General features: G+C 66.5%; 51 protein-coding genes (1 of these 51 cut by a window edge). 11 read left to right on the top strand and 40 right to left on the bottom strand.

Annotated elements, in window-relative coordinates:
• Positions 1-1,206, top strand: the 3' portion of a protein-coding gene (locus QP140_RS04190) for a dipeptide ABC transporter ATP-binding protein (RefSeq protein WP_284758364.1). 576 nt of this gene lie to the left of the window's left edge; the window shows 1,206 of its 1,782 coding nt (coding positions 577-1,782); the start codon falls outside the window, past its left edge; its stop codon occupies positions 1,204-1,206.
• Between the two features lie 67 nt (positions 1,207-1,273).
• Here the strand turns inward: QP140_RS04190 and QP140_RS04185 are convergent, their stop codons facing one another.
• Positions 1,274-3,262: an FAD/NAD(P)-binding protein gene (locus QP140_RS04185; protein WP_284758362.1), complete on the bottom strand. Its 1,989-nt coding sequence runs from the start codon at positions 3,260-3,262 to the stop codon at positions 1,274-1,276.
• 111 nt (positions 3,263-3,373) lie between these two features.
• Positions 3,374-4,036: an excalibur calcium-binding domain-containing protein gene (locus QP140_RS04180; protein ID WP_284758360.1), complete on the bottom strand. Its 663-nt coding sequence runs from the start codon at positions 4,034-4,036 to the stop codon at positions 3,374-3,376.
• Between the two features lie 250 nt (positions 4,037-4,286).
• Here QP140_RS04180 and QP140_RS04175 point away from each other — a divergent pair, with 250 nt between their 5' ends.
• Positions 4,287-5,168 (top strand): 1,4-dihydroxy-2-naphthoate polyprenyltransferase, encoded by an 882-nt coding sequence (locus QP140_RS04175; protein WP_284758358.1) that lies wholly within the window; start codon positions 4,287-4,289, stop codon positions 5,166-5,168.
• A 99-nt stretch (positions 5,169-5,267) separates the two neighbouring features.
• On the opposite strand, the gene QP140_RS04170 is transcribed toward QP140_RS04175, so the two are convergent.
• The gene (locus QP140_RS04170) at positions 5,268-5,636 is read right to left on the bottom strand and encodes a DUF4229 domain-containing protein (protein WP_083317941.1); all 369 of its coding nucleotides are present in this window, start codon (positions 5,634-5,636) and stop codon (positions 5,268-5,270) included.
• 178 nt (positions 5,637-5,814) lie between these two features.
• Between QP140_RS04170 and QP140_RS04165 the strand changes: the two genes are divergently transcribed.
• Positions 5,815-6,126, top strand: coding sequence for a hypothetical protein (locus QP140_RS04165; protein ID WP_284758355.1), 312 nt, complete (start codon positions 5,815-5,817; stop codon positions 6,124-6,126).
• Positions 6,127-6,137: 11 nt separating this feature from the next.
• Here the strand turns inward: QP140_RS04165 and QP140_RS04160 are convergent, their stop codons facing one another.
• The 3 genes from QP140_RS04160 to rfbC are packed head-to-tail and all read right to left on the bottom strand — an operon-like array spanning position 6,138 to position 8,916.
• Positions 6,138-7,316, bottom strand: coding sequence for a phosphotransferase family protein (locus QP140_RS04160; RefSeq protein WP_284758352.1), 1,179 nt, complete (start codon positions 7,314-7,316; stop codon positions 6,138-6,140).
• 10 nt (positions 7,317-7,326) lie between these two features.
• Entirely contained in the window at positions 7,327-8,205 is an 879-nt protein-coding gene (rfbA, locus tag QP140_RS04155; protein ID WP_148791758.1) for a glucose-1-phosphate thymidylyltransferase RfbA, read from the bottom strand.
• A gap of 6 nt (positions 8,206-8,211) precedes the next feature.
• A complete protein-coding gene (gene rfbC / locus QP140_RS04150) occupies positions 8,212-8,916 on the bottom strand; it encodes a dTDP-4-dehydrorhamnose 3,5-epimerase (RefSeq protein ID WP_284758350.1) in 705 nt (234 codons plus the stop codon).
• Positions 8,917-8,958: 42 nt separating this feature from the next.
• Between rfbC and QP140_RS04145 the strand changes: the two genes are divergently transcribed.
• Positions 8,959-10,338, top strand: a complete 1,380-nt coding sequence (locus QP140_RS04145) for an MFS transporter (RefSeq protein WP_284758348.1) — start codon at positions 8,959-8,961, stop codon at positions 10,336-10,338.
• 47 nt (positions 10,339-10,385) lie between these two features.
• Here the strand turns inward: QP140_RS04145 and rfbB are convergent, their stop codons facing one another.
• From rfbB to QP140_RS04065, 16 genes are all read right to left on the bottom strand, one after another.
• Complete coding sequence (rfbB, locus tag QP140_RS04140) at positions 10,386-11,489, bottom strand: dTDP-glucose 4,6-dehydratase (protein ID WP_284758346.1); 1,104 nt, start codon at positions 11,487-11,489, stop codon at positions 10,386-10,388.
• Positions 11,490-11,530: 41 nt separating this feature from the next.
• Positions 11,531-12,646: a c-type cytochrome biogenesis protein CcsB gene (gene ccsB, locus QP140_RS04135; RefSeq protein WP_070758568.1), complete on the bottom strand. Its 1,116-nt coding sequence runs from the start codon at positions 12,644-12,646 to the stop codon at positions 11,531-11,533.
• A gap of 139 nt (positions 12,647-12,785) precedes the next feature.
• Complete coding sequence (locus QP140_RS04130) at positions 12,786-14,501, bottom strand: cytochrome c biogenesis protein ResB (protein WP_284758344.1); 1,716 nt, start codon at positions 14,499-14,501, stop codon at positions 12,786-12,788.
• A gap of 45 nt (positions 14,502-14,546) precedes the next feature.
• Positions 14,547-15,371 carry a cytochrome c biogenesis CcdA family protein gene (locus QP140_RS04125; protein ID WP_012359501.1) on the bottom strand — a complete coding sequence of 275 codons (825 nt, stop codon included), beginning with the start codon at positions 15,369-15,371 and terminating at the stop codon, positions 14,547-14,549.
• Positions 15,372-16,052, bottom strand: coding sequence for a TlpA family protein disulfide reductase (locus QP140_RS04120; protein WP_284758341.1), 681 nt, complete (start codon positions 16,050-16,052; stop codon positions 15,372-15,374).
• Between the two features lie 46 nt (positions 16,053-16,098).
• Positions 16,099-16,704, bottom strand: coding sequence for a histidine phosphatase family protein (locus QP140_RS04115; protein ID WP_284758340.1), 606 nt, complete (start codon positions 16,702-16,704; stop codon positions 16,099-16,101).
• A gap of 34 nt (positions 16,705-16,738) precedes the next feature.
• Positions 16,739-18,082, bottom strand: a complete 1,344-nt coding sequence (gene hemL, locus QP140_RS04110; protein ID WP_284758338.1) for a glutamate-1-semialdehyde 2,1-aminomutase — start codon at positions 18,080-18,082, stop codon at positions 16,739-16,741.
• A gap of 180 nt (positions 18,083-18,262) precedes the next feature.
• Positions 18,263-21,070 (bottom strand): heavy metal translocating P-type ATPase, encoded by a 2,808-nt coding sequence (locus QP140_RS04105; RefSeq protein ID WP_148811576.1) that lies wholly within the window; start codon positions 21,068-21,070, stop codon positions 18,263-18,265.
• A 9-nt stretch (positions 21,071-21,079) separates the two neighbouring features.
• The gene (locus QP140_RS04100) at positions 21,080-22,003 is read right to left on the bottom strand and encodes an MFS transporter (protein ID WP_284758337.1); all 924 of its coding nucleotides are present in this window, start codon (positions 22,001-22,003) and stop codon (positions 21,080-21,082) included.
• A 72-nt stretch (positions 22,004-22,075) separates the two neighbouring features.
• Complete coding sequence (gene hemB, locus QP140_RS04095; RefSeq protein WP_284758335.1) at positions 22,076-23,101, bottom strand: porphobilinogen synthase; 1,026 nt, start codon at positions 23,099-23,101, stop codon at positions 22,076-22,078.
• Between the two features lie 109 nt (positions 23,102-23,210).
• On the bottom strand, positions 23,211-23,753 hold the full coding sequence (locus QP140_RS04090; RefSeq protein WP_284758332.1) for a hypothetical protein: 543 nt from the start codon (positions 23,751-23,753) through the stop codon (positions 23,211-23,213).
• Positions 23,754-23,758: 5 nt separating this feature from the next.
• A complete protein-coding gene (locus QP140_RS04085; protein WP_284758331.1) occupies positions 23,759-26,539 on the bottom strand; it encodes a multicopper oxidase domain-containing protein in 2,781 nt (926 codons plus the stop codon).
• A 68-nt stretch (positions 26,540-26,607) separates the two neighbouring features.
• Positions 26,608-28,389, bottom strand: coding sequence for a uroporphyrinogen-III synthase (locus QP140_RS04080; RefSeq protein WP_148811572.1), 1,782 nt, complete (start codon positions 28,387-28,389; stop codon positions 26,608-26,610).
• A gap of 94 nt (positions 28,390-28,483) precedes the next feature.
• Positions 28,484-29,434: a hydroxymethylbilane synthase gene (hemC, locus tag QP140_RS04075; protein WP_284758329.1), complete on the bottom strand. Its 951-nt coding sequence runs from the start codon at positions 29,432-29,434 to the stop codon at positions 28,484-28,486.
• Complete coding sequence (locus QP140_RS04070; protein ID WP_284758328.1) at positions 29,424-30,908, bottom strand: glutamyl-tRNA reductase; 1,485 nt, start codon at positions 30,906-30,908, stop codon at positions 29,424-29,426. The genes hemC and QP140_RS04070 overlap by 11 nt, the downstream gene beginning before the upstream one ends.
• A gap of 300 nt (positions 30,909-31,208) precedes the next feature.
• Positions 31,209-31,460: a glutaredoxin family protein gene (locus QP140_RS04065; protein WP_284758326.1), complete on the bottom strand. Its 252-nt coding sequence runs from the start codon at positions 31,458-31,460 to the stop codon at positions 31,209-31,211.
• 198 nt (positions 31,461-31,658) lie between these two features.
• Here QP140_RS04065 and QP140_RS04060 point away from each other — a divergent pair, with 198 nt between their 5' ends.
• Positions 31,659-32,480, top strand: coding sequence for an HAD family hydrolase (locus tag QP140_RS04060; protein ID WP_284758325.1), 822 nt, complete (start codon positions 31,659-31,661; stop codon positions 32,478-32,480).
• 185 nt (positions 32,481-32,665) lie between these two features.
• Here QP140_RS04060 and QP140_RS04055 read toward each other — a convergent pair whose 3' ends face one another.
• The 5 genes from QP140_RS04055 to QP140_RS04035 all read right to left on the bottom strand — a co-directional run bounded on the left by QP140_RS04055 (position 32,666) and on the right by QP140_RS04035 (position 37,036).
• Positions 32,666-32,767: a 30S ribosomal protein bS22 gene (locus QP140_RS04055; RefSeq protein ID WP_012359487.1), complete on the bottom strand. Its 102-nt coding sequence runs from the start codon at positions 32,765-32,767 to the stop codon at positions 32,666-32,668.
• A 291-nt stretch (positions 32,768-33,058) separates the two neighbouring features.
• Positions 33,059-33,265, bottom strand: coding sequence for a helix-turn-helix domain-containing protein (locus QP140_RS04050; protein ID WP_041628442.1), 207 nt, complete (start codon positions 33,263-33,265; stop codon positions 33,059-33,061).
• Between the two features lie 396 nt (positions 33,266-33,661).
• Entirely contained in the window at positions 33,662-34,498 is an 837-nt protein-coding gene (gene proC / locus QP140_RS04045) for a pyrroline-5-carboxylate reductase (protein WP_070761141.1), read from the bottom strand.
• Between the two features lie 171 nt (positions 34,499-34,669).
• Positions 34,670-35,989: a hypothetical protein gene (locus tag QP140_RS04040; protein ID WP_284758321.1), complete on the bottom strand. Its 1,320-nt coding sequence runs from the start codon at positions 35,987-35,989 to the stop codon at positions 34,670-34,672.
• 108 nt (positions 35,990-36,097) lie between these two features.
• A complete protein-coding gene (locus QP140_RS04035; protein WP_070758552.1) occupies positions 36,098-37,036 on the bottom strand; it encodes a Ppx/GppA phosphatase family protein in 939 nt (312 codons plus the stop codon).
• Between the two features lie 23 nt (positions 37,037-37,059).
• On the opposite strand from QP140_RS04035, the gene QP140_RS04030 reads away from it, so the two are divergent.
• Positions 37,060-38,055 (top strand): hypothetical protein, encoded by a 996-nt coding sequence (locus QP140_RS04030; RefSeq protein ID WP_284758319.1) that lies wholly within the window; start codon positions 37,060-37,062, stop codon positions 38,053-38,055.
• A gap of 148 nt (positions 38,056-38,203) precedes the next feature.
• On the opposite strand, the gene QP140_RS04025 is transcribed toward QP140_RS04030, so the two are convergent.
• From QP140_RS04025 to mshA, 3 genes are all read right to left on the bottom strand, one after another.
• Positions 38,204-38,956 carry a phosphoglyceromutase gene (locus QP140_RS04025; RefSeq protein WP_284758318.1) on the bottom strand — a complete coding sequence of 251 codons (753 nt, stop codon included), beginning with the start codon at positions 38,954-38,956 and terminating at the stop codon, positions 38,204-38,206.
• Between the two features lie 88 nt (positions 38,957-39,044).
• On the bottom strand, positions 39,045-39,644 hold the full coding sequence (locus QP140_RS04020) for a YbjN domain-containing protein (protein ID WP_148811564.1): 600 nt from the start codon (positions 39,642-39,644) through the stop codon (positions 39,045-39,047).
• A gap of 44 nt (positions 39,645-39,688) precedes the next feature.
• On the bottom strand, positions 39,689-40,963 hold the full coding sequence (gene mshA, locus QP140_RS04015; RefSeq protein ID WP_284758317.1) for a D-inositol-3-phosphate glycosyltransferase: 1,275 nt from the start codon (positions 40,961-40,963) through the stop codon (positions 39,689-39,691).
• A 175-nt stretch (positions 40,964-41,138) separates the two neighbouring features.
• Between mshA and QP140_RS04010 the strand changes: the two genes are divergently transcribed.
• Positions 41,139-42,920, top strand: a complete 1,782-nt coding sequence (locus QP140_RS04010; protein WP_148811562.1) for a long-chain-fatty-acid--CoA ligase — start codon at positions 41,139-41,141, stop codon at positions 42,918-42,920.
• 171 nt (positions 42,921-43,091) lie between these two features.
• Here the strand turns inward: QP140_RS04010 and QP140_RS04005 are convergent, their stop codons facing one another.
• Positions 43,092-44,339 carry a UDP-N-acetylmuramate dehydrogenase gene (locus tag QP140_RS04005; RefSeq protein ID WP_284758316.1) on the bottom strand — a complete coding sequence of 416 codons (1,248 nt, stop codon included), beginning with the start codon at positions 44,337-44,339 and terminating at the stop codon, positions 43,092-43,094.
• Positions 44,340-44,362: 23 nt separating this feature from the next.
• On the opposite strand from QP140_RS04005, the gene QP140_RS04000 reads away from it, so the two are divergent.
• From QP140_RS04000 to QP140_RS03990, 3 genes are read left to right on the top strand one after another with little or no spacing between them, the layout of a single operon-like run.
• Positions 44,363-44,863, top strand: coding sequence for a DUF2505 domain-containing protein (locus tag QP140_RS04000; protein ID WP_284758315.1), 501 nt, complete (start codon positions 44,363-44,365; stop codon positions 44,861-44,863).
• A gap of 6 nt (positions 44,864-44,869) precedes the next feature.
• Complete coding sequence (locus QP140_RS03995; RefSeq protein ID WP_284758312.1) at positions 44,870-45,709, top strand: class I SAM-dependent methyltransferase; 840 nt, start codon at positions 44,870-44,872, stop codon at positions 45,707-45,709.
• Between the two features lie 44 nt (positions 45,710-45,753).
• Positions 45,754-46,746, top strand: a complete 993-nt coding sequence (locus tag QP140_RS03990) for an LmeA family phospholipid-binding protein (protein ID WP_070758547.1) — start codon at positions 45,754-45,756, stop codon at positions 46,744-46,746.
• Positions 46,747-46,765: 19 nt separating this feature from the next.
• Here the strand turns inward: QP140_RS03990 and deoC are convergent, their stop codons facing one another.
• The 3 genes from deoC to QP140_RS03975 all read right to left on the bottom strand — a co-directional run bounded on the left by deoC (position 46,766) and on the right by QP140_RS03975 (position 49,186).
• Entirely contained in the window at positions 46,766-47,413 is a 648-nt protein-coding gene (gene deoC / locus QP140_RS03985) for a deoxyribose-phosphate aldolase (RefSeq protein ID WP_284758415.1), read from the bottom strand.
• A 65-nt stretch (positions 47,414-47,478) separates the two neighbouring features.
• Positions 47,479-47,799, bottom strand: coding sequence for a DUF2516 family protein (locus QP140_RS03980; protein WP_070758545.1), 321 nt, complete (start codon positions 47,797-47,799; stop codon positions 47,479-47,481).
• A 61-nt stretch (positions 47,800-47,860) separates the two neighbouring features.
• The gene (locus tag QP140_RS03975) at positions 47,861-49,186 is read right to left on the bottom strand and encodes a DUF445 domain-containing protein (protein ID WP_284758311.1); all 1,326 of its coding nucleotides are present in this window, start codon (positions 49,184-49,186) and stop codon (positions 47,861-47,863) included.
• Between the two features lie 74 nt (positions 49,187-49,260).
• Here QP140_RS03975 and QP140_RS03970 point away from each other — a divergent pair, with 74 nt between their 5' ends.
• Positions 49,261-49,431 (top strand): hypothetical protein, encoded by a 171-nt coding sequence (locus QP140_RS03970; RefSeq protein WP_168167012.1) that lies wholly within the window; start codon positions 49,261-49,263, stop codon positions 49,429-49,431.
• A gap of 62 nt (positions 49,432-49,493) precedes the next feature.
• Here QP140_RS03970 and QP140_RS03965 read toward each other — a convergent pair whose 3' ends face one another.
• From QP140_RS03965 to QP140_RS03940, 6 genes are all read right to left on the bottom strand, one after another.
• Entirely contained in the window at positions 49,494-49,808 is a 315-nt protein-coding gene (locus QP140_RS03965) for a hypothetical protein (protein WP_070758543.1), read from the bottom strand.
• Positions 49,809-49,853: 45 nt separating this feature from the next.
• Positions 49,854-50,603, bottom strand: a complete 750-nt coding sequence (locus QP140_RS03960; protein ID WP_012359469.1) for a succinate dehydrogenase/fumarate reductase iron-sulfur subunit — start codon at positions 50,601-50,603, stop codon at positions 49,854-49,856.
• Positions 50,603-52,636, bottom strand: coding sequence for a fumarate reductase/succinate dehydrogenase flavoprotein subunit (locus tag QP140_RS03955; RefSeq protein WP_070761167.1), 2,034 nt, complete (start codon positions 52,634-52,636; stop codon positions 50,603-50,605). Before QP140_RS03955 ends, QP140_RS03960 begins: the two co-directional genes overlap by 1 nt.
• Positions 52,637-52,666: 30 nt before the next feature.
• Positions 52,667-53,452 (bottom strand): succinate dehydrogenase cytochrome b subunit, encoded by a 786-nt coding sequence (locus tag QP140_RS03950; protein WP_284758305.1) that lies wholly within the window; start codon positions 53,450-53,452, stop codon positions 52,667-52,669.
• Between the two features lie 238 nt (positions 53,453-53,690).
• Positions 53,691-56,252: a glycoside hydrolase family 65 protein gene (locus tag QP140_RS03945; RefSeq protein ID WP_284758304.1), complete on the bottom strand. Its 2,562-nt coding sequence runs from the start codon at positions 56,250-56,252 to the stop codon at positions 53,691-53,693.
• 173 nt (positions 56,253-56,425) lie between these two features.
• Positions 56,426-57,259 (bottom strand): HAD family hydrolase, encoded by an 834-nt coding sequence (locus tag QP140_RS03940; RefSeq protein WP_284758302.1) that lies wholly within the window; start codon positions 57,257-57,259, stop codon positions 56,426-56,428.
• Positions 57,260-57,538: the final 279 nt, after the last annotated feature.

Raw genomic sequence — 57,538 nt, 5'->3', positions numbered from 1 at the left:
GTGCAGCAGACGATCCTGGACCTCATCGACCAGCTGCGGGAGGACCGCGGCATCGGCGTGCTGCTCATCACGCACGACCTCGCCGTGGCCAGCGACCGGGCCGACGAACTGGTGGTCATGCAGTCCGGCCAGGTCAAGGAGGCCGGGCTCACCGGCCGCATCCTCGGCGATCCGCGGCACCCCTACACCCGCCGGCTGCTCGCTGACGCCCCTGGGCTGACGAGCCCGGTGCATCAGCCGGCGCGGGCCCGGAAACATGCGGGAGCCAGCACCCCTGGGACCGCTGGCCCCGAGACCGGCGCTCCCGGCAGCGAGGTGGAGCCCGAGGGGAAGGCCCCCGCCACCCGCGCGGCACGTGGCTCCAAGGCACGTAGCTCCGAGCCATGCGGCTCCAAGGAGCCCACTCCCCCGCTGCTGCGCGTTAGCTCGATGAGCAAGCGGTTCCACCCCGCCCGCGGCCAAGAGGCATTCACTGCGGTCGACGGTGTGAGCTTCTCTGTCGCCCGTGGCACCACGCACGCGATCGTCGGGCAATCGGGTTCCGGCAAATCCACCCTCGCCCGCATGATCTGCGCCTTCGAGGATCCCAGCGCGGGGGTGGCCTACCTCGAGGGCGCTGCCATCAACGAGCTCGTGGAGAAGGACCCGCGCCAGCTGCGCCGCAGGGTGCAGATGGTCTACCAGAACCCCTATGGTTCGCTCGACCCGCGCCAGTCCATCGGTTCGGCGATCGCCGAGCCGCTGCGCAACCTCAGCTCGCTCTCACGGACCCAGATCCGCGCGAAGGTCGCCGAGGTGCTGGACCAGGTCAGCCTGCCCGAGGCGCTGGCCAACCGGCGTGCCGGGGAGCTCTCCGGCGGACAACGCCAGCGCGTGGCCATCGCCCGAGCGATGGTCCTGGAGCCGGAGCTATTGGTTCTCGACGAGGCCGTGTCCGCGCTGGACGTCACCGTCCAGGCCCGCATCCTGGAACTGCTCGACGAGCTGCAGGAGGAGCTGAACCTGACCTACCTGTTCATCTCCCACGACCTCGCCGTCGTCCGGGAGATCAGCGACACGGTCAGCGTGATGAGCAAGGGCCGCCAGGTCGAGCTGGGCTTCACCGAGGAGATCTTCAACGATCCGCAGCACGACTTCACCCGTCAGCTGCTGCGAGCCATCCCGGGCCAGCGTTACCGCGAGGGCGTGTTCAACCTGGGGCTTTAAGCTCGCGAACGCTGGTGCTCCCCTCCGTGCGCCCCGTCCACCTGCCACAGCGGATCCGCCCCGCGCCCTAGCGGGACATTGCGATCCGCAGTGCGGAACGTGCGGCGGCGTCCGTCTCCTGGAAGATCACCGGGTCCTCCCCCACCTTCGGTGAGTTCGTCATATCGGCCCGAACCTCCCGCAGCGGCACGCCCAGCATGTGCACCCTCGGATCGCGCTGACCCGACTGGCCAATAAGCAGGCCCGTTTCCCGGTCCACCTCCGGGGCGCCAGACAGGGAGCCATCGCCCCAGGCCCAAGCCCGCATCCGGGACTGTGCCAGCAACTGCCTGCTCAGCGGGCAGGCCGTGTGCCGCACATCCGGGTCGTGGATCAGCGCCTCGATCAGCACAGGCGCGCACACCTCCTCCCCCGTCGTCGCGGAAATGACCCGGAACGCCGGGACCTCCTCGTCCACGGTGAGCTCCGGTTTTGCGCCAAGGAAGCGCACCATCCCGGCGTCGATGAGCGCGAGCAGCTCGGCGGTGCGGAAGGCCGGCGGGCCCACGCTCACCATCTGGGCGATGCTGCCGAAGAGCGCGTATTCCTCCTCGCGGGAGGCCTGCGTGAACCGCCCCGGCTCGTCGACCAGGGCGATCCGCTTCATCGCCGCCCCGAAGCTGAATAGCCCCATCTTCACCGGGGATTCCTCGCCGCGCTGCGCCTCCCGCCAGTCGCCGAGGAGGTGTTCGAACAGGCTCCGGGTAAAGGAGTCGATGCTCAGCTCCTCGCCCGCTGCCTCCGCCTTGTCCTCAAGACGAGCGACCGGGTCGTTCTCCCAGGGGATGTTGAATCGCTTTTCCGGGTCCACCAGCCCGTCCAGGCGGGTGTCCTCGTGCATGTTCAGCGGGTCGGTGGCCGGGTCGTCGATGACCTCGGTGACCTTCGTCAGGACGTCAGGTTCGGCCGCCAGCAGAACCCGGTAGTAGGCATCTTGTGCGTCGCGCAGCAGTGCTGGCCACAGCGTGTCCCCGAAGTCCAGGCTATTGGGGTCCAGCGGAATATCGAGCTGGGCGATCGCCTCGTCCAGGCGGCGCAGCTCCGCGCGCGGCGGCATTCCCGAGAACTCCGGGCGGGGCTGATGCGGGTAGCCACGGCCCGCCATAGCCAGGATCTGCGGTTCCCGCCCGGAAGGTTGGTAGCGCAATCCCGCTGGCGCGGTGGCGTCCGGTATGAAGGCCCCGCCACGGCCGAGCGTGAGCATGGACATGGCGTCGAAAAATCCCATGCCCAAGCCCCGGATCAGGATCTCCTGGCCGGACTCCTCCCAGCTGGGGATGGCAGAGAAGTCCTGATCAGCCGGGTTATTCGGCGCAACCCACTCCAGCTGCTCGTGCTTGGCCGCGGCAGCCGCGAGTTCCTGCTCCTCCGGGGCGAGATCCGTGTCCAACCAGCCCAGGGCGAGCACCGTCGCGTGCGCATGCAGGCGGGTGCCGTCCGCGAGTTCGATGGTGTCCGTGCCGTCTGCCGCTGCTTCGATGCCCACCGCCTTCGAGCGGTGCACCGTCACCTCGATGGCCTCGGGTACCATGCCCAGCACCGCGGAGAAGACCCAACGCAGGTACTCGCCGTACAGGCCCCGCGGCGGGTGCGTATTCGGTTCGGCCTGCTGGATGTTCTGCGCCCGGTGGTCCAGGGGCTGGACCGGGTGGCGGGAAAACAGCGCTGCCTTCGCCCCACGCGGGTCGCGCTGCTCCCCCAGCTCCTCGCCGCGAAGCAGCATGATCCACTCGTACATGGTCGGGCCTTCGAAAACCGGGGATGCCACGCTGGAGCCCGGCTCCGGGAACAAGGTCACCGCGTCGGCCAGCGTGTTCATGCACAGGTCGAAGTTCTGGTCAGTGCGCCAGATGCGTCCCGCACCGGGCTGGACGTCGTCCACCACGGCCACGGCCAGGCGCTCGGGTGCCGCACCCTGCTCCGCCAGCTCCCGGTAGGTAGCCACGATCCGCTCCAGCACGGAAATCCCCCGTGGCCCGGCCCCGATGATCGCGATCCTGCGCTCAATACTGCTCATGGCCCCACCCTACGGATGATCCCGATCACGGCGAGGCAGCGCCATACTAAGCGAGATAATAAAAGCCCTGGCCACACGGGCCAGGGCTATGAGGAAACGGAGTACAGAGTTTTAACGGGGGCGACGCTCGCAGCCGACGCCGTCGTTGTCACGGTCAAGGTGGGAAGCGTAGCCCGCCTCGCCGCGGCGGATCGGGCGGCCCAAGTCGTTCCATACTGCACGGCAGTTCTGGTAGTAGCGGGACTGTGCCGGACGCGGCGCAGGTTTCGGCGCAGTTCGCTTCGGCGCTGGCTTTGGCGCAGCGCGCTGTGGTACCGGCTTCGGCTTTGCCGCCTGCTTCGGGGCCTGTTTAGCGGCTGGCTTCGCAGCCGGCTTTGGGGCAGGCTTCGGCGCCGGTGCCGGGCCCGGGATGATGCCAGGCAGCGGGTTGGGCACCATGCCAGCCTGGATCGCCCACAGGCCGCCGCCGATAACCGCAGCGATGGCCGCGATGCTGCCGATGACGATGCCCGCGATCGCGCCCTTGGAGAGCCCTTCCTTCTCCTCATCCTCGGAGGAGGATCCCCCGGACCCGGTGGTGGTGTCGTCGGTGTTGCCCTGGCTCGAGGAGGAGCCGAACAGACCGGACTGGCCCTCGGTGTTGTTAGTGTTCGCCGAGTCTTCATTGGCTTGAATGAGAGCCGCAGGCGAAGCAGGAGCCGCCTGGGCGACTGGGGTGAGGCCGCCGGTCAGCACGGCAAGCGCCGCTGCCAGCGAAATGACAGTTTTTCTCATGGCATAACAATCACCCATTTGTATTTGGGACACAACTTACCCGTGGAAAACCTCTCCCCGAGGGCCTTTTCACCTACCCCCGTCACCCCCTTTCCCACCGTAAAGGGCGAAATAACCACCGATTCCCCCCCCCGCGTCACGCGCCCGTCCCGCGTGCTGAAGCAGCCCCGACATAGCCCCCGCGCCCAAGCGAGTAGAGTAAACAGTTTGCATCCGCCCCCCCTGCCCGAAGGAAGGTTTTTCACCGCGTATGTCTGCCACCAACACCGCCACCGCCGCCGATTGGCTCGAGGGCGCCCGCCCGCACACCTGGGCTAACGCCATCGCCCCGGTGCTGGCCGGAACAGCAGCCGCGGTGACCACCGGCGGGGCGTCCTTCCCGCGGGCGCTACTCGCCCTCGTGGTCGCGCTCGCGCTGATCATCGGCGTGAACTACGCGAACGACTACTCTGACGGCATCCGCGGCACCGACGACGACCGCTCCGGCCCGCTACGCCTCACCGGCTCCGGGCTGGTGGAGCCCACGCTCGTGAAGTACGCCGCCTTCGCCTGCTTCGGCGTGGCCGGGGTCGCCGGAATCCTACTCAGCCTGCTGAGCGCCTGGTGGCTGATCCTCGTCGGCGCGGCCTGCATCGCGGGCGCCTGGTTCTACACCGGCGGCAAGAACCCCTACGGCTACCGGGGCCTGGGCGAGGTCGCGGTGTTCATCTTCTTCGGCCTGGTCGCAGTGCTCGGCACAGAGTTCACGCAGTCCGGGCAGATCACCTGGCGCGGGCTTGGCCTGGCTGTGACGATCGGCGCGCTCTCCTCGTCCGTGAACCTGGCCAATAACCTCCGTGACATCCCCACCGACTCGGTCACCGGCAAGATCACCCTCGCCGTGCGCCTGGGAGATGCGGGCACCCGCGCGCTGTGGCTGAGCCTGGTCGGCGGTTCCGTGGTGCTCACCATCGCGCTGGCACTCGGTCAGCTCGCTGCCCTGCTGGGCCTGCTGGCAGTGCCGCTGTGGGTGCTGGCCTCCGGGCCGGTGCGCAAGGGCGCGCAGGGCAAGGGCCTGATCCCGGTACTGGGACTCACCGGCCGCGGCATGCTGTTGTGGTCGGTGATGATGCTGGTCGCAGCGTTTATCTAGCCATCTAGTTCACTCCGACGCTGCTCCCCCGCTGCGCACTCACCTGCACAGCTCCAGCCGCACTGTCCGCCCCGCTGACCCCCGCTGATCCTCGCTGCTCTAGTCGTGCAGACGGTCCTGCAGCTGCTCCTGCAGCTGGCGCTTGTGCTCGCGCCGCGCGGAATCCCACTCCGCCATCTGCGCGGTCACCCGCAGCCGCAGATTCTTAAACATCATCATGGACAGCGGCAGCGCGAGGATGAGCGCCAGCAGCGCGCTCATCAGCAGCGGGAAGAAGTTCGCCATCCCCAGCAGGATCACGATCGAGTGGATCACGAACGTCAGCACCAGGAACAGCACCAGCCGCAGGAATCCGTATAGCAAAACATCCCGCCAGGCCTTCGAGCCGAGCTTCGGCTTCTGCCCGGGTGGCCCCGGCAGCGCTGGTTCAACCTGGGATGGGTCTTGCGGATTCTGCTTATTAGTCACGCCGTCCAGCCTACGGTCACTGCTTCGCTGGGCACCAATTGCGCTTTAGTTTTAGGACGTCACCCCGGCCCGCCACCGTATTCCCGCCGCTGTTCTCCTACCCACCGAGCCCGTGAGGTGGCTAGAGTCGAGGGGAGAAACTACGCCGATTTTTATGCCTTGAAGGAGCATCGCACCCTTGGGTCGCCTCATTATCCTGATCCTCGTCATCATCACGATCGTGATGTTGTGGAAGGCCTTCGGGCCGGGCAGCGGCAATTCTTCCTCAGTGGGCCAGCTGGGCCGCCGGCAGAATAAGCAGCTCGAGCAGCGGCCTCGGGCGAAGGGGCCGGACGACGACCCGGACTTCCTGTGGAATATCGAGAAGGAACGCTTCAAGAAGCGCCGTGAGAAGGAACGCCTGGCCGAGGAAGAGGCCGAGCGCGAGAAGCGGGAGCGCCTCCGCCGCCAGCGGGACGAGGACCAGCAGGACCCGCCCGCCCAGGACTAGGCCCGGCCGCGTTAAATCTCCACCCGCGGGGAGCGCCCCGTGCGGTAGTGGTCGATGAGCAGGAAGAGGTTATCCCAGCGCTTGTAGAGCTTCGCCCGCTCCAGCAGGTCCTCATCCTCGAAGACCACCTGCGGATCTGCCACGTCCTCCGCGGCCACCCCGGCGTGGTCGAAGATCCGCTTCGTCAGCCCCGGCGCGATCGTCTCGAAGTGGGCGTAGTCCAGCGCCGGATCGCCCACCGTCATGTCAGAAAAGTCCAGCACGCCCACGCCCTGGTCGGGTAGCCACAGCAGGTGCTCCCGCGAAAGATCCCCGTGGGTCAGGCAGCGCCGCAGGTCCGTGCGGGCCAGCATGTCGTCCACCTCGGCCATGATGCCTTCGGCGCGGGCGTACTCCGCCGCGGAGAGCTCGGGTTTCAGCACCTCGACCATGCGGTGGCGCATCACCTCGTGCTTGCCCGGCAGGGTTCGCTCTGTGTAGTTCAGCCCGTGCTGCGCCCCCTCGGTGGTCGGGCTGATCGGCACCCCGCCGACCTCGTGGACGCCCGTCGCGTCACTCTGCCCCGGGCCGTCGGCCCACCAGCTCTCCAGGTTGCTGGCCGGCGGGAGGCTGGAGTTCATCGTGTGCATCGCCGCCAGCAGGCTGCCCAGCTGTTCGATGACGAGTTCCTGCTGCTCCGCGTTCATCTGCTGCCAGACGTTCGCGTCCAACGGGGTGCCGTCGATGACGGAGAGCAGAGTCACCCGGATACGCCGCTGGTTGCCAGTGAAGCGGCGCGGCACGTGGGCCTGGCGCACCGTCTGCGGCAGGCGGGCGTTGGAGCGGTGCCCCAGCGCCGCGATCACCCCGGACTCCCGGGAGGCCTGCAGGCGGTAGGCCTCGGTGTAGGGTGCGCGGACGATGACGCGGTTCGGGACCATGTCCGCGAACTCTCCCTCGTCGCTGCGTACCCCCTCCAGCAGGATGACGGCGTGGTCCATGCCCTGCTTCGGCAGGAGGATGTTCTCCCAGGCCAGGTCCTGCCAGATCAGCTTGATGAAGATCGGCAGGGTCTCCGGGCGCAGGTCCTCACGGCTGTAGTCGTGCGCGACCTCCGCCCTGTCGATGTTGCCGGTGCGGATGTCCTCCGCGCTCAGCTTGCCAATGGGCTGGAAGTTCCCGGAAGAAAAGCCGTCTTGCTGCTCTGTCACTCTCGTTGCCTCACTTTTCCCATTCCGCCTGGGCGCATAATTGCCTCAGGTATTGACCATAGGGGCTGGCCCCATGCGCGTCGGCGTTATCCCGCAACTGCTCGTCGCTGATCAGCCCCATGCGCCACGCGACCTCCTCCGGGCAGCCGACCTTCAGGCCCTGCCGCTTCTCGATCGCGCCGACGAAGTCGCTGGCGCCGTTGAGGTCGTCGATGGTGCCGGTGTCCAGCCAGGCCGTCCCGCGGGGCAGCACTTCCACGTGCAGGCGGCCTTGCTCCAGGTAGGCCTGGTTGATGCCGGTGATCTCCAGCTCACCGCGCTCGGAGGGCTGAAGCTGCTTGGCGATCCCCACCACGTCCGGGCCGTAGAAGTACAGCCCCGGCACCGCATATGGGGAGCGCGGCTTCGCGGGCTTCTCCTCGATGGAGATGGCCTTGCCGGTCTCGTCGAAATCCACGACCCCGTAGGCGGTGGGGTCTGCGACGGCGTAGCCGAAGATCACGCCGCCGTCCGGCTCATTAAAACGGCGCAGCTGGGTGCCCAGGCCGGAGCCGTAGAAGATATTGTCGCCCAGCACCAGCGCAACCGGCTCGTCGCCGATGAAATCCTCACCGATGATGAAAGCCTCCGCCAGCCCGCGCGGGGCTTCCTGCGTGGCGTACTCGATGCTCACACCGAAGCGGCTGCCGTCCCCCAGCAGTTCCTGGAAGGCCCGCTCGTCGCGTTCCGTGGTGATCACCAGAATCTCGGTGATCCCCGCCAGGATCAGAGTGGACAGCGGATAGTAGATCATCGGCTTGTCGTAGACCGGCACCAGCTGCTTCGACACGCTGAAGGTGATGGGCCACAGCCGCGAGCCGGTGCCACCGGCCAGAATGATTCCGCGCATACTTGCCTAGCCCTCCCCGTGCTCGCCGTAGCTATCGGCGAAGTCGAGGGCCTCGGACCACTCCCGGCGCAGCTGCTGCTCCCAGCCGCGCGCCTCCTGCCAATCAGCCAGGCGCGCGTGAACCTCTGCGAGGGCCGGGGCGGCGGCGTCCTTATCGGAAAGAACCGCATCGGCACGCTCCACGCCCCAGTCGATGCCCAACTCCGGGTCGAAGGGATCCACCCCGAACTCCCGATCCGGATTATAGGCCTCGGTGACCAGGTAATTCAGCACCGCGGTCTCGGAGCGGGCGGCGAAGCCGTGACCCACCCCGATCGGCACGTGCACCGCGTAGTTATTCTCCTCGCTGAGGGTGATCTTGACGTGCTTGCCGAAGGTCGGGGAACCGACCCGCAGGTCCACCAGCACGTCCACAACCTCCCCGGCCAGGCAGCTGACGAACTTCGCCTGCCCCGGTGGCACCTCGGCCAGGTGGATGCCCCGCACCACGTCCCGGCTGCTGCGGGAGACATTCGCCTGCGCGACGTCGAAGGGGTAGCCCAGGTGCTCGGTGAACTGGGCGGCGCGGAAGCCCTCGTGGAAACTGCCGCGAGCGTCCCCGAAAACCCGCGGGGCGAAGAGCCAGGCGCCGGCGATCGGAAGGTCGACGATGGCTGGCTCGGTGGCCGAGTCCAGGGGACGCAAGTCAACAGGCAGCTCTGCGGTACTCATAGCCCATACTTTAGCGTCCAGCCCGGACAGACAGCCGGTGCGGTGCGCGCCAGGCAGCGCCCCCGGGTTGTCGCACGCGCGAATTTTTCCATAACCTCTCCGAAGTGTTTAGCCTTTGCTAACTTTCAGCGCATGGATTCTCCCAACCGTTCAGAAGACCGGCGCATTCTTGGCGCCACCCTCGTCGGCACGACCATCGAGTGGTACGACTTCTTCATCTACGCTCAAGCCGCCGGCCTCGTGTTCGGTACGCAATTCTTCGCCCCCGCGAGCAGCGATAACCCCAGCCTCGCGCAGGTTTTCGCCTGGGCATCGCTGGGCATCAGCTTCCTCTTCCGCCCGCTCGGCGCCGCCATCGCGGGCCACCTGGGCGATCGCATCGGGCGCAAGAAGGTGCTCGCGGGCACCCTGATCCTCATGGGTATGGCCACCACACTGATCGGCGTGCTGCCGACCTACGCCGCCATCGGCATCGCCGCTCCCCTGCTGCTTGTCTTCCTGCTCATCCTGCAGGGACTGTCCGCGGGCGGCGAGTGGGGCGGGGCCGCTCTGCTCGCCGTGGAGCACGCACCGAAGGGCCGCCGCGGGCACTTCGGCTCCTATCCGCAGATCGGCGTGCCCACCGGCCTGGCACTGTCCACCGTGGTGCTGCTGGCCATCACCGCGATCATTGGGCAGGAAGCCTACCTCGACTGGGGTTGGCGCATCCCATTCCTGCTGAGCTTCGTGCTGGTCATCGTGGGCGTCATCGTGCGCGCCAAGGTCGCCGAGTCCCCGGTGTTCCAGGAAATGCGGGAGCGTGCCGCTGAGTCCAGCGCCCCGTTGGGTGTGCTGCTGCGCGACCACTGGCGCCTCGTGATCCGCGCGGCGCTGATCTTCTCCGGTAACAACGCCTCCGGCTATATGATCATCGCCTTCATGGGCTCCTATGCCACGAAGGAGCTGGGCCACGATCAGGTCAGCGTGTTCCTCTGGGTGGTCGTCGCCGCCCTGGCGTGGATCGTGCTGACGATGTACTCCGGCGGGCTTTCCGACCGCATCGGCCGGGTGCAGACCTTCCTCTGGGGCTACGGCATGCTCATCGTGATCGCGGTGCCGGTGTGGTTCCTCATCGACTCCGGCTCGCTGTGGATCTTCGGCATCGGCATGCTGCTGTTCATCCCGGGCCTGGCCCTCTCCTATGGCCCGCAGTCTGCCCTCTACGCGGAGATGTTCCCCCGCGAAGTGCGCTTCTCCGGTGTGTCCGTGGCCTATGCCCTGGGCTCCATCCTGGGTGGTGCCTTCGCACCGATGATCTCCCAGATGCTCTTCAACCGCACCGGGATGATCTGGACGGTCGGCATCTACCTGATGGTGATCTGCCTGATCTCCGTGATCGCGCTGCTGCGCACACCCCGTAACCTCGCGGACGCCGAGCTCTAAAGCGCACCGGCTACCTGCCCCGCAAGCCACGAGCTTGCGGGGTTTTTCTATCCCAGCAGCTTTTCCGTTTGCCCGTAGCGGCGTTCCGCCGCCGCGCGGGTGTCCTCCCACCACTGCTGGTTCTCGCGGTACCAATCGATCGTCGCCGCCAGGCCCGCGGCGAAGTCGGTATACCGCGGCTGCCAGCCCAGGCCTTGCATCGAGGACGGGTCGATCGCATAGCGGCGGTCGTGCCCGGGGCGGTCGCTCACCCAGTCGAAGTCATCCGGCTCCCGGCCGAAGGCCGCCAAAAGGTCCCGCACGACCTGCAGGTTATTGCGCTCCCCGTCCGCGCCGATGAGGTACGTCTGCCCCAGCTCGCCGCGGTCCATAATCGCCCAGACCGCGTCGTTGTGGTCGTCGACGTGGATCCAGTCGCGGACGTTATCCCCCTTGCCATACAGCCGCGGCCGCTGCCCCTGCAACAGGCCGGTGATCTGACGCGGGATGAACTTCTCCGGGTGCTGGCGCGGACCGTAGTTATTCGAGCAGTTACTGATCGTGGCCTTCAGCCCCAGGCTGCGGACGAAAGCGCGCACCATGTGGTCAGCCGCCGCCTTGGACGCCGAGTAGGGCGAGGAGGGCTGGTACGGGGTCGTCGGGGTGAAGCGTTGCGGATCGTCCAGTGCCAGGTCCCCGAAGACCTCATCAGTGGAGACGTGGTGCAGGTAGACACCGTGACGCACCGCAGCCTCGGCGAGGTGCACCGTCCCATCCACGTTGCTGCGCACGAACAGCGCCGGATCCAGCAGGGAATTATCGTTGTGCGACTCCGCCGCGAAGTGGACGATGGCCAGCGCGTCGGCGTCCGGAACCTCGGCGGCGACCTCGTCGACCAGGGCGAGCACCGCATCCCGGTCCGCGAGGTCCAGCTGCGTGAATCGGAAACGCCCCGGATAGGCATCCTCCAACGGGGTACCGTCCGTGGTGCACAGGTTCAGCGGGTTGGCGGCATAGGTCATCGCGTCCACGACGTGCACGTGCACATCCGGGCGGGTGGCCAGCGTGCGGTGGACGAAGTTCGCCCCAATAAAACCGGCACCGCCGGTGACCAGCACGTGGGTCAACCGGCGGTGGGGCGCTGCCGCTTGGTTAGCGGTTTGAGCGGTCACGAGGAAGCGTCACACTCCAAGCGTGGTTTCTAGGCGGTGGTTTAGTTCAGGCCAGCGTAGGAGTGCAGGCCGGAGACCACCATGTTGATGAAGAAGAGGTTGAAGACCATCGTCGCGAAAGCAATGACGTTGATCCAGGCAGCCTTGGTGCCACGCCAGCCCGGGGTTGCGCGGGCGTGCAGGTAGGCGGCGTAGAGGATCCAGGTGATGAAGGAGACCGTCTCCTTCGGGTCCCAGCCCCAGAAGCGGCCCCAGGCGGCGTCGGCCCAGATCGCGCCGAAGATGATGCCCAGGCCGAAGATCGGCAGGGTCCAGATCGCACTGCGGTAGGCCAGGGCGTCCAGCTTGGAGGCATCCGGCAGCGGGGAGGCGATGGCTCCGAAGAAGCCCTTTTCCTGCCCCTTCGGGTGCCAGCGGCGCAGCAGGTACATCAGGGAAGCCATGCCGGAGAGCAGACCGATGCCGCCACCGATGGAGACGGTGGAGACGTGGATGACGAACCAGTTGGACTGCAGGGCCGGGACGACCGGGGCGGTCTCCGCGTAGAGCTTCGTGCCACCGTAGAACAGCAGCAGGGTCACCGGGGTCAGCACCCACGGCCACATCACGCGCATCGAGCGGCGGTTGATCACCACAGCTGCGGCCACCATGGCGAACAGGGTGACGACCGCGACGTACTCGAAGAGGTTGCCCCACGGGAAGCGGTTCGCGGACATGCCACGCAGCACCAGGAATGCGGCGTGCACGGCGATGGCCAGCCACACCAGCGCCTGGGTAATCCCACCGAAGGTATCCGCGCGGTTCACGCGCTGCAGAATCGTCTCGGCGCGCAGCCCCGCCGGCAGGTTCTCCTCGTCCAGAGAGGAGGTCGCGATGCCGGAGACGTCTGCCGCGCCGTCGTCCCCGACCTCATCGGCAGCGACGTCGGTGGTGGCCGCACCGGGTGCACCAGCACCCACCGCCACCTTCTGGCGACGCTTCGCCTCCTGCGGCGTCGCCTCGTTCTTCAGCACCCGGGCGCGCTCACGGCGAGCGTCGTTCGCCAGGCGGACCAGCCCGTAGTAGAACAAGGACACCGCCAGGGCGAGCAGGTACAGCACCACCGTGGTCTTGTACGCCAGGTCAGAAAACAGCGCGAGATCTTGATTAATCTGCATGGATTATTTCGATTCCTCAACGGACTAAAGGCATACGCCGACTAAGGCGCATCTCTTGCACATCTAAGATTATCCCTGCCTAGCGGGAAATCCAACACTCCAACGGCGCCGGATAGTGGCAGCGACCAGCAAAAACGATTTAGCGATCGCGGAGCTGCTCGTCAAGCCCGTCGCCGAAATCCTCTTCCCAGCTACCACTGGAAACGTTGTGCTCATCGTCCAGGTCCTCCTCCTCGAGGCCCAGGATGCGCTCCGCGGTGCGGCTGAATTCCGCACCCCAACCGGCGGAGTCGGTGCGCGCCAGACCCGCGATCTCGACCACGGTTCCCGGCTGGCCGTCCTCCCGCGGCGCCAGGCGCACCCACAGGCGGCGGCGCTTAATCGCCAGAGACACCACCAGGGATCCCAGCATCAGCATGGAGAAAATGAATACCCAGTACAGGCTCGGATCGTGGCCGATCTGGATGTTGATGAACTCCTTGGCGCCGTCGAAGGTGATCTCGGTGCCGTCGTCCAGGGTGACCTTCTCGCCGACGCGCAGGTTCACGCGGTCCAGCTTCTCCAGCAGACCGTTGTGCATCTGCTCCGGGTGCAGGGAGAAGATGGACTGCGCGGTGCCGGCGTCCAGGCCCGTCTGGCCGCGGTAGACGTCGATGGCCACCGCCGGGTCCGTCATCGCCGGGTAGCGGGAGGTCAGCAGCGCACCCTTCTCACCGGTGAACTCCGCGGTGGGTGCGAATAGGCCCTGGATGGCGACCTGGTTATTGCGCCGCTCCAGCTCCGTGTCGAACATGTCCGCCGGCGGGTCCCAGCGCATCGCGCCGGAGGAGAGGAAGTTGATCAGGTCGTCCGGGCGGAACTGCGTGGTTTCCGTCACCGTCTCACCGTTCGGCCACTTGATCGTGAAGGTCGGCGCGTAGCCGTGCCCCTGCAGGTAGATGCGATCGCCCTCCAGGCGCAGCGGGTGGTTGACCTTCAGGGTGGTCTTTTCCCACTTCTCGTGCGGCTCGTAAGCAGCGTCACCGACGGCGTAATCAATGTCCGATTCGAAGTCCACCGCCTGCCCGTTGGGCAGATACTCCGCTTTAAAGTTCTTGACGTTGATGCAGAACGGGTGCAGGCCGGTGCCGTCGAAGAGCTGCCCGTGGCGGAAGGAGTCGAAGTTACCGACCGCGGAGTTACAGAACTCGGAGTTCTCCGTATCAGCGATGATGATCGCCTGACCCTCGTAGTAGGTGAGACGGCCGACGCCGACGGCCACGAGGATGCCCACCAGGGCCAGGTGGAAGACGAGGTTCGCGAACTCACGCAGGTAACCGCGCTCCGCGGAGATGGACCAACGACCCGCGCGGTCGTCCTCAGCGGAGGTTTCCGCGATGTGCCAGCCCTTGAACTCGCGGCGCAGCAGCTCCTTCATCGCCTCCGGGTCGGTGTCCACGGTGCCGGAGATGTGGTTCGGCATCCGCGTGAGCACCTTCGGCGCCCGCGGTGGGGTGGAGCGCAGCGCCTGGTAGTGATCCCAGCTGCGTGGCAGGATGCAGCCCACGAGCGAGATGAACAGCAGCACGTAGATCGCCATGAACCACGAGGAGCTGAAGACATCGAACAGGCCCAGCTTGTCGAAGACCTCGGCGGTCTTACCGTTGGCGGCGATGTAGTCGGCCACCTTGTCCCGGTTCAGCGAGCGCTGCGGCAGCAGGGCGCCGGGAATCGCAGCAAGAGCCAATAGGAAGAGCAGCACCAGGGCCGTCTTCATCTTGGTCAGCCACTGCCACCCACGCTTGGGCAGGGCCAGAATCAGCCGAGCGGGGTTCTTCCCGCCGCCTGGCTTCGTACCGGCCTTGTGCTCAGTCATGAGAATGCCCTTTCACGTTCTTCTCGCACACGCTCTACTCACCCGTTAGATCGGCAACGTTGTATCACTGATGAACGCGTCCCGGATCCACTCCACAAATATTGCCCACTGCCCGGTGAGCAGCAAAATTCCAACAATCACCAGGAGGATGCCGCCGGCTACCTGGATGCTGCGGGAATGGCGGCGCAGGAAGCCAACGCCTGCCAGCGCCCGGCGCGAGCCCAGGGCCAGCAGGATGAACGGCAAACCCAAGCCAATGCAGTAGGCGATGATCAGCAGCACCCCGCGCGCGGCGGTCGTGCCCTCGGTTCCCGCGGAGACGGAGATGATCGCCGCGAGCGTGGGGCCCAGGCAGGGCGTCCAACCCAAGGCGAAGATCCCGCCGAGCAGCGGGGCTCCCGCCAGGGTCGTCCAGCGCTTCGGCGCCATCCGGGTGTCGGCCTGCAGCGGGGTGATGAAGCCCATGAAGACCACGCCCATGAGGATCGTCACCGCGCCGCCGATGCGCATCAGCAGCTGCTGGTTGATCATCAGGGTGCTGATCAGGCCGAAGACCGTGACCGTGGCGAGTAAGAAGATCACTGTGAAACCGGCGACGAACAGCAGCGCCGCAGCGCCCACTCGCCCCTTCTTATTCGCGACCTTCGTGCCCTGCTCGGTGAACTCGGTATCCGCGCCGGCCACGCCCGCGAGATAAGAGATATAGCCCGGCACCAGCGGGATCACGCACGGCGATGCGAAGGAGACCAGGCCTGCCAGCGCTGCCGCCAGCAGCGCGAGAACCAGCGGACCGGCGGAGACCGTATCCGCGAAACGCTGGCCGATGTCCCCCGCAGCCAGGGTGAACACAGCCTGCTCCGGGCTCAGCACTTAAGCTCCCTCCCCAGCTGCGGCTCCGTCATCCTCGTTGAGGATGGGCTCCAGAACCTTCCACAGTTCATCGTCGGTGATTTCCTTGAGGAAGATGTGGGCCGGACGGTGCTGCTTATCCAGCACGATCGTCGTCGGGATGACGGACGCCGGGATACCGCCCAGCCGCAGCGCGGACTTGAACGGTGGGTCGTAGATGGAGGGGTAGGTGATGCCGTAGGTGCGCACGAAGTTCTTCGGCTTCTCCCGCGACGGGTCGCGGACGTTGATGCCCAGGACGGTGCCGTCGCCGCGCTTTTCCAGCTTCTCGTGGACGCGCTCCAGGTCATCCGCCTCGGAGCGGCACGGCCCGCACCACTGTCCCCAGGTGTTCAGGACGACGGCTTTGCCGGCGTAGTCTTCCAGGTTGATCTGCTCGCCTTCCTCCATCAGGGACTCGCCGGTGAGGTTGGCGACTTCCTTGCGCTCCTCCTGCGGGTAGCTGATGGAGGTCTGCCCGCCTGGGGAGACGAACTCGAAGGTGCCACCGACCGCGACGGCATCGTCGCCGGTCGCGCCCTCCCCGCAGGCGGTGAGCCCGCCGAGGGAGATGGCGGCGGTGAGCAGCGCGGCCAGTGCGGCGCGGCTGCGCGAGCGGAGATTGGGACGGGTGCTCCTCAGATGGGCGCCTCGTCGCGACATGGGGCCTACCTACCTTTCTGCTGCTATTCGCTCGGGTTGCGACCCGTTAAATATCGGCTGCGGGCTCGGAGTAGATCATGTCCACCAGCTCCTTGCCCTCGAAGATCAGGGAAGTCACGCTGGCGAGGTTGCACTGGCGGGCGGCCGGGTTGTGGGCCAACTTCTGGCCGCGCACGTCGCGCTGGATCATCACGATCGGCAGCTGGTGGCTCACGATCACGGCCTCGGAACCGCGGGCGGCAGCGCGGGCGGATTCCACGGCCTCCCACATGCGGTCGCGGATCTCGGTATAGGGCTCACCCCAACTCGGCTCGGCCGGGCGGCGCAGCACGTGCCAGCGCTTGGGGTTCCACAGCGCGGAGCGCACCCCCTTGATATGCAGACCTTCGAGGTCGTTACCCGCCTCGATGACCCGCTCATCGGTCTGGATCTCCAGGCCGAGTTTCTCGGCGAAGGGCCGGGCCGTCTCCTGTGCGCGCTGCAGCGGGGAGGCCACCAGGTGGGTGACGTGGTGGTCGGCCAGGTCGGCGGCCGTGGCATGAGCCATGTTCTCGCCCCGGGCGGAAAGCCGGTAGCCAGGGAGGCGACCGTAGAGGATCCGATCTGGGTTGTGGACCTCGCCGTGGCGAACCAAATGCACGATGGTTGTCATGCTTGTCGAGCTTACCGGCCGACCCGGCCTGCGCCTAAGCCTCCGCGGCGGCGGCTGCCTTCGCGGCTGGCACGAGGGCGGCCTCGAAACGCTCGAAGTCCGCGTCCGTCAGCGCGGTGGAGACGAACCAGGTCTCGAACACGCTCGGCGGGGCGAAGATGCCGTTGTCCAGCAGCTCGTGGAAGAAGGCCGGGTAGCGGAAGGTCTCCGCGGCCTTCATCTCCTCGAAGTTCGCGCCCTCGCCGCCCGCGAAGCGCACGGAGAACATCGTCCCAGCGCGCTGGATGTGGTGCTCCACGGACTCGCGGTCCAGCGCCTCGGTAATCAGGCCGATCAGGCGCTCAGCGTTGGCGTCCAGGGTGCGGTAGGCGTCCTCGTCCGCCAGCTTCAACGACGCCAGCCCGCTGGCCATCGCGACCGGGTTACCGGAGAGGGTGCCCGCCTGGTACACCGGGCCGACCGGGGCCAGGTGGTCCATGATGTCGGCACGGCCGCCGAAGGCCGCGGCAGGCAGGCCACCGGAAACGACCTTGCCGAAAGTCGTGAGGTCGCCGGCGACACCGTCCTTGCCGAACCAGCCCTGGTATCCCACGCGGAAGCCGGTCATGACCTCGTCGACGATGAGCAGAGCGCCGTTGGCGTGCGCAATCTCCTTGAGCTGGGCGTTGAAGCTGGTGCCGTCCGCAGTGATGGAGGAAACGGTGCCCATGTTGCCCGGGGTGGCCTCGGTGATGATGGCGGCGATCTGGCCCTCGTTCTCCGCAAATGCCTTCTTGACGGCCTCGATGTCGCGGTACGGCACCACGACGGTGTCGCTGGCGGCGGCTTTGGTGATGCCCGGGGAGTCCGGCAGGCCGAAGGTGGCCACGCCAGAGCCGGCGGCGACGAGCAGGGAGTCCACGTGGCCGTGGTAGCAGCCCTCGAACTTCAGGATCTTGTCGCGACCGGTGAAGCCACGGGCCAGGCGCACGGCGGACATGGTGGCCTCGGTGCCGGAGTTGACCAGGCGGACCTTCTCCACGCTCGTGCGGTTGACGATCTCCTCAGCCAGGTCGACCTCCAGGGAGGTCGGGGCGCCGAAGGACAGGCCGCGGGAGGCGGTCGACTTCACGGCCTCGACGATCTCCGGGTGGGCGTGCCCGTGGATCATCGGCCCCCAGGAGCACACCAGGTCCACGTAGCTGAGGCCATCGGCATCCTGCAGCTGGGAGCCGGAGGCGGAGGTGATAAACGGGGAGGTCCCGCCGACAGAGCCGAAGGCGCGCACCGGAGAGTTCACACCCCCTGGGATGAAGCGGCGTGCCCGCTCCATCGCCGCCGCGCTCTCGTGGTGGCGCTCCTCGGCTGCCGCGTTGACGTTGGTGTTGGTCGAAGCCATCGCCTACATCGCCCTTTCTTTAAAGATCCTCGTGGTTTTCATACACTATGCCCCTCATCCTACCGATGGCCCCGGACACCCCTGCCGGCCCGTGGGCCCGCCTGGCCAGCAGGCTTCTGGCCTAGCAAGCCGACTGCGCCGGGCGCGGCTGTTCACCCCGGCGCGCGAATATCTCGACCCCTAGCGACCGGCGACGCCGGGGCCGGTGATGTGCTCCTGCAGCTCCCGTCCATCCTCCGTGGCGTTCAGGCGCGCGCTCTCCACGAACTGCTCGCGCTGCTCCGCCCGACGGCGGCGCTCCCGGCGGCTGCGCAGCCGCTCGACCCAGCCCTGCCAGGTGTGCGTGTGCCGCATCGTGGCGGCGTTGTAGTTGTGCCGCAGGATGCGGGAGCTGCGCCACTCGATGACGGTGGAGCTCAGCAGCATGACCACCGTGGCGGCCATCGGGTTCATCACACCCGCCACAGCCAGGGTGATCGCGATAGCGTTATACGCCCAGGCCAGCCACACATTCCAGTCCACGGTGTTGCGCACGTGGCGGACGAAGTTAATCAGGGTGGGGATCGCCATGACGTCGTCCCGAAGCAGGACCACGTCCGCGCTATCGGCCTCCGTCCGGCTCGGGGAGCCCATGAGGATGCCGACATCTGCCACCCGCAGTGCGCCGATCGAATCCTGATCGCCGACCATCGCCACCCGGTGCCCACGGGCATGCACGCCGCGCACGGCCTTGGCCTTCTTACCCGGCACCACGCCGGCCAGCACGGTAGACGCCCCGATGGAATCCGCCAGATGCCGGGCCACCGGGTACATGTCGCGGGACATCATCAGCGTCTCCACCCCCATCGATTCCAGCTCCTCGATCGCGAGGGCGGCGTCGTCCTTAAAAGCATCGGCGACGTTGATGACGCCGCGGTCCTTACCCTTCCAGGACACGACGACGGGGCTGCCACCGGACAGCGCCGCGGAGGCCAGGTGCGGGTCGCGCACCTCGCCCAGGTCCTTTGGTCGCCAGACCCGGGCGGTGACGCGACGGACGTTCTCGTCATCCGTCAGCTCCGGGGAGGCCGGCAGCTCGTGCCGGTCGCGGCGCACCACGTCCTTATAGTTCTTCCCCTTCGGCGGGACCGGGACGTCGATGGAGCCCACAAACGTGCCCTCGGCATTCACCTTTACCTCGCCGGTTTCCAGCCACACGGGGATGGTGTCGAAGCCGGAGTTCGCGTCGCGGGTCTCGCGGTCCGCGCGGACGATCGCCTTGGAGACCGCGTGCTCGGACTCCATCATCAGCGAGGCCGCGACGCGCAGCACCAGCTCCGGGTGCTCCCCGTGCGCGACCGTCAGGTTCACCACGTTCATCGGTGCCCGGGTGAGCGTGCCCAGCCGGTTGAAGATGATCGAGTCCACGCCGGAGAGCCGATGGATCGTCGCGCTATCGCGCAGCAACATGCCGTAATTCGCCGCCCGAGCCAGGCCCAGGCGCAGGGCCAGAGGCGCGGAGAGTGCCAGCGCCACCGGGCCCACCGCCGCGAGGACAGAAAGACTGGTCGCCACGGCCGCGTCTAGGGAGCCGTTGAAGATCAGCCACATGCAGAAGTTCACCACCGCGATGGCAAAAGCCCACGGCACCAGCAGGCCGGCCGAGCGGTTGGTGATCTGCGCCATCCGGTTCTCGTCCTGCGCGGCGTGGGTGAACCAGCGCCCCATCGCGGCCAGGCGGGTGTGCGAGCCAGTGGCGTAGGCGCGCACCTTGAGCGTCTGCCCGTGATTCGTCGCCCCGGCGTAAATCCGATCGCCGACCACGAGCTCCTTCTTGCGGTCCACTCCCCCGACCGGCCCCATGTCCACGACGCCGCGGCCGCTGATGACCTCGCCGTCCACCGGGCACGTCATTCCCGTTTCCAGCAGGACGTCGTCGCCGCGCCTGATCTCCGCGGTGGAGATGACCTTCTTCTCCGACTTGTTCTTCCGAATGACGGTGATCGGCTCGTTCTTCGGCGGTTGCAGCACCGCCAGCACGGCCCGGGTGCGGATCTGGTTCCGCCGGGAAAGGAGGCGACCGAAGAGCAGCAGGATCGTCACGCCGCACGCGACGTCGAAAAAGATCGCACCCTCGAAACTCGGATCCGACCAGGTGCGGGCCAGCCACACGGTGTTGGCCCGCCACGTCGGGTCGGAGGCGGAGGTCGTGATCAGGGAGAGCACGGAGAAGCCGTAGGCCAGCAGGATCGCTAGGCTGCTCGCCCCGTCGAGGGCGGACATGCTGCGGCGCACACCGGCGACCATCGCGCGGTGGAAGGGCCAGGCCGACCAGCCGACGACGACCGTGGACAGCGCCAGGCACACCCACTGCCACCAGTCGAACTGCAGGGAGGGGATCATCTGCATCGCCACGACAGGCAGGCCGAAGACGACCGCGATGATGAGCCGCCAGGCGGTCACCAGCTCGCGGGCGGTGTGCAGCACCTCACCGGCGCGGGCCTCCCCACGGCGGCGCGCCCCCGCACCCTCCTTGCGGCGCCGGGCGGCCATGATGGCACGCTCGCGGGCGGATTCGCGGCGGGACCGGATGCGCGGGTCCTGCTTCGTCAGTCGCGTGGCGCGGCGGCGCAGCGAGGAGGCGGTGAGATGCCCGCGGATCCCGGCGTCCTCGAGGTGGCGCTGCACCTCGTCGGGCCGCACGCTATCCAGCGCGGAGATCCACACCATGTTGGCGGAGTACACCACCACTGCCTCGACCCCGTCGATGGCGTTGAGCTCGTACTCCAGGGAGGTCGCCTGCGCCGCCGACTCCAGGTTTTCCAGGTGGAAGGCGTAGGACGAAAGTCCGTTGCCCGTGCTGAGCACGTTGCTGTGTTCTTCGGCGTCGTACTTTTCGACGTCCACGCCGGCCGCTTCGGCCGCGCTGCGGGCCTGCGCGATCGCCAGGTCGAGCTCCTGGATGTCGTCGCCCCGCCCGGGTTGGGGTGTGGAGAATTTTCCCGCCATCGGCTCAGCTTAGGCCTTATCTTCGCTATCAGCGTTCCCATCCTGGGACTTCCCCCAGGGGAGGCGACGCTTCTTTCCACTCTTGTGCTTATCGCGCTCGCGGCGGGCCTGCTCGTATTCCTCGGCATAGCGCTCGACCTCTTCGCGGCTCGGGATGCCGAACCATTCCGCGTTACCGGGGCGGGACATGAACCACATGCCCACGCCCGCGGTCACGCCGGCCAGGATGCTGAGCACGCCGAGAGCGAGGACGAAGCCCACCGCCATCGTCGGTGGCCCGGAAGACAGACTCATCAGCACCGCGGTGAGCATGAGGTAGACCGAGCCCACGTTGAGGAACATGCGGGAATACACCGCGCCGCGCCCGGCACGCAGCGTGAGCCACGCGCAGATCAGGGCCGCGATGATGAGCCAGGCGGTCGTGAGGGCATTCGTCCCCAGGACGAGGGTGTCGATGGAGACGTTCTCCGTCACCTCGTCGGGAACACCGGCCCCCTCCTCGATCGTCTTGGTGACGGTGCGGCGCAGGTCGCGGTCGTCGCTCAAGTTCGCGACGAACTGGACCAGGGCGTAGAGGATCTGCAGGCCACTGACCGCCAGCCAGGCGCGCACGCCCAGGCGGACGTTTTCCGGCGCACCCTTGAGGCTCGGTGCGAGGCCATCTGGGCGTCCCACCTTCGGGGGCTTCGGCAGTTCCGGTGGCGTGCCCGGGTCCGGGTTTCCCTGATTCTGGGAACCATTGCCCGACTGCCGCTGGTTGCCCTGCCCCTGGGGATTGTTCCAACCGGGAGCGACCGGGCCGCCGTCCTCCGGCTTGGGGTAGCCGGGGATGTGCCCACTATCGGGGCTGGCCTCCCATTGCTGGCCCTGCTGGCCGCGCGGTCGCGGCGGACGGGACTGCCCGGAAGGAGTGGGAGAAGAAGAGTTGCTCATAAATCGCAGATCAAGGGGTCGTGTGGAGAAAATACGTGCCGACAATCAAGGGATTGTCGGCACATCTTTCGGCTAGCCGCGCAGCATTTTCGCGACGGTCGTCGCCCAATAAGTCAGAATGATGTCTGCACCAGCGCGGCGAATCCCGATCAGGGATTCCATGATCGCCGGCTCCAGATCGATCCAACCGTTCTGGGCTGCTGCACTGATCATCGCATACTCACCGGACACCTGATAAGCGGCGACCGGAACCGGGGACATGTCCGCAACCTCCCGCAGCACGTCCAGGTACGGCATCGCAGGCTTGACCATCACCATGTCCGCGCCCTCATCGATGTCCATCTGGGTCTCAAGCAGGGATTCCCGGCGATTGCGGGGGTCCTGCTGATAGGTGCGGCGGTCGCCGGTCAGGCTGGAGCCAACGGCCTCGCGGAACGGGCCGTAGAAGGCAGAGGCATACTTCGCGGAGTAGGCCATGATGGAGACGTCCTCGTGGCCGGAGGCGTCCAGGGCCGCGCGGATGACCGCGACCTGGCCGTCCATCATTCCGGACGGGCTAACGATGTGGGCGCCAGCATCCGCCTGCGCGACCGCGAGGGCAGCGTACTGCTCCAGGGTGGCGTCATTGTCCACGATCTGCTGGCCAAAAGCATCCTCGCCCTGCACCCCGCAGTGGCCGTGATCGGTGAATTCATCGAGGCAGGTATCGGCCATGACGAGGATGTCGTTGCCGAATTCCTTACGGATCGCACGGAGGTTTTTGTTCAGGATCCCCTCCGGGTCCACGCCCACGGAGCCGGTGGCGTCCTTATCCTCGTCCAGCGGGACACCGAAGAGGTCGATGGAGCCCACGCCCGCCTCTGCGGCCTCTTCGACGGCACGCAACAGGGAGTCGGTGGTGTGCTGGTAGACCCCAGGCAGGGAGCTGATCGGCTTCGCCTCGCTAAGTCCGTCCGCGACGAACATCGGCAGGACGAGCTGGCTCGGGTTCAGGCTGGTCTCCGCCGTGAAATCGCGCATCACCGGATTGGTGCGCAGGCGGCGCGGGCGGCGGGGAATATTGAACTGCAGCTGGGAATTCTGTGCGGATTCAGACATAACACCGATGGTACGCCACGGGGCAGACACCACCGTGCGGACGAGCCCAGCTCCGGAGTGGGCTGCTCGCGCAACGCTCGGAGCTCTCCCCGGGGATGCCGAGGGTCAGCTATTCGGTGACCTCATCAGCCAGGCGCACGGCCCAGGTCACGGTCTCGTCGCCGTCCTCCGTGATCCACAAGGCCTCGACGGTGGCCCGCAGCCCCGCCGAACCTTCCACCTCAGCGAGCAGCTCCGCCGGCGGATGGATCATCGTTCCGAGCAGCGTGCGCCGCACCTCCGCCCCGGCCAGCGCCTCACCGGCCTCCGCGATGAGCAGCGGCTCGCGCGGCTCCTTGAAGTCCGGGGTGCCCACCTCGCCGCGGACGTACAGCCGAACCTCGCTGGGCACGTGCGGGCTGGCGATCACGAACGGGTCCGCCGCGTTCACCGCGGGCAGCTCGCCCCAGGCTGCCAGCCCGATCTGCTGCTTCTGCCCCTTGGGCCCGCCCCACGCACTCGTCGCGAGGATCGGGACGTCCTCCCCCTGAGCGAAACCCTCCGGGAGGCCATCGAACTCAGCGAGCGGGCGCACCGGGACGACGTTGCGGGTGTCCCGCGGCGGTGTACCACCAGCTGGGTTGGAACCGCCGTGCTTCTTCTTTGCTGCCATGGCCCCTACTTCACCACAACATGCCCCGTCGCGCCGCGTTCGGCGTCCACAAAGCGGTGATTGACGAAGGGGTACGTCCCCGCCTCCGGGAACTCCGCCTCCACGAATCCACCCTGCGCGGGCTGAAGGTCGAGCGCCTGCCCCGCACCGCTCGGCTGGTTGCGCACCGTGTAAGCACCCTCCTTGTACATCACCGGGAATTGCGTCCCCACGATATGGAAACTCTCCGCGATGTTCGGTCCGGCATTGAGCAACCAGAACCGTGCCCGCTGCCCTGGCTCCAGGCGCAACGGGGACTGGATGTACTGGTTCTCCAGCCCGTTGAACACCACCGCGCTCGGTTGGGCGGCCTGCAGGAGTTCCTCGTTCACCGGCTGCTCCGAGTCTGAGTCCAGACCGTAGACCTCCGACTGCACCAGCAGGAACTCCTTATCCACCGGATCCAAGTCCGGCGGATCGATGATCACTGCGCCGAACATGCCGGCCGCCACGTGCAAGCTCATCGGCATTGTCGCGCAGTGGTACATCCAAATCCCGGCGTTATCTGCAGTGAAACGGTAAATCAGCTGCTCCCCCGGGGCAATGTCCCGCATGGGTTCATCCGGGGAGACGATGCCCGCGTGGAAGTCGATGGAGTGGTTCATCGTGCCGGAGTTCTTCAGCACGATTTCGAAGGTATCCCCGACCTTGCCACGCAGGGTCGGCCCCATCGGTTTGCCGTTGAAGGTCCACCAACCGCGGGTGGCTCCGCTCTCGTGCGGGGCGCCTTGGACCTGCTGGACGTCGATGGTGATCCGGTGGGTGCGGTTCGCGCTCGTCGGTGCGAGTTCCGGGTCCCGCATCCACCTCGGGTCGAGCGGCGTATCGGGTACTTCCTCGCCGGCGTTGACGGAACCGGCACCATGAGCAGTGTGTCCCGACCGGATCCCTCCGCCGGCAGCCTGCGACGCATCGCCATCCCCGCTGGTGTGGACCATGAAGGTCATGCCCTGCATGCGGTGGCCCGCGATGGTGCACCACCCTTCCACGTCCGCGCTGATGACTCCGGCGTCCAGTACCCGGGTCTCGCCCGGAGAGACGCGCCCCGTTTCGGCCCCGGTTGCGAGCTTCAGGTCGTGGTCCTGCTTGTCATCGTTGGTGAGCACGAGTTCGAGTTTGTCGCCGGGTTCTACGGTGACACTGTCGGGGTGGAAGGCCATGCCCTTGGCGGACACCTCCACCCGCACCGTGTTGCCTGTGGGGGCAACCTGCGAATCGGTAGCAGTGTTCGTGGCACCACCGGATCCCCCAAGAGCTGCGCCACTGGCCAGCACCAGGGCAATCGTCGCGATGGCAGCGGCTACTTCGGCGACGCCACCGCGCCGCGTGCTGCCCACCGGGTTCTGGCGGGCCTCCGACACCCCAGCGGTCGCCTCGCCGGGCTGATCCGCCCGCTCGACCTCAGGGCGCTCGGCGGCTTTCTCTCGGCGCCCGCGTGCGAAGGCGGCCAGCTGCGCACCTTGGGCCTTAACAGCCCTGCGAATCAGTGGCACCACGAGCGCAAGTGGCAGAAGGGTCAGCACAGATACGGCGACCTTCAGCCAGCTACTGATCGGCAGCAGCCACACTGCCAAGCCCAGGTTCAGCAGCACCGTGCGGAAAGGTCCAGCCCAATCCAAAGCCTTCAGGCCCGCGTTGACGGCGGGGCGTGGGCCACCGATCGTGGTCGGCAGCAGATAGCTCATCACCCCCAACAGCAGCTGGGCCGCAAAGCCCACGGTCAACGCCAGTGTTGGCAGCGTGGCCTGGCTGGCCGGGGTGCCGATGGCGATCTGACCTGCGAGCCACAGCAAGCCACCGATGAGCCACAGCGGGGCAGCCACCATGGCCACGCCCGCAAACACCGGCGCATTCCCGCTGAAGATCCCGCGCAGCAGTGCTGGGGCATAGGTGGACAACAGGATCCCCCAGGCGGCCACATAAGCGACAAGCCCGCCAAGGACCACGAAACGCTGGTCAAGGAGCGCGCCGCCGCCGATACTGAGGACCCCAGTCCCCTGCAGGATGATCACGACCCACAGCCGCCGAGTCGCATGCCCCACCCCAGGGCGTCCGTCGCGTATCTTGCCGCTGCCCAGCGCGCTCTGCAGTTGCGGGGCGAGGAATGCCAGGCTGGCGGCCGCGGCAAAGCCTAAAAAGCCCAGCACGTTCACCGCGGTGTGCGCCAGCAGGAGGCGTTCTTGCCACGGTGAGGGCATACCCACTGCCAGGAGCGCGCCCGCGACCGCGCCGATCGGCAGGAACAGCGCCGCAAGAATATACGCACTGACGGGCACCAGTGGCAGGCTGTGCGCCATGCTGGCCCGGGCTTTGCGAGCCTGCTGCAGCAGGCTTAGCGCATGCGAGCACAAGCTCAAGCCCACGACCGCAGCACCACCAACCGTGATGCTGTGCGCGATCGTCAGCGCGGCGTCGAAAGAGCCTTCGGCACCCTTGCCGAGCTGACCGATCATCGTCAACGCAATGCCTGCGTTGAGCACCCAGATGCGCCTCAGCTGGCGAGGCCGGGCGGAATCCGGGCATCGCTGGTCGAGCAACTGCTCAGTGAAGCGTTGGGACCACACGACGATGGAGTTGGTCACCGCACCCAAGGTCAGCAGGTGGATGAGCACCCAGCGATATTCGGGCAGAGCGGGGTGCACCAACCCGGCGACCAGCAGGAGGCTCAGCCAGATGTTGACCGGACGGCCAGCTCGCCGGTGCCACGACTGCCGCCCATTACGCAACCCGGTACCGTCTTTCGCCATGTTCTCCAGCCTACTGAGAAGCACAAACCCGCCGGCATCACGTGCCGACGGGTGTCTTAGCTTCTCCCCTACTTCGCTGCGGTCTGCTCGCTCGTCTTCTTCCGACGGCGGCGGCGCTTCCGCGGTGGCGGCAGCTGCCCCTTCGCACGCAGGTCCGCCACGTGGGCGGCCAGCGCGTCCACCAGCTCCGGAACGCCAGCGACCTCCGGCATGACGTCCACCCGAAGCCCGTGCTCCCGGGCGGTCTGGGCCGCCATCGGGCCGATGCAGGCGATGATGGTCCGCGAGTGTGGCTTACCGGCGATACCCACCAGGTTTTTCACCGTCGAGGAGGAGGTGAAGCACACCGCGTCGAAGCCGCCGGACTTGATCATGTCGCGGATCTCCGGGGCCGGCGGGGCAGCGCGGACGGTGCGGTAGGCGACGACGTCGTCGACCTTCCACCCCAGCTTCAGCAGCCCCTCGACCAGCACCTCCGTCGCGATGTCCGCGCGCGGCAGCAGCACCCGGTCGACCAGGTCCAGATCCGGGTCGCGGGCCGGGAACACGTCCACGATGCCGGAGGCATTGCGGGCGTCGTCCTTGGGCAGCAGCTCCGGGGTGATACCCAGGGCCTGCACCGCGCTGGCGGTCTTCGGGCCCACTGCGGCCACGCGCACACCAGCCAGGGCGCGGGCGTCCAGGCCGAAGTCCTGGAGCTTCTCCCAGGTCGCCTTCACCGCGTTGACGGAGGTGAAGACCACCCAGTGGTAGTGGCCGTCCACGAGGTTCTTGATGGCGCGCTCCATCTGCGCCGGGGTGCGGGGCGGCTCAACGGAGATCGTCGGCACCTCCACGGGAATCGCGCCGTGACTCGCTAGCCGCGTGCTCATCGGCGCGGCCTGCGCCTTCGGACGCGGCACCAGCACGGTCCAGCCGTAGAGGGCACGGTTCTCCCACCAGGAGTACTTGCTGCGGTTACCTGCCTGGGAACCGATCGTGACCAGCAGCTGCTCCGGCAGCTCGCCTTCCTTCGCCGCGGGTCCGGAGGCCGCCGCAACAGACTTCAGGGTGTCCAGGGTGACGTCGTAGCTACGCTGCTTACGGGTCGTGCCATGCAGGGTGACGGTGGCCGCGGTCGAGCCCGGGATATTGCGTTCCTTCAGCTCGCTGGCGATGGTCGCCAGGTCCCCCGGCGCGGCGGTGAGGATCAGTGGCAGCCCCGCGGAGGCCAGCTGGTCCCAGTCCGCGCCACCGCGCACATCGGCCTCCGTGAAGTCGGAGCCCACGCCAATACCCGTGAACGCGGGCACCGCGACAGAGCCCGTCATGCCAGGGACGACCTGGAAGTCCACACCCAGGTTCGCGACCTCCTGCAGCTCCATCATCACGGCCTGGTTGGACAGCGGGTTGCCAGCCACCAGGCGGATGACGTCCTCGCCCTCGCGGGCCAGCGCGACCATCTCTTCGGCGATCTGGCTCGCGGTCAGCTGCTGGACCGGCTCGGCCTCCCCCTCTGCAACGGCCCCCTCCCCAACGAAGGGTGCGGCGAGACGGATTTCAGCCGCGGTCGGCGGTGCGGGACGGGGCGGCTTCCGGCGGGCGCCCGCCTCCTTCGCCGCGGCGACCTTGGCCTGCCACTCGGCCTCGGCAGCATCGATCTTGTGCTGTGGGACGGGCACCTGGGCACCCACCAGGGCACGCACGCCTTCCAGGACCTCGGGGTCCACCCACGCGTGGGCGGTGCTCTCCAGGGCCTTCTGGGCGCGAACGGTCAGCAATTCCGGATTTCCGGGGCCGGCACCAACGAACAGGACGCGGCCTGTCCCCTGCGGGGTAAGTCCGGAGGTAGTCATACTGATCTTTTCCATGTCATTTCGGGGCAGTTCCGAAGGGGAACGCTCTTTCGGGTGGCGGGGTGAGGCAGCTCGCAGCACCCCACCCTGGGGTTCCGCGAGCCCACTGTTAGCTCTCGCGGGCCTCCGCCACGAGTTCTGCGGCTCCGGCGTCCAGCAGGATCCGGCCGATCTGGGCGCCGACGCCGGCGGCAGCCGCACGCCAGTCGCCCGCCAGGTCGATGTCCACGGTGCGGGTCTCCAGCAGCTTGCGGGAGCCGTCAATGGCAAACACACCACCGGTCACGGTCAGCTGGTTCTGCTGCTCGTTGAGGGTCGCGTGTGCGGCCACCGGGGCGGAGCAGCCCGCCTCCATGGTGGAGAGCACGGTGCGCTCGCCGACCACGCAGGCATAGCTCGGGATGTGGTTCTGCGCAGCCACGGAGTTCCAAGCCTCCTCGTCATCCGCGCGGACCTCCACGCACAGCGCGCCCTGCGCCGGGGCGGGCAGGATGAGCTCCGGGTCGATGGACTCGGCGGCCTTGTCCAGCCAGCCGACGCGCTCCAGCCCGGCGCGGGCGAGGATCACGGCGTCCAGGTCGTCGCCGACCCGGCCCATGCGGGTGCCGATGTTCCCGCGCAGCGGCAGGATCTCCAGATCCGGGCGCAGGGCGCGCAGCTGAGAGACACGACGTGGCGCGGAGGTGCCGACCTTCGCGCCCTCCGGCAGCTCCATCAGCTTCTTGTTATCCACGCTGATCAGAACCTCGCGGGAGTCCACGCGCTCCGGAACCACCGCACGGAAGCGGGCGTCCGGGGCGGTCGGCAGGTCCTTGAAGGAGTGCACCGCCACGTCGCATTCGCGCTCGTCCAATGCGGTGCGCAACGTCTCGGTGAACACACCCACGCCGACCTTCGCGACCGGGATCTGGGAGGCCTGGGAGGCATCCCCCGGGGTGTGGACGATATGCAGCTCGGCCTCGTAGCCGGCGTCGGCCATGCCCTGGCGGACATGGCCTGCCTGCGTGGTAGCCAGCGTGGAGCCACGCGTACCGACGAGCAAACGGCGGTTATCTGTCATCGTCTTTCCCTCCTGGGGTCGAGGCCTGAGTCAGGTCCTGGTAGGTCGAGCGGTACACGGCCCGCGCGGCGGATACTCGATTTTCTTGCGGTTTTTGCTGCTTCCGCTGCCCACTGCCCGCGTTCGCGCCCTTCACCGCGCTGACCTGTTGGGTCATGCCGGTTGGAAGGTTGAACAGGGCAGCCAGGGCATCGGGGTAGCTGACGGACTGGCCCGCCGCGGAGAGCTTCTTGGCTTGCACCGTCGGGGTGTGCAGCAGCTTTTCCACGAGGCGGCGCATCGAGCGGTTCACAGCCTCGCGGTCCTCGTCGGACATCCCCGGCGTCTGCCGCTGCAGCGCGAGCATCTCGTTGCTGAGCGCGTCCATCGCCTGCTGGCGCAGGGCCTTGACGGTGGGGACGACGGCCTGGGCGCGCTGCTGCTCCAGGAAACCCTCGAGCTCCTCGGCGACGATGCCGCGGGCGGCGTCCTCGTCCTCGAGGGTGTCCTCGGTCATCCCGGTGAGTTCTTCGATGTTGAGCAGCGCGACCCCCGGCACGTCGGCCGTGGCCTGCTCGATGTCGCGGGGCATGGACAGGTCGATCAGCACCTGCTGGCGACCCTCCCGGACCTGCTGCGCAGCCTTGATGTCCGCCGCGCTGACGACGGTTCCCACCGCACCCGTCGCGGAAACGACGATGTCCGCCCCCGTCAGCGCCGCGGGCAGTTCGTCCAGGCCGATGCCGCGGGCCGGCACGCCTGCCTCCACCGCGTGGGAGGCCAGCTGCTCGGCGCGCTCGACGGTGCGGTTAGCGACGGTGACGTGCTCGATGCCGAGACGGCCAAGGTGGGTGGACGCGAGGGAGGACATCGCGCCGGCCCCGATGACGACGGCGCGGCGTCCGCTCAACGCGTCACTGCTGGCCTCCGGGATCCCAAGCACGGTGAGGGCCCGGTCGAGGGCAAAGCTGACCATCGAAGAGCCGGCGGAATCGATCTCCGTCTCGCTGTGGACGCGCTTGCCCGTGCGCAGGGCTCGCTGGGTGAGGTCGTGGAGGGTGCGCCCGACGGTACCGGCCTCCTTCGACTCCTCGTAGGCGCCGCGGAGCTGGCCGATGATCTGCTGCTCCCCCAGCACCATGGAGTCCAGGCCGGAGGCAACGTTGAGCATGTGCTCCACCGCGGCGTCCGAATAATGAACATAGAGGTGCGGCTCCAGCTCGCTGTCGGCGAGCCCGGAGTAGGTGGCGATGGTGTCCACGATGTGGTCGAGGCCGGGGTGGAAGGCGTTGGCGACGGTGTAAAACTCCATCCGGTTGCAGGTGGACAGCACCAGCGCCTCGGAGAGGGAGTCGTGATCCAGCAGGGCATTTTCCAGCTTGGGAAGGTCGCTATCGACCGTGGAGACCTGCTCGAGGAGGGACACCGGGGCGGAGCGGAAGGAAAGCCCGACGAGCAGCACGGCGGCGGAACCGGTTTGGACGTGCCCAGCCATCGGTCTTGCGTGCCTCCTCGCGAACCGGGAGTCGGACCCGGGTCTTGGGGCCGCCGACGGTGGGCCGAATGCTCCCCCGTGGTGGGGTGATGCACCGCAGCCGACGAGGTCGGTAGCCAGATGCTGCTGATGGGCGCAGCTCCCCTGCCGACGCTTGCCATCGGCTCTTTAACAGCTACCTACGGTATCCCTTAACCGACCCCAATGACAAAACAGGCATAGCCGACTGTTATAGGGACGGGACGTTGGGCACAGCGCGCAGCCCAACTGTGATGTTCCGTGGTGCCCCGCGTTGCCGTTTTAGCCCTCAAGCGCAGCCGCGAGCTCTTCGTTGTCGACTTCCCAGCAGGCGAATTCCTCATCGTCGATGAGGACGACGGGCACGCGGTCACCGAATTCCATTTTCAGCTCCGGGTCCTCGTCGACGTCGACCCGCTCCAGCGTGGCGTTTTTCGCCGCGACGACCGGGCGGATCTGTTCCCAGACCCGGGCGCAGGAGCCGCAGGTTGCGCGGGTCAGGAGGGTCACGATTTTCTTCTCATCACCAGTCACGGATTCAACGGTACCTTGGTAGCCGTGGGCGAGATTAAGTCAACAGCTTTCCGTGTCAGCCAACCCATCCAAATCATTCAACCGACCCAACCTAGCCAACCGAGCCAACACAGCTTTTCCCCCGTCACCCCAACACAATTAGAAAGCGGCCGAGCCTCCGTCCATGGGGCATGGTTGGCCGCGGGCGGCACACTGAGGTTGTCCCCGCCCAAAGCGGATGTTCCGCAAAACCCCAGCACCGCGGCATTCTTCGATCTGGACAACACGATCATCAAGGGGGCGTCCTCCCTCTGGCTGGCGCTGGGGCTGGCCTCCCGGCGCTTCTTCACCGTGGGGGATATCGCGGGCTTCGCCTGGAAGCAGGCGAAGTTCATCCTCTCCGGCACCGAGAGCCAGCCGGATATCGCCTCCGGCAAGCAGCGGGCGCTCGAGATCGTGCGTGGCCGCAGCGAGGCCGAGGTCGTGGCGCTCACGGAGGAGATCTGGGAGAGCACGATTGCCCAGCGGATCTTCCCGGGTGCCCGGGAGCTCGCCGAGGAGCACCTGGAGGCCGGCCACAGTGTGTGGCTGGTTACCGCGGCACCGGTGCAGCTCGCACAGGTCATAGCCCGGGCCCTGGGCTTCACCGGGGCGTTGGGAACGGTGGCGGAAGTCTCCGATGGGAGGTTCACAGGCCGGCTGGTGGGAGATATCCTGCACGGCCCCGAGAAGCGGGATGCCGTGGCTGCCCTCGCGGAGCAGCAGGGCTACGATCTTTCGTGCTGCGTGGCGTACTCGGATTCCTTTAACGACATGCCGCTGCTTTCCCTGGTCGGCCGGGCCGTCGCGGTCAACGCTGATCCCCGCCTGGCGGAGGCAGCCCGGGAGCGGGGCTGGCCGACGGTGGAGTACCGAAAGCACGATCCGAAGCGCACGCTGCTGGCGGCCGAAGCCAGCGCGACGGCGGCGGGCATGCTGGCAGCCGGGGCGGTGGGGTGGTTTCTCCTCCCCGCCCTCACCGGCGCACTCTCCCGGCGCTAGGTCTCCAGTGCCCGCCGCCCCGCTGGATTCCTTCAGCGCGGGCATTCCAGCTTCCAGTGTTTAAACAGCACGAAGCCCCAGCGGGGCCGGTTGGCTCCCACTGGGGCTCGTGCGGCGGCATCGCAGCCGTCTCGTCGCGAGAATTGTCTCGCGAGCCGCGAATCGGGCGCGTGGCCCGGTACGGCTTACTTGCCCAGCTTGCGACGCTGCACGCGGGTGCGCTTCAGCATCTTGCGGTGCTTCTTCTTGGACATGCGCTTGCGGCGCTTCTTAATCACAGAACCCATCGTGGGCACCTCACTTCAAATTGTTGAAAACTCGTATGCCGCGCCATCGCGACGGTTCCGCAGCCCCGGTAGGCGGCTGCCGCCCGGAAGTCAGCGAACAAGGCGAGCCCTACGCTTCAGCGCTTCATCGCCGGGGCGACCCGGGAGCTCACATAGGACACGAATTATTAAATTCTACCGCTCCAGTGGCTGAGCGCACAAAAATCGGCCCATAAGGGCCGGTTTCTATGCCGCGGTGGCAGCGCTAAACCCCGACTGCTATGGCGCTGAAGCCACGGTCGGGGAGGGTTTCTAACCAGTCTGCCCCTCGGAGGCGTCGTAGACGGACGCACCGAGATACTCGCTCACTGCCTGCTCGTGGACGCGGAAGGAGCGACCCACACGCACCGCTGGCAGGTCGCCAGCGTGCACCAGGCGATACACGGTCATCTTCGACACGCGCATCAGCTCTGCGACCTCAGCGACGGTCAGAAAGGTTCCTTTGTCATTTCCACCCATTGGGTTAGCCATAAAAGTCTTATCTCTTTCTTCACACGGCCCCGCGCTGCAGACTTCCCCTTCTGCAGGACGTCACGCGGCCACGCTTTCCTCACTACTATAACGTGAACCAAGTGACGCTTGCGCATTCAGGGACGATTATGTCGAAAGTGCTATTTGTTTCTTTTTGTGACTTGGGTTGACCAGTGCAAACAGTTCAACACCCACCACCCCCACCTCAAGTTTCACTTGAGACTCTCCCCGCCCCGGGAGTCTTGAAATTACAAAAATCGGGCCCGCCGCGCATTGCGGCAGGCCCCACGATGCGACCCCTCACGCACCGCTCTTAACCCCCTTACGCGCTATCACTTCACACCCCCACGATGCGCTGCCTCCCCCACGACACCCCGTGCTCCCCTAGTCCCCCTTCGGTGGGGCGCCGAGCTCCACGGAGCGGTCCCGGCACGCCTCCATCGCGCGGAAGAAGGCACGGCGCAGCCCCTCCTCCTCCAGGGTGCGGGTCGCCATGGAGGTCGTCCCGCCCGGGCTGGAGACCTTCGCCCGCAGCTCCACCGGGCCGTCACCACCCTCGGCAAGGCCGTTGGCCATCATCTGGGCTGCACCCTCTGCGGTACCGATCGCGAGCTTTTCGGCCAGCGCCCGTGGCAGACCCAGGTTCACGCCTGCGTCCACCATCGCCTCGGCGACGAGGAAGAAGTATGCCGGGCCGGACCCGGAGACCGCCGTGACCGCGTCGATGTCCTTCTCCTTGACGATCACCGCGGTGCCCACCTTGGCCAGCAGTTCGCGCACCGTCTCCAGCTGCTCCTCCGTCGCGAAGCGGCCACCCGCGATCGCGCTGGTCCCCTTGCCGACCAGCATCGGGGTATTCGGCATCACGCGCACCACCGGGGTGCCCGCAGGCAGCACATTCTCCATCGCACCGATGGTCACGCCAGCGGCGACGGAGACCGCGACCGTCGTGGCGTCGTTATCGTCCAGCTGTTCCGCGACCTCGTCGAAAACGGAGAGCGTGCCGTCGGGCTTCACGCAGTTGAACAGGACGTCCGCTTCCACCGCGGCGGTGACCGAGTCCTCCGCGGTCAGCACCCCGTAGCGGTCCGCCAGCTCGGTGAGCCGGTCTTCGCTGCGGTTCGCGACGATGATGGTCTTCGGGTCAATTCCGTCTGCGACGAGCCCGGCGATCAATGCTTCGCCGATGTTCCCGCCGCCGATGATTGCGATTCGAGTCATGCCCTCCAGGGTGCCAGCCCGGCGCGTCGATTGCAGCGCTTGCGTGCAGCTCCCCCGTTTTCGGTGGTCTCGCATCCAGTTGTGAGGACGTCGCCCTCCGGCGCCACAGCACCCCGCCCGAACGTGGCTGGTGCGGCAAAAAGAAAAGCGCGCCTCGCGGCGCGCAGAAACTTAGATGCTCATGATCAGCCGTGGGCCGATGGTGAGTACCAAGCCCACCACGAAGGTGAGAATCATGATGAGTTTGTCGCGGTGGCGCAGCAGTGCGTGCACCACGCCGACCATCACGAGGGTCACCGCGAGGGCGAGCACCAGCACCAGCACCGCTGGCAGGGAGCCCCACAGGAGCTTGAATCCGAGGAACACGCCAATGCCGACCAGGATGGCCGCGATGGCCTGGCCGATGAGGGCTGGCCAGGAGATGGTGTCATCCTCGTACTCGATGACCTCGTCTTCGCCGAGGGTGCGCTGCAGCTCTTCGAGCTCCTCAGGGCTGTGGAACTCCTCCGGAGCGGGCTGCTCCCCCTTGCGCTCCGCATCGGAGCCCCGCGTCGCGGCGGCAGTGCCGGCAGCACCGGCGGTGGCAGCAGCCGCCGCGGCCCCGGCGCCAGAGCCCTTCTGGTCAGCGTCCTTGCGATCAGGGCTCTTGGCCGGCGCCTTCGTAGCCGAAGCGCTCTTCGCCGCAGGCTTCTGTGCGGCCTCGGCGCCCTCAGCCTGGTCCGCGGTGACCTTCGTGATCAGGGCCGTCTGCTCGGTGGACGGCTCGGTGTTCTTCTTCGCCGGCGCGGCCTTATCGGTAACAGCCGGGATCTCGGAGGTCTGTTCCTCCGGACGCTGTGCCGGAACCTCGCGGCGGTCGACAATCGCGGAGCTAGCGGCAGCCGCGTTCTTGGGCTCAGGCTTCTTCTGCTCAGCCTTCTGGGCCGCAGCCTTCTTGGCCGCAGCCTCTTCTTCGGCCTTCTTCGCCGCGGCCTTTTCCTCTGCGGCTTTCTTGGCAGCAGCTTCCTTGGCCTTCTTCGCCTTCTCGGCTTCTGCCTGCTTAACCTTTTCAGCCTCGGCCTTCTTGGCCTTCTCCTCAGCCGCCTTCTCCGCCGCAGCCTTCTCCTCGGCGGCCTTCTTTGCGGCAGCCTCCTTGGCCTGCTTGGCCTCGGCCTGCTTCGCCTTTTCGGCTTCAGCCTTCTTATCTTCAGCCTGCTCGGCAGCCTGAGCCTGCTTGGCCTGCTCAGGCTTCGCCGTCTTTTCAGCCTTATCGGCCTGCTTTACCCCGGCCTCAGCCCGATCGACCGTGGGCTGCTCACGCTTGTCAGCGCCCGGTGCGGGCGCGGTGGAAGCTTCGCTCTCGGCGTCCTCGACGACCGGGATCGCGCCGGTCAGCTCGGCAACGGAAATGCCACCCTCGTCGAGGCTGCGGCGGCGCCGGCGGCGGCCGCTATCAGAAGATGTGCGACCGCTGCGGGCGAGCAGTTCCGCGACCGTAAGCTTCTCACTCATCGAATGTTCCCATCAATGTCCACGTGAACATACAAATAACTGTTTCGCATAGTATACGAAGCGCCATTTTTGGTTTTGTTCATTCCACACCCTAATGGCGCTAGGAAACTAAGAAAAATCTTCGAAAGCCACGTCCGTGTGGTGGAAGATCATTCCCTCACGCAACGCCCACGGGCAGATATCCAAGGAATCCAGGTCCAGTTTGCGCATCGCCGCCTCCGCGACCAGCGCGCCAGCCACCACCTGGTGGGACCGTTCCTGGCTGACGCCCTCCAGCTCTGCGCGGTCCGCCGCCGTCATGCGGGAGATGAAAGCGATGAGCTGCCGCAGGCCAGGCTGGGTCAGGGTGCGCTTCACGCGTGGCCCCGCAGAGCTCGGTGCCGCACCAGTCAGGCGGGCAAGCATGCGGAAAGTCTTAGAGGTCCCCACCGCCACGTCGATGGGGCCGGCATCCTGGAATTCCTTGATATTGGCGTCCAGCTGCTCCTCGATGAACTCCCGCAGGTTCTTCACGGACTTCCGGGACGGCGGATCACTGTCGAACCATTCCCGAGTCAACCGGCCCGCACCCAGATCCAGGCTCAGCGCCACGTCCGGGCTCTCCGTAGTTCCCACGGACATCTCCAGGGAACCGCCACCAATGTCGAGGTCGCAGATCCGGCCAGCCGACCAGCCGTACCAGCGACGCACCGCGAGGAAGGTCAACCGGGCCTCTTCCTCGCCGGTGAGGATTTGCAGCCGCACGCCGGTGGCGTCCTCGACGGCGTCCAGCACCTTCTCGGAATTATTCGCGGAACGGATCGCCGACGTCGCAAACGGCAGCAGCTCCTCGCAGCGGAACTGTTCCGCCATCTCCGAAGCCAGCCCCACGCCGCGCGTGAGCTTATCGATCCCCTTCGAGTTGATGTTTCCCTTCTTCGAGAGGTACTCCACCAACCGCATGGGGGTTTTCCAATTACTCATGGGAGTTGGCGGGCCACCGTATTGGGCATCCACAACCACGAGGTGAACCGTATTACTGCCAACGTCCAAGACACCTAATCTCACGTTTTCAGCCTATCGGGTCTACGGTGGATTGCGTGAGAAATAGCGAGCCAAATTCCCCCCACCCCATCGCATCCGGCTATCCGGACGGCACCCCAGCTGACCTTTCGGTACGCCGGGGCGTCGAATTGCCCGGCGATTACCCCCGCGAATGGCTGGAATTCATCAACCCGGCCGACTCCGAGCACATCATCCAGATCGACCTGACCTGGCTGATGTCCACCTACCGCTGCCGTTTCGGTACGGACGCCTGCCACGGCATCGACGTCGCCGCCGACCCGGGCGTGGCCTGCTGCGTCCACGGTGCTTTTCTTACCGACGACGACGACCGCGCCAACCTCAACCGTGTGGTCCAGGAGCTCAGCCCCGAACAGTGGCAGCTCTACACGCCGGGCGAAACCCCGGGAGAGAAGGAGCAGGCTGACGGGGAGCTCGAGCCGTGGCTCGAGTGGGACGAGCTGGAAAACGACGAGGGCGAGATGGAGCCCGCGCTGAAGACCAAGACTGTCGACGGCGCTTGCATCTTCGCCAACCGCGCGGGCTTTGACGGCGGCATCGGCTGCGCGCTGCACATCTGGGCCACCGAGAACGGCGAGTCCATCGTGGAGTCCAAGCCGGAGGTCTGCTGGCAGGTGCCGCTGCGCCGCCTGGAGGACTGGGAGACCCGCCCCGATGGCCAGGAGATGCTGCGCACCACGATCACGGAGTACAACCGCCGCGCCTGGGGCGACGGCGGGGCGGACTTCGACTGGTGGTGCACCACGGACCCGAACTGCCACGCAGGCAGCGCCGAGGGCCAGGGCGGGTCGGCCGATGCCATGTGGCGCACCCACAAAGACGAGCTGGTGGAGCTCATCGGCGAGGAGTCCTACGAGGTGCTGGCGGAACACTGCGAGGCCCTGGAGGCACGCGCCGCGGCCACCGGAGAGCAGAACGAGGCGGGGGCTCCGCTGGCACCCAGCGGCTTCCCGCTGCTCACGATCCACCCGGCGACCCGGGCGGCCCGCGAGCGCAAGCTCTAGTTCGCCCGCCCAGTCGCGCTTGAGTGGGCTGCGGCAGCGCGAACAGGATGTCAGCGCGCCCCACTCGACGCACGAACGCCCCAGGAAGTTTTTCCTGGGGCGTTTCGCTTAGGTGATGAGCCTTACGTGGTGAGCTCGGTGGAGGGTATTACTTCTTGCCCTCGGCGGCCACCGCGGCCGCACCGGCTGCCGCTGCCTCCGGGTCGAGGTACTCGCCACCCTTGACCTTGACCGCACCGTTGCTGTCGAACTTGTAGACCAGCGGCATACCGGTCGGCAGGTTCAGCTGGGCGATGTCCTCATCAGAGATCTCGTCGAGGTGCTTGACCAGCGCGCGCAGGGAGTTGCCGTGCGCGACGACGAGGACGGTCTCCCCCGCCTTCAGGCGTGGCTCGATCTCAGCCTCGTAGTACGGGACGAGGCGCTTGACGACATCCTGCAGGCACTCGGTGCGCGGAACCTCCGGCAGATCGGCGTAGCGCACGTCCTTGGTCTGCGCGTACTCGCTGTCCACGTCGATCTGCGGCGGCGGGGTGTCGTAGCTGCGGCGCCAGGACATGAACTGCTCTTCGCCGTACTTATCGCGGGTCTCGGCCTTGTTCAGGCCCTGCAGCGCACCGTAGTGGCGCTCGTTGAGGCGCCAGTCGCGCTGCACTGGGATCCAGTGGCGGTCTGCCTCGTTCAGCGCGATGTTCGCGGTCATGATCGCACGGCGCAGCAGGGAGGTGAACAGGACGGTCGGCTCGACAGCGGCGTCCTTAATCAGCTGGCCGGCCCGCTTGGCCTCGGCCTTGCCCTGGTCGGTGAGGCTGACGTCCACCCAGCCGGTGAACTGGTTCGTTGCGTTCCATTCGCTCTGCCCGTGGCGGAGGAGGATCAGTGTTCCTTCAGTGTTGCTCATACCTCCATTTTGCCATGAAACGTTGTGGCCCAGGCGGCAGGTGGCCCCGTTCGCGGGGCACACTCCCGCGCTGTCCGGGCGCGGCCCGCTACTCCGTGTCCTGGCCAGTGGCCTCCTTGCTTGTCTTCTCCTCAGCCTCTGCCGGTGCGGCGGCCTGCTCGGCCACCACCTCGCGCGGGGACTTGCCGGGCATGGGAGCCAGCTGGTCGACCTCTTCGTCGGTGGGACGCAGGCGCTGGAAGGCCCCCAGGTTGAAGGTCGGCTCGCCGCGAGAAAGCCGCCAGGCCCACTCGTGGCGGATGGAGGATTCGAAACCGCGTTCCAGGATGCGGTTGAAGTCCCCGTCCGCGCGCTCCAGCACCTGCCCCAGGATCCGCTGGATGTCCTCGGCAGTGGTGGATTCGCCGAACTGCCCAACCAGGTAGATGTCGTTATTGCCATCGAGGGTGTAATGCACCCCGTAGGTCCGGCGGTTGGCCTGCAGCAGCAGCCGGTAGACCTCCTCCTGGGCCTCCTCCACCGCGCGGCACACAAAGGCCTCGACCCGGAACATGCCCTCCTGCGGGATGAAGAGGCAGTTGGTCTTGAGCCTGCGTTCCCCCGGGAGGACGACAACCAGGTTGCCGCCGGATTCGACGTAGTCGACGTCGGCTTCGTCTAAGAGCGCAGAGATCTTTTCGAGGTTCATGCCCCCAACCTACCCCCGCAGCCGGGCCGCGGAAGGCCCGAGCATTAATTCGCGCTGCCCGCAGGGTGACGCTCCGCGGGACCTTCCTCCGGCATCGTCGGGAGGCTTCGGTAGAGCTCCACCAGCTGTTTGGCCGTATTCTCCCAGCTATAGCGGGCGGCGTGCTGGGGCGCGTACTCCGCCATCGCGATGCGCTGGTCGTCGTCGGAAAGCAGCTGGCCCAGCGCATCGGCCCAGGCTTGCGGATCCTGGCCGTCGACTAGCAGGCCAGACTTCCCCTCCGCGACCGCGGCCTGCAGCCCGCCGACTCGGGTGGCGACCACGGGCGTGCCGGTGGCCTGCGCCTCCAGGGCGACCAGGCCGAAAGACTCATTCGCGCTCGGCATCGCCACCACGTCCGCGGCCTGGTAGATCGAGACAAGCTCCTCGGGTGGGCGGGGCTGCAGGAAGCGCACCGCCCGCGAGATCCCCAGCTCCTCGGCGAGTTCCTCCAGGCACTTCGGTCGCTCCAGCCCGGAGCCGCTCGGCCCGCCGCAGATCAGCACGCGGATCGGCATGTCCGGGTAGCGCTCGATGAGGGTCGCGGTGGCCTGCAGCAGCACGTGCGGCCCCTTGAGGCGTTGGAGGCGCCCCACGAAGCCGATGACCTTCGCAGACAGCGGGATTCCTAGCGCGCGACGGGCGTTCTCGGTGGCGCGTTCGGTGCCGGGGGTGAACTTCTCGATATCGGCGCCGGGGGTGACCACCGCGATGCGGGCCTTATGGGAGTCGTAACCCTGCTCGACGTCCGCAACTTCGGCCTCGGTGTTGACGATGAGGACGTCGGCGTTGTCCACGATCTGCTGCTCGCAGATGCGGCGGGACTCCGGCTCCCGGTTATCACCCTCGGAGAGGTAGTTATTCTTCACCGCGGCCAGCGTGTGCGGGGTGTGCACCCAGCGGATATTCCACAGGTCCCGCAGCAGCCACGCGACCTGGCCGGAGAGCCAGTAGTGGGAGTGGATGAGGTCATAACTCAGCCCATTCTCCCGGGCGAAGGCGAGCACGGAGCCGGTGAACGCGGCCAGCTGAGTCGGCAGCTCCTCCTTGCTCAGGCCCTCGTAGGGCCCGGCCACGCAGTTGATCACCCGCACGCCGTCACCGAGCTCCACGACCTCCCCCTGCAGCGGCCGGGTGGCGCGGGTGAAGATGTCCACACTCAAGCCCTGTTTGGCCAGCTGTTCGGCGGTGTTGCGGATGTAGACGTTCATTCCGCCGGCGTCGCCGGTTCCCGCCTGTTCCAGCGGGGAGGTGTGCATAGAGATCATCGCGATGCGCATGCTTTCCGATCCTACGTTCCCCCACTGGTTCCAGCCCCGTTGAGGACGCCTCCCCCGCCGGCGTTAATATTTCTCGCGAGTTATTTGTTTTCACACACAAATGTCACGGAAGCAGCTAGCGTTGGTGAGACCCGCATCACATTCCTTGTTTCGGATTCCCAAGGAGGCCATAGACATGACCGAAACCCTCGCCCCCAACTCTTCCGCGGTGAACGAGGAAGGCAAGAAGCCTGAAGGCCGCGCGTGGCGGGAGAAGCCGTACCTGAAGTACTACAACTCCTGGACTCCTGCGGAGATCGAACTCAGCGGCGACACCCTGGTGGACATGTTCATCAAGGCCAGCAACGAGCACGGCAAGGACGTGATGCTCGACTTCTTCGGCGGCACAACGACCTACGCTCAGGCTCACGTGCAGGTCCGTAAGGTCGCCGCTGGCCTGAAGGCGCTCGGCGTCCGCCGTGGCGACCGCGTCGCGATCTGCCTACCGAACTGCCCGCAGCACCTGATCTCCATCTTCGCGGTGCTGTACCTGGGGGCGACGGTGGTGGAGCACAACCCGCTGTACACCGCCCGCGAGCTGCAGGGCCCGTTCATCGACCACGGCGCGAAGGTCATCATCGCCTGGGACAAGATCGCCCCGCTGTGCGAGGAGCTGGTCAACCGCACGCAGCTGCAGACCGTCGTCACCGTCAACATGATCGAGGCGATGCCGAAGATCAAGCAGTTCGCACTGAAGCTGCCGGTCTCCTCGCTGAAGGAGAAGCGGGAGCAGCTGCACTCCCCGGCACCGGGCACGGTGCCTTTCCAGAAGCTGGTCGACGGCACCATCGGCGGCGATGGCGCGTACCTGAGCCCAGTGCCGGAGCGCAGCCTGGAGGACGAGGCCTTCATCCTCTTCACTTCCGGCACCACCGGTAAGCCGAAGGGTGCGATGCTGACGCACCGCAACATCATGGCGAACGTGGCCCAGGGTCTGGCCTGGGTTGGCGAACTCGGCGAGGGCGAGCAGGAGATCTACCTGGCAGCGCTGCCGATGTTCCACATCTTCGGCCTGACCCTGACCGCGGCGCTGGGCGTGGCGACTGGCGGCAAGCTCTGCCTGCTGCCGAAGCCGGAGATCCCGCTGATCGTAGACCAGATGAAGAAGCAGGTGCCGACGTATATGCCGGGCGTGCCGACGCTGTACGACAAGATCCTGGAGGCTGCGGAGGAGCACAACCTGGACATCAACGGCGTGAAGAACGCCCTGTCCGGCGCGGCGCCGCTGCCGGTGTCCATCTCCCACCAGTGGCAGGGTCGCACGGGCGGCTCCATCATCGAGGGCTACGGACTGACCGAGACCGCCCCGATCGTTACCGCGAACCCGATTTCGGAGAACGCGCGCGCAGGCTACATCGGCATCCCATTCCCGAGCACCGAGATCCGCGTGGCCGACCCGGAGGATCTCTCCCGAACCATGCCGGACGGCGAGGAGGGCGAGCTGCTGGTCCGCGGCCCGCAGGTGTTCAGTGGCTACATCAACGTCCCGGAGGACGAGCAGCCGTTCTTCGAAGACTGGTTCAAGACCGGCGACATGGCCGTCATGGAGGAGGATGGCTTCCTGCGGATCGTTTCCCGCATCAAGGAGATGATCATCACCGGCGGTTTCAACGTCTACCCGGCGGAGGTCGAGGAGGTCCTGGCGGACCACCCGATGATCGCGAAGGCCGGCGTGGTGGGCCTGGCTAAGGAGGACGGCTCCGACGAGGTCGTCGCCGCTGTGGTGCTCGACGAGCACGTCAAGAAGGAGGACTTCGACGAGGAGAAGGTCAAGGAGTGGGCACGCCACGAGATGACCCGCTACAAGGTGCCGCGTCGCTTCTTCGTCGTCGACGAGCTGCCGGCGGACCTGATTGGTAAGATCCGCCGCCGTGAGATCAAGGACTTGGTCGAAAAGATCGTCGCCGAGGAGGGCTAAGCCGCCACCTGGGGTGCCGGGTTCGGCACCTTAGGCAGACTGGCCCGCCCCGGCACTCGCCCGGCGACATCAACCACGCACAACGCCCTAGGCTGAGACCGACCCCGTTATGGGGTCGCAGAGCTCGCGCCTAGGGCGTTGTTCTGTGTGACCCCCTAGCCTTCTTCGCGCCTAGTCCGTTGCGCGGTTGACCGGCGGCAGCTCCGCCCCGATCCACACGGGCTCTGGCACCAGCTCCACGCCGAAGGCCTCGAAGACCCCGTCGCGCACCGCGGTGGCCAGCGCCACCAGGTCCTCGCTACTCGCCCCACCCCGGTTGGTCAGCGCCAGAGTGTGCTTGGTGGACAGCCCGGCGCGCTCCCGGCCCGGCACCTGCCAGCCCTTGTGAAAGCCCGCCCGCTCGATGAGCCAGGCCGCGGAGAACTTGAACTCCGGATTCTCCGGCGTGCCGACGGAGAACAGCGGCATGGCCTCGGCCTCCGACTCACCCACGCGCTCGCGCACGGCGGCGACCACCGCATCCCGCGCCGCCTCCCCCGCGACGACCGGGTTCGTGAAGAAGGAACCGGCGGACCAGGTGTCGTGATCCTCGGCGTTGAGAACCATGCCCTTGCCGGCGCGCAGCTCCAGCACCGCCTCGCGAACCTCTGCTGCCGGGCGGCGGATCTCACCGGCCTGTTCCCCCTCGGCCGGGCGGGCCACGCCCAAGCGCCGGGCCAGCTCACCGAAGCGCAGCGGCAGGGAGAGCCCCGCCGGGTCCAGCTGGAACTCCACCTCCAGCACCGCCGCACGGTCGGTGAACTTCAGGTTCGAGTAGCGGTAGGCCAGGTCCAGGCTCTCGGGCTCCGCCCACTCGGCGACCCGGCGAGCGCGGTCGTAGAGGCGTACCCGGCGCAGCACCTGGGAGACCTCCGCCCCGTAGGCGCCAACGTTTTGCACCGGGGTGGCGCCGACGCAGCCCGGAATGCCGCTGAGGCACTCCAGCCCGCCCAGGCCGGCAGCCACGGTCGCGGCGACGAAGCGGTCCCACTCCACTCCCGCGAAGGCCGAGCACACGCCCGTCTCCGGATCGATGCTGATGGCAGCCTCCGGATCGTCCGCGGCGTGCACCACAACCAGCTCGGAGACCTCCGGCCCGTCCCCGATCAGCAGGTTCGATCCCCCACCGACGATCAGCACGCGCCATCCCGCGGCATCGACGGCCTCCAGCACACCGGCCAGCTGCTCGGCGGTGGTGCATTCCGCCACGGCGGCGGGCTGCCCGCCGATGCGCAGCGTGGTCAGTTCCGCGAGCGGGCGGCGATCCACGGCAGCCCCGGTGGGGGCGACGGCGGCGGCCACCTCGTCGAGGCTCGGCGGGGCGGCGGGGCCGGTAGTTGCGGCCGGAAAAGTATTGGCGTGATTCTGCTTTTGTGTCACCCCTCTAACGGTAGCCTGTAGCCATGACGACTAACAGTGAGAACACCCACAGCATCGGCTTCCCGCTCGCCGATGTCCACGCCGCACTGTCTTCCCAGGAGTACTGGGAGTACGAGGCGAAGAACATCGGCGACGAGCCCGGCGAGGTCCGCAACTTCACCGGCGGCCCGAACGTCAAGGTTGAGCTGGCCGAGAAGCTGCCGATTGATGCCGTCCCAGAGTCCTTCCGCGCGATGGTTCCGGCCGCCCTGGAGCTGGCCCGCACCGTCACCTTGGGACCGGTCGAGGGCGGCCGCGCGACCGGGACCGTCACCGCGGAGGTCTCGGGCCTGCCGGTGAAGTTCAATGCCGACCTGGTGCTGCAGGACGCCGATGGCGCGACCTCCCTGAGCGCCAAGTCCGCGGTGGACGTTAAGATCCCCATGATGGGTTCCATGCTGGAGCCGAAGATCATGGAGTGGGTCGAGCAGTTCATCGCCCACGAGTCCTCCCTGATCGAGAAGTATCTGAAGGAGAACGCCTAAACTTCCGTGGCTGATCACGCCCACAATCTACGGGCCCGTTCCTGGTCGCGGGACGGGCCCGTTGGCGTACCCACCCGTGGCACGACCGGCTTCAACCGGCTGCGCAAGGCCGATCGGTGGCTCGCCCATCACCCCGCGGTGCGCGCTGCCTTCGATGCCGCTTCTTTATCAGGACGTCGCCCCCTTGCCGTGGATGTGGGCTACGGGGCTTCTCACACCACCACGGTGGAATGGGCGGGGTGGCTGCGCCGGGTAAACCCTGAGGTGCGCGTGCTGGGGCTCGAGATCGAGCCCTCCCGGGTGCTGCCGCCCCGCGATGGTGTGGAATTCGCCCTGGGCGGCTTCGAGTTGGCGGGCCACCGCGCCGAGGTGGTGCGGGCCTTCAACGTGCTGCGGCAGTACGACGTCTCCGAGGTCCTGGCAGCCTGGCGGATGATGATCGCGGGGCTTAACCCCGGCGGGCAGATCATCGAGGGAACGTGCGATGAGATCGGACGGCGGGCGGCCTGGGTGCTCCTGGACGAGTCCGGCCCCCGGACGCTGACGCTGGCCTGGGACCCGGCCGATGTGGAAAAGCCTTCGGATGTGGCGGAACGGTTGCCGAAGGCCCTGATCCACGAGAACACCAAGGGCCACAAGGTCTTCACGCTGCTGCAGGCTGCGGATGCGGCCTGGGACCGGGCGGCGGGTTATGCGCCCTACGGCCCGCGGGTGCGCTGGCGCTTCGCCCGGGAGGACCTGCTGGGCCAGCTCCCTGCCGGGGTGGCGAAGCTCAACCCGCGGCGGCGGATCCAGGACAACCTGCTCACCGTCCCCTGGGGGCTCGTCAGCGACATCCGGCTCTAGACGTTCTATAGAAATCTCGCCGGCTTTGCGGAACACTATGTTGGGTGAGCTCTCAAAATTACTATCCCCAGCAGCAGCCCCAATTCTCCGGCTACCCGGCCCAGCAGGCGCCGGAGAAGAAGTCGAAGGCGCCGAAGATCCTGGCCATCATCGTGGTCATCGTGCTCCTGCTCGCGCTGATCGCCGAGTTCGGCGCGCGCTGGTACATCAAGCATGAGATCACCAACGCCATGACCGAGGCCTCGGATTCGCGCATGGCCGAGGACCCGAAGGTCTCGTTGGGCACCACCCCTGTTCTCTTTGGGCTGGTGCAGGGCTCGCTGCCCCACCTGGAGGTGGAGGTCCCCTCCAGCATCGACGTCTCCTATGAGGATAACGACCCCAGCCGCCCGGTCATCACCGGCATGCCGCGCACCCATATCACCGGCAAGAAGCTCTCGATGGGGGAGAACCCGGAGGACATGATCTTCGGGGAGCTGACCGTCGACGCGGAGCTGCCGAAGGAGGTCATGAAGGCGGAGATGATCGCCAACCAGTCCGGTCAGTCGGGCGATGACCTGATGAGTCAGCTTCTGCAGGTCAATGACGTTGTGCCGAACCCCAAGGATCAGACCCTCGAGGTGCAGTTCAGCGGTGGGCTGGCCAGCATCGTGATGAGCCCGAAGATCGAGCAGGGCCAGCTGACGATGGAGGTCTCGGCAGTGAAGGTCTTCGGCCAGGAGCTGCCGGATGTCCTCGCCGAGACACTCGGCGGCGCGGTCGAGGATTCCGTGGACCAGAACACGCCGGGCGGCCTGGAGGCCCGGGACGTGCGCGTCACCAACCGGGGCCTGCAGATCTCCCTGCACGGCACGGACGTCCACATCGACGAGCTACAGAACTCCCTGAACGAGGCGGGCCAGCCCCAGCAGGGCGGGCAGGACAGCCCGCGCGGGGGTCGCAGCAACGACGGTGCTGGGGACGACACCCCGGCCGGGGAGGACCGCCCGGGAGCCGTGGGCTCCGGCGGCGAGATCTTCAACCGGGCTGCGGCTTAAGCCCCCTACCAAACCCCGGCTACTGCTGCGGCGCGCCCTCGAGGATTGCGCGCGCAGCGGATACCCCCAAGCGGGTCGCCCCCGCCTCGATCATGGCCACGGCCTGCTCCCAGGTACGGATGCCACCGGAGGCCTTGATCCCCACCTGACCACGCTTGCCCATCCGATCCAGCTCATCGGCCATGATCCGCACGGCCTCGACGCTGGCGCCACCCGCCGGGTGGAAGCCGGTGGAGGTCTTCACAAAATCTGCGCCGGCCCGGGCGGCCGAACGCACCGCCGCGCGCAGCTGCTCCTCGGAAAGCACCGCGGACTCCAGGATCACCTTCAGCACCGCCGGTGCTGGTATCGCCTCGCGCACGGCCATGATCTCCGAGAGCATGGCATTCTCGTCGGCGGCCAGAGCATTGGCCACGTCGATCACCATGTCCACCTCATCGGCGCCCTGCTCCACCGAAAAGCGGGCCTCGGTGGCCTTGATGAGGCTCTGGTGCTTGCCGGAGGGGAATCCCGTCACCGTGGCCACCCGCAGCCCGGGGTAATCCCCCGAGATCGGCAGCATGGACGGGGATACGCACACCGCGCCACAGCCAAGTTCCTGGGCCTCGCGGAGCAGCGCCCGCACGTCCTCGCGGCTGGCGTCGGTGGCCAGCAGGGTGGCGTCCATAATCTGGGCGACCGACTCGCGGCTCGGGACCACCGGCCCGGAAGAGTTCTGGGAAGCAGCCACGGCTACCACGCCCCAGAGGCGTTATCGAGGACGTCGCGGATCGCCGGGCGGACGTCCTGCCAGTAGATACCGACGATCACCGCACCGATGATCCACAGCGGGAAGGCACCGCCGCCGAAGATGCCGAACAGGCCCGTCAGCGCCGCACCACCCCCGAGCAGCAGCCAGTTCTGCTTCTTGCGGTTGATGACATCGAAGGCGTCATCGCGGGTCATTGCCACCTGGGCAGCGGCAGCAACCCCCAGGATCAGAACGATCACGGACAGGGACAAATACAGGTAGCCAGCCACCTTGAAGCCGATGAGTAGTGCGGGATTCATCATGGCCTCATCCTAATGCACTCCCCGGACACGTAGCGGGAGCGGCAGGCCACGGACCCTGCCGCTAGAAGAGCCAGCCGATCAGCTGCGCCAGCGAGTAGATAGCCAACCCCGCCAGGGAGCCCACGACGGTGCCGTTGACGCGGATGAACTGCAGGTCCTTACCCACCATCAGCTCGATGCGGTCACTGGCCTCCTCAGCATCCCACCGCTCCACGGTCTCGCCGATGATGCTGGTGACCTCGCCTGCGTAGTTCTCCGCCAGGTAGGCCGCCGCCCCCACCAGCCGGTCTTCGAGGTTTTCTCGCAGCTGTGGTTCCGCGAGCACCCGGTTGGCGAATTCGGTGACCCAGGCCGCGATGCGGGTGCGCAGCATGGAGTCTGGGTCCTCGGCCTGCTCTGCGAGCACGTGCCGGGTGTTCTCCCACACGGTCGCCGGGAGGGCGGTGATGGGCCCGGAGTTGAGGATGTCTTCCTTGATGTTCTCCATGCGTTGGATCATCACCGGGTCGTGCTGAAGGTCGCGGGCCAGACCCGCGATGAAGCTGCGAAACTGCTGGCGGGCCTCGTGGTTCGGGTTGGCCCGCACCGCAGCGGTGAAGTCCACGACCTCGCGGTAGACGCGGTCGCCGACGAGCTCGCGGACGAAGCGGGGCGCCCAGCGCGGGGTGCGCTCGTCGATGAGGTTGACGATGAAGTCCTCCGACTCGCGGGCCTTATCGTCCATCCAGATGACGGCCGCGTCCACCAGTGGCTCGGTGCGCCCTTCGTCGATGAGCTGCTGTAGGCCGCGCCCCATCGGTGGACCCCACTGTGGTTCGCGGAGGCGGTCGATGACCATCACGCGTAGGACGGCCTCGACCTCCTTGGCGTTCACCCCGTTGACCGTCAGCCGGATCAGCTTGCCGATCTCCCGGCTGATGACCTGGTCCCCCTCGGATTCCACAACCCACTTGGCGGCCCGTGTAGGCAGGTGAGCGGCGCGCAGCTTCTCGGAGATCAGGGTGGCGTTGAGGAAGTTCTCGCCGACGAACTCCGACAGCGAGTGGCCGACCTGGTCCTTCTTCCGTTTGATGATCGCGGTGTGCGGGATCGGCAGGCCCAGTGGGTGGCGGAAGAGTGCGGTGACGGCGAACCAGTCCGCGATGCCACCCACCATGCCGGCCTCGGCGGCGGCCTGGACGTAGCCGACCCAGGCCGGGGCATTGCCGCCGTGATCCACGATGCGGCAGATTGCGAAGACGATCGCCGCGAAGATCAGCAGACCCGAGGCGATGGCCTTGTGCTTGCGCAGGTCGTGGCGCCGCTGGGCCTCGGACTCCGGGGAGGGGCCGGGCACTGGCAGGCTGCTGCTTGCTGGGGCGGGGTTATCAATGCTGCGATGGCTCACCCCACCAGTATCGCAGCTTTGGGCCTTCGGCGGTCCCCTCGCCCCGGCCGGCACGCGCCACACCCCCACTCCGATTGACTGCCCCCGGTGCGGAGAACGAGCTGCCTAATCTCACCCGCATCTTCCCCGGGGTCGATGCACTGGCCAGGTCTCGTGCTCCGCGGCATGACCGGGAACGGCATGCAAAAAAGGCCACCCCGGTCGCCGTCCTCAATGACGGGGACCGGGGTGGCCTCAAGTACTAGCTTTGCGGGCTACGTTGGAGGTGCGTGCCCTGCGCGTTCATTACGCGCTCGCTAGCCAAGTTCTAGTGGATGCGACCACTGCGCTTGACGTACTCGCGGTAGTTCGCACGGCCGATGTGGACCATGGCGAAGCCACCGAAGAGGAAGAGCGCAGCACCGATCAGACCTGCGATAACGAACCCGGTTGCATTGTCGCTACCGGCTGCACCAGCCAGGCCGTAGATCGCCATGCCGAAGAAGGCCAGGGAGCTCAGGATGGAGCCCATTGCGACCCAGGTGATAGAGCGGTGCAGAGAAGAGTGCGGCGCATCGTAGCTCGACGGGACGAAGCCGTCCTCGTAGTAACGCTCCATGTGGAGGTTTTCAGCGAGAGCCATTTCTTTCCTACTTTCCGGAAAACCTGTATGTATCTACAGCTTAACCTAGTCGTCCTTACCGCGGAAGGCAGCGCGTGCGCGCTCCTTCGTGATTGCGGCAACGGCGGTCAGCGGGATGCCAGCTGGGCAGACGTCCGCGCACTCGCCGTACAGGGAGCAGTGACCGAAGTTGGTCTCCACCTCGTCGACCATGGCGCGGGCGCGCTTGCCGCGCTCCTCGCGACCCATCGGGGACAGGGTGAGGTGAACCAGCTTCGCGCCGGTGAACAGGTGAGCAGCACCGTTCGGGCACGCTGCGACACAGGCACCACAGCCGATGCAGGCCGCGTGGTCCAGAGCCTTCTCCGCGTCGGAGTGGTTGACCAGCAGGTCGTCGGCGTCCGGTGCGGTACCAGCCTGGACGGAGACGAAGCCGCCCTTCTCCATGACGCGGTCCAGTGCGGAACGGTCGACGACCATGTCCTTGATGACCGGGTAGGCAGCGGAGCGCAGCGGCTCCAGCTTGATGGTGTCGCCATCGTTGAAGGAAACCAGGCGCTGCTGGCAGGCAGGCTTGTTCTGGTCTGGGCCGTGCGGACGGTCGTTCACCATCAGGCCACAGGTACCACAGATACCCTCGCGGCAGTCAGAGGCGAAGGCGAAGGGCTCCTTGCCAGCCTCGACGTACATGGTGTTGACGTGGTCCAGCAGCTCCAGGATGGACATCTGTTCTGCGGCGTCGTCAACCTTGACGGACTCGAAGTGGCCTTCGGCGTTCGGGCCCGCCTGACGCCAAATTTCAAGATTCAGCTTCATTACTTGTAATTCCTTGTCATCAGCGGGATTCGATCGAAGTACAGCGGCTCGGAGTGGCGGATGAACTTCTCATCGCCGTTCGACTCCCAAGCGGAGACGAAGCACCAGTTGTCATCGTCACGCTCGGCCTCGCCGTCCTCGGAGAGGTGGTCATCGCGGTAGTGGGCACCGCAGGACTCGTCGCGGTCCAGTGCGTCGACGCACATGAGCTCGCCGAGATCCAGGTAGTCGGCCACACGCAGTGCGTACTCCAGCTCCTGGTTCATCTCGTTGGCCTCGCCCGGGACGTGGACGTTGGCCCAGAATTCCTTGCGCAGTGCGCGGATCTTCTCGATGCCGTCCTTCATGTCCTCGACGTTGCGGGACACGCCACAGGAGAAGTACAGGATCTCGCCGAGCTGACGGTGGTAGTGGGCCGCGCCGTGTGGCTCCTCGCCACGGATGTTCATGATCCGGTCGATGCGCTTCTGAGAGCGCTCCAGGGCCTCCTGTGCGGCCGGGGAGTCCTCAGCCGAGACCTCCTCGCCCAGCAGCGGTGCCAGGTAGTTCGGGATCGTGAACGGCAGGGTGAACCAGCCCTCGACGGAGGAGGAGAGCAGGGAGTTAGCACCCAGTCGGTTTGCACCGTGGTACATCCAGGATGCCTCGCCGGAGCAGAAGAGCCCTGGGATGGAGGTCATCTCGTGGAAGTCGGTCCACAGGCCACCCATGGTGTAGTGGCAGGTCGGGGCGATGCGCATCGGGGTCTCGTACGCGGACTCACCGATGGCCTCCTCGTACATCTGAATCAGGTTGCCGTAGCGCTCGCGGATGGTGTCCTTGCCGAGGCGCTTGATGGCGTCACCCAGGTCCAGGTAGACGGAGTTCTTCTTCGGGCCAACGCCGTAGCCAGCGTTGATCTGCTGGGCGTTCGCGCGGGACGCGATGTCTCGCGGGACCAGGTTGCCGAATGCCGGGTAACGACGCTCCAGGAAGTAGTCGCGCTCGTCGTCCGGGATGTTGTTCGGGTCGCGGTCGTCGCCCTTCTTCTTCGGGGTCCAGATGCGGCCGTCGTTACGCAGGGACTCGGACATCAGGATGGTCTTGGACTGCCAGTCCGAGTTGACCGGCAGGCCGGTCGGGTGGAACTGCACGAAGGACGGGGACGCCATGTAGGCACCCTGGTCGTAGGCGCGCATGATGGCGGAAACGTTGGAGTTCTTCGCCAGGGTGGACATGTGGTACACGTTGCCGTAACCACCGGTGGCCAGCACGGTTGCGTGGCCGGTGTGAGCGGTCAGCTCACCGGTGATCAGGTTGCGCATCACGACACCCTTACAGACGCCGTCCTCGACGATGACGTCCTGCATGTCTGCGTGGGTGAAGATCTCCACGTTGCCGGCGCCGATCTGGCGGTACAGCGCGGAGGTCGTCGCCAGCTGCAGCTGCTGACCCGTTTGACCACGGGTGTAGTAGGTGCGGGAAACCTGCACGCCACCGAAGGAACGGGTTGCCAGAGTGCCGCCGTACTCGCGGGAGAACGGTGCGCCGATGGCGTTCATGTGGTCGATGACCTTCGGGGACTCCATGGCCAGGCGCCAGCAGTCGTTCTCGCGGCAGCGGTAGTCGCCACCCTTGACCGTGTCCTTGGTGTGGAGGTAGGTCGAGTCGTTATCCAGCTTCTTACCGCGGGAGGAGTTCACACCACCCTGCGCAGCAATGGAGTGCGCGCGGCGTGGGGAATCGTGGTACGTGAAGACCTTCACGTCGTAGCCCAGCTCGCCGAGGGCTGCAGCGGCAGCGCCACCGGCCAGGCCGGTACCGACGATCAGGACGCGGAACTTGTTGCGGTTCAGCGGGGACACCAGGCCGAAGTGGTCCTTGGCGTAGGTCCACTGCTGATCCTGGCCGACCTCGTGCGGGGCGTTGTCCTTCAGAACCTTGCCGACGGTCACGCCGTCGACGGAGGACTCAGGCGCGGTGAAAGCTGCGACTGCCTCGTCGTAGTTGAAATCCGCAGTTTGGTTGTGCGGGTGATTAATAACATCGCTCATAGCCGTTTACTCCTTAACAGACTCGCGAGCTTAAACGCCTGGGACGAATGGCACTTGCTCAATGCCCCCGAACAGCACAGCCAGTGGGATAGAGATATTGCCGATGAGGATCAGGGCCGGGACCAGGTAGGAGATCCACAGGATCACCTGGCGCCAGCGGTGGCCGGTGATACCCAGGTCCGAGGATGCGGTCCAGATGCCGTGAGACAGGTGGGCGAACAGGATGAACATCGCGACGATGTAGATGATCGCCACTGCCGGGCGCTCGAAGGAGGCCACGAGGTTCTGGTAGGCGGCGTGGTTGCCGTCAACAGCCTCGATGAACTCGCTGGACGCAGCCGGCTGGACACCCAGGGTCAGGTCCAGGATGTGGAAGATGATGAACAGCAGCAGCACGATGCCGGTGACCGGCATGGTGCGTGCGGAGAAGGTATTCCAGTTGCTGACCATGCCCTTGCGGCGGAAGCGGCCGCGGGACTGGTGGCTGCGGCCGATCAGCGCGAACGCAAACCACACGTGCAGCACGATTGCCACGAGCAGCACGATGCGGAAGATCCACAGCATGCCGCCCTCAGGCAGGATCGGCGAACCGACCTCGCGGAGGAAGTCCGCGTAAGTATTGAGGCCCTCAGCGCCGGTGTAAACCTTCAGGTTTCCGAGCATGTGGACCAGAACAAACAGGCCGAAGATGATGCCGGTGATGGCCATCGTCAGCTTCATAACCCAGGTTGGGATGCCCGGCTTTTCGCGCAGGGCTTTCGTCGTTATTTTCCCGTGGACAAGGGCGTCCCGGTTTTCGTCATTCTTTACAGTCATGGCACCTCCAGTGTCGTAATAACTCTACGAGCTTGGAGACCTTGGTCACTAACTGCCATGGTCCACCCTGGGGTTTTACACCCTATTTGGGGCAAAATCACAGGAAGTGCACCTATTGCGCAACAGCCGCGTTGCGTAAATACCCCCGAATCACATCAGTCGCACCAGCCACAAAACTCCCCGCCCCGGCGGCTGAGGAGGCCACCGGGGCGGGGAGAAGAAGAGGGCGGGTCCGGACCTAGCCCGCGGCGAGCACCGTCTCCCCCACGACAACCTGCGGCTCACCGGTGACCCGGACCTGCTGCCCCAGCACCGTGACCACACCGGCGTCCTTCCCCTGAACGGAGACCAGCTCCACCTCACCCGGGCGAACCGTCACGCGAACCTGGACATCCCGGATGGTGACGTTGTAGCTGAGGTGCTCCCAACCCTCCGGCAGACGGGGGTCAATGGTGAACTCGCCCTCGTGATCGCGCAGTCCACCAAAGCCATAGGTCAGCGCAGTCCACACCCCACCGCAGGAGGCGATGTGCACGCCGTCGCTCGTGTTGCCATGCATATCCGCCAGGTCCACGAACAGCCCGCGGTGGAAAAACTCCAGAGCCTTATCCGCATAGCCGAGCTCGGCGGCCATGATGGACTGCACCACCGCCGAGAGGGTGGAATCCCCCGTGGTCAGCCGATCGTAGTAGTCATAGTCAGCCCGCTTGACCTCCTGGGAGAATCGCTTCCCCTGCAGGAACAGAGCCAGCACCACGTCCGCCTGCTTCAGGATCTGATAGCGGTAGATCGTCAGCGGGTGATAGTGCAGCAACAGGGGCCGCTTCGGCTCACCGTTCGGATCGTCCAGATCCCAGATCTGGCGGTTGAGGAAGAAATCATCCTGCGGATTGATCCCCAGCTCCTCATTGAAGGGGATGTACATCTGCTCGGCTGCCAGCTCCCAGCGATCCAACTCGGAATCGTTGAGCTTGTGCTGGGCAGCCAGGTCCGCGTAGTCATCCGGCCGCTCGGCGCGCATCGTCTTCAGCACCTTCGCAGCCATGCGCAGGTTATATTGCGCCATCACGTTGGTGTAGAGGTTGTTATTCACCACCGTGGTGTACTCATCCGGGCCGGTGACCGCGTGGATCTCAAAGCGATCCTGCACGGAGTTAAAGAAGCCGATGGATACCCAGAACCGGGCCGTACCCAGCAGGATCTCCACACCCTCACGCATGAGGAACTCCTTATCCCCGGTGGCGTAGAAGTACTTCATCAGCGCGAAGGCCACGTCTGCGTCGATGTGATACTGCGCCGTGCCCGCGGCGTAGTACGCGGAGGACTCGTGCCCGTTAATCGTGCGCCACGGGAAGAGCACGCCGTCGTGGGAAAGCTCCAGGGCACGCTCGTGCGCGGAGGGCAGCATCTCGTAGCGGAAGCGCAGCGCATTGCGGGCGTAATTCGAGTTCGTGTAGCTGAGGAACGGCATCACGTAGATCTCCGTGTCCCAGAAGTAGTGCCCGCCGTAGCCGGCACCGGTCAGCCCCTTGGCGGGAACACCGGTGGTCTCGGCCCGCGCGGAGGCCTGGATCAGCTGGAAGATGCACCAGCGGGCCGCCTGCTGCAGCTCTGGTTGGCCACCGATGCGCACGTCCGAGCGCTCCCAGAACTCGCCCAGCCACTCGCGCTGGTTCTCCACGAGGCTGCTGTAGCCCACCTGCTTCGCCCGGTTGATCGTGCGGTCGCAGCGGAAGGCCAGCTCCTTCGGGGCCACGTGGCGGGAGGAGTGGTAGCTGACGAATTTCTCTAGGCGCAGGTGGCAGCCTTTCGCGCCGTTGATGTGGTAGACGACGCTGGCGACGTCCTCCGCGACCTCCGTGGTCACCTCGACGTCGCCGGAATCCGCGGTCGCCGGGTTGTCCACACGCAGCTCGTGGTCCATGGAGGCGGCGACCGTCATTCCGGAGTGGTTGACCTGGTAACCCAGGGTCGCGCGCTCTGGTTCGGGTTGGGACTGGTACTTCGGGATCAGGACGCGCTCGTCGAAGGTGGAGCCTTTCCGCGGGTCCAGCTCTCCATCCTGGACGGCGACGGGGCCGTTGTTATCCGGGAACTCGCCCTCGCCGTCCTGGCGGTTGAGCAGCTGGGAGGAGACGACGACGGCGGCGTCCGAATCCAGCAGCTCCACTTCGAGCGCCATGATCGCCAGGTGGCGCTCCTGGAAGCTGACCATGCGCTCGGTGGTCACGCGCACGCGCTTGCCGCCTGGGGTACGCCAGATCATGCTGCGGCGCAGCACACCATCACGGAAGTCGAGGGTGCGGCTGTACTCACTGATATCCGCGTTGCCGAGGCGCAACGGCTCGTCGTCGATGTACAGGCGCATCGCCTTCGCGTCGGGGACGTCGATGATGGACTGGCCGTCGCGGGCCAGGCCGTAGGCGTCCTCGGCGTGGGTGATCTTCCAGTTCTCGTAGACGCCATTGATATAGGTGCCGTGGACGGCGGAGTCGCGGCCCTCCGGCGGGTTGCCGCGCATGCCGAGGTAGCCGTTGGACTGCGCGAAGAGTGTCTCGGCGACACCCAAGTCGGTGCGGTTGGGTTTGGTTTCCGCCCAGCCCCACTCCCAGACGGGGTTGTTATCGCGGTCGATCAGCTCCAATGGGTCGACGCCGTGGTGGTGGCGGTCCGCCCGGTAGCCCTCGGTGGCCAAGTCCGCACCGTCGATCGGCCGGTTCGGCCCCTGCGCGCCACCGTTGCGCTTGGCGGCAAGGAAGGCTTGGAGCTGTGCGTTTCCGGTTTGAGAAGCTGAGGTCATTGTGTCCCACATGTTGAGGTTTTCTTCTGAGCCGCGCACAGTCTAGCGGGCGGGTTGCACTACCCCGAATCGCGGGCTCGGGTTGTCACGTTGCTGGCTTGTGCGGCTGCACGGGGGCTCTATTGCGCGGCTGCACAAGGCGGTACGGCGAGGGCTGTGGCGCTATCGCGGGGCTAGCCCACGAAGTCTGCGAGGTCGGCGACCACGGTGTCCGCCCCGGCGTCGAGCAGTTCCTGGTCGCCCGCTCCCCGGTCCACCCCCACGACGAGGCCGAACTTGCCGTTACGCCCGGAGGCCACCCCGCTGAGAGCGTCCTCCACCACCACGGCCTTCTCGGCGGGAACACCCAACCACGTGGCCGCGTGCAGGTAGGTATCTGGGGCGGGCTTGCCGGGCAGCTCGAGTTCCGCGCCGACCAGGCCGTCCACGACCAGCTCGAAGCGGTCGAGCAGGCCCGCCGCCTCGAGCACGGGGCGCGCATTCTTGGAGGAGGAGACGATCGCCAGCCGGGGCGGGGTCACGCCCCCCTTCGGCGCAGCCAGGCTGTCGAGGAGCTGGACACTGCCCGGGTAGGCCGCAATGCCCTGGCCCAGCAGTCGGAGGAACTCGGCGTTCTTACGTTCGCCCAGCCCGTAGACGGTGTTCTCTGCCGCCGTGTCCGCCTCGCTACCGGTGGGCAGGTCGATGCCGCGGGAGCGCAGCAGGGCGGCGATGCCCTCGGTCCGTGGTCGGCCGTCGAGGTAGTCGTAGTAGTCCTGGTCGGTGTACTCGGCTACGCTCTGCCCACCGGCGCCGAGTTCGCGGAAGTACTCGGTGAACATGTGGGCCCAGGCCTCGCGGTGGAGGTCGGCGGTGGGGGTGATCACGCCGTCGAGGTCGAAGAGGATCGCGCCGTACTGCCACAGATCGGGCAGGCACAGGTCGGGCAGGTCTGCGTCTGCAGTGCCGCTCCCCTGCCCGCTTGTCGACGTCTCGGGCTGTCGCTTGTTCACGTTCCCAGGGTTCATGCTGCCGATAGTACGTTCCCCGCCACCGTTTGTGGCCGGGCAGACTTTCCCTTTGCGCTTCCTCCTGCACACCCCACTGCCGCCTCACCGTCGCCACCACCCCCCAAAAGAAAACGGGGCGGGCACACCGTTGTGGTGTGTCCGCCCCGTTGTTTTACTCACCGGCCCCGTTCACGGGCGCTGGCGAGAGTCGGCAGCCGTGTTAGGCGATGCCGTTTTTAGCCTTGAACTCCAAACGACGTGCGTGCAGGATCGGCTCAGTGTAACCAGCCGGCTGCT

The sequence above is a fragment of the Corynebacterium sp. UMB9976 genome (assembly GCF_030212265.1).
In the GTDB taxonomy this organism is placed as follows: domain Bacteria; phylum Actinomycetota; class Actinomycetes; order Mycobacteriales; family Mycobacteriaceae; genus Corynebacterium.
The sequence above is the reverse complement of the archived record's forward strand: the minus strand, read 5'-3'. Positions and strand labels throughout refer to the sequence as shown.

Bases quoted from the DNA above. Each gene is read 5' to 3' on its own strand.
- QP140_RS04040 (WP_284758321.1), bottom strand. From the start codon at position 35,989: ATGAGTGAGAAGCTTACGGTCGCGGAACTGCTCGCCCGCAGCGGTCGC.
- ccsB (WP_070758568.1), bottom strand. From the start codon at position 12,646: ATGCAGATTAATCAAGATCTCGCGCTGTTTTCTGACCTGGCGTACAAG.
- QP140_RS04185 (WP_284758362.1), bottom strand. From the start codon at position 3,262: ATGAGCAGTATTGAGCGCAGGATCGCGATCATCGGGGCCGGGCCACGG.
- rfbA (WP_148791758.1), bottom strand. From the start codon at position 8,205: ATGCGCGGAATCATTCTGGCCGGTGGCACCGGCTCGCGGCTGTGGCCC.
- QP140_RS04010 (WP_148811562.1), top strand. From the start codon at position 41,139: ATGACCGAAACCCTCGCCCCCAACTCTTCCGCGGTGAACGAGGAAGGC.
- QP140_RS04070 (WP_284758328.1), bottom strand. From the start codon at position 30,908: ATGGCTGGGCACGTCCAAACCGGTTCCGCCGCCGTGCTGCTCGTCGGG.
- QP140_RS03950 (WP_284758305.1), bottom strand. From the start codon at position 53,452: ATGACTGTAAAGAATGACGAAAACCGGGACGCCCTTGTCCACGGGAAA.
- QP140_RS04000 (WP_284758315.1), top strand. From the start codon at position 44,363: ATGACGACTAACAGTGAGAACACCCACAGCATCGGCTTCCCGCTCGCC.
- QP140_RS03960 (WP_012359469.1), bottom strand. From the start codon at position 50,603: ATGAAGCTGAATCTTGAAATTTGGCGTCAGGCGGGCCCGAACGCCGAA.
- QP140_RS03945 (WP_284758304.1), bottom strand. From the start codon at position 56,252: ATGACCTCAGCTTCTCAAACCGGAAACGCACAGCTCCAAGCCTTCCTT.
- QP140_RS04175 (WP_284758358.1), top strand. From the start codon at position 4,287: ATGTCTGCCACCAACACCGCCACCGCCGCCGATTGGCTCGAGGGCGCC.
- QP140_RS04120 (WP_284758341.1), bottom strand. From the start codon at position 16,052: ATGTCGCGACGAGGCGCCCATCTGAGGAGCACCCGTCCCAATCTCCGC.
- hemB (WP_284758335.1), bottom strand. From the start codon at position 23,101: ATGTCTGAATCCGCACAGAATTCCCAGCTGCAGTTCAATATTCCCCGC.
- QP140_RS04080 (WP_148811572.1), bottom strand. From the start codon at position 28,389: ATGGAAAAGATCAGTATGACTACCTCCGGACTTACCCCGCAGGGGACA.
- QP140_RS04085 (WP_284758331.1), bottom strand. From the start codon at position 26,539: ATGGCGAAAGACGGTACCGGGTTGCGTAATGGGCGGCAGTCGTGGCAC.
- QP140_RS03955 (WP_070761167.1), bottom strand. From the start codon at position 52,636: ATGAGCGATGTTATTAATCACCCGCACAACCAAACTGCGGATTTCAAC.
- rfbC (WP_284758350.1), bottom strand. From the start codon at position 8,916: ATGAGTACCGCAGAGCTGCCTGTTGACTTGCGTCCCCTGGACTCGGCC.
- QP140_RS04180 (WP_284758360.1), bottom strand. From the start codon at position 4,036: ATGAGAAAAACTGTCATTTCGCTGGCAGCGGCGCTTGCCGTGCTGACC.
- QP140_RS03965 (WP_070758543.1), bottom strand. From the start codon at position 49,808: ATGGCTCTCGCTGAAAACCTCCACATGGAGCGTTACTACGAGGACGGC.
- QP140_RS04100 (WP_284758337.1), bottom strand. From the start codon at position 22,003: ATGAGCAACTCTTCTTCTCCCACTCCTTCCGGGCAGTCCCGTCCGCCG.
- hemC (WP_284758329.1), bottom strand. From the start codon at position 29,434: ATGACAGATAACCGCCGTTTGCTCGTCGGTACGCGTGGCTCCACGCTG.
- QP140_RS04020 (WP_148811564.1), bottom strand. From the start codon at position 39,644: ATGAACCTCGAAAAGATCTCTGCGCTCTTAGACGAAGCCGACGTCGAC.
- QP140_RS04130 (WP_284758344.1), bottom strand. From the start codon at position 14,501: ATGACTGAGCACAAGGCCGGTACGAAGCCAGGCGGCGGGAAGAACCCC.
- mshA (WP_284758317.1), bottom strand. From the start codon at position 40,963: ATGCGCATCGCGATGATCTCTATGCACACCTCCCCGCTGGAACAGGCG.
- QP140_RS04115 (WP_284758340.1), bottom strand. From the start codon at position 16,704: ATGACAACCATCGTGCATTTGGTTCGCCACGGCGAGGTCCACAACCCA.
- proC (WP_070761141.1), bottom strand. From the start codon at position 34,498: ATGACTCGAATCGCAATCATCGGCGGCGGGAACATCGGCGAAGCATTG.
- deoC (WP_284758415.1), bottom strand. From the start codon at position 47,413: ATGGACGCCACCCTGCTGGCCACCGACGCCAGCCGCGAGGACGTGCGG.
- QP140_RS03980 (WP_070758545.1), bottom strand. From the start codon at position 47,799: ATGATGAATCCCGCACTACTCATCGGCTTCAAGGTGGCTGGCTACCTG.
- QP140_RS04055 (WP_012359487.1), bottom strand. From the start codon at position 32,767: ATGGGTTCTGTGATTAAGAAGCGCCGCAAGCGCATGTCCAAGAAGAAG.
- QP140_RS03940 (WP_284758302.1), bottom strand. From the start codon at position 57,259: ATGAACCCTGGGAACGTGAACAAGCGACAGCCCGAGACGTCGACAAGC.
- QP140_RS04050 (WP_041628442.1), bottom strand. From the start codon at position 33,265: ATGGGTGGAAATGACAAAGGAACCTTTCTGACCGTCGCTGAGGTCGCA.
- QP140_RS04105 (WP_148811576.1), bottom strand. From the start codon at position 21,070: ATGGCGGGAAAATTCTCCACACCCCAACCCGGGCGGGGCGACGACATC.
- QP140_RS04090 (WP_284758332.1), bottom strand. From the start codon at position 23,753: ATGGCAGCAAAGAAGAAGCACGGCGGTTCCAACCCAGCTGGTGGTACA.
- QP140_RS04025 (WP_284758318.1), bottom strand. From the start codon at position 38,956: ATGAGCAACACTGAAGGAACACTGATCCTCCTCCGCCACGGGCAGAGC.
- hemL (WP_284758338.1), bottom strand. From the start codon at position 18,082: ATGGCTTCGACCAACACCAACGTCAACGCGGCAGCCGAGGAGCGCCAC.